This window comes from Bacillus sp. 95MFCvi2.1 (assembly GCF_000374965.1).
Lineage (GTDB): Bacteria > Bacillota > Bacilli > Bacillales > Bacillaceae_G > Bacillus_A > Bacillus_A pseudomycoides.
Map to the genome: position 1 here is coordinate 1 of NZ_KB895723.1, position 40,415 is coordinate 40,415.

At 31.6% G+C, this 40,415-nt stretch carries 38 protein-coding genes and 10 pseudogenes; 16 read left to right on the forward strand and 32 right to left on the reverse strand.

Annotated elements, in window-relative coordinates:
- The 9 genes and pseudogenes from C568_RS33760 to C568_RS0126480 form a co-directional block, all read right to left on the reverse strand.
- A pseudogene (locus tag C568_RS33760) lies at positions 1 to 568 on the reverse strand (IS6 family transposase); the annotation flags it as partial.
- A gap of 98 nt (positions 569 to 666) precedes the next feature.
- Positions 667 to 1,323, reverse strand: a complete 657-nt coding sequence (locus C568_RS0126455) for an amidase domain-containing protein (RefSeq protein WP_018783218.1) — start codon at positions 1,321 to 1,323, stop codon at positions 667 to 669.
- 468 nt (positions 1,324 to 1,791) lie between these two features.
- Positions 1,792 to 1,965, reverse strand: a pseudogene (locus C568_RS35800) (IS6 family transposase); the annotation flags it as partial.
- A 253-nt stretch (positions 1,966 to 2,218) separates the two neighbouring features.
- Positions 2,219 to 2,527: pseudogene (locus C568_RS31325) on the reverse strand (recombinase family protein); the annotation flags it as partial.
- 397 nt (positions 2,528 to 2,924) lie between these two features.
- Positions 2,925 to 3,122 (reverse strand): annotated as a pseudogene (locus C568_RS35805) (Tn3 family transposase); the annotation flags it as partial.
- Positions 3,123 to 3,130: 8 nt separating this feature from the next.
- Complete coding sequence (locus C568_RS0126465) at positions 3,131 to 3,631, reverse strand: GNAT family N-acetyltransferase (protein WP_018783220.1); 501 nt, start codon at positions 3,629 to 3,631, stop codon at positions 3,131 to 3,133.
- Positions 3,632 to 3,790: 159 nt separating this feature from the next.
- Complete coding sequence (locus C568_RS35810; protein ID WP_018783221.1) at positions 3,791 to 4,093, reverse strand: hypothetical protein; 303 nt, start codon at positions 4,091 to 4,093, stop codon at positions 3,791 to 3,793.
- A 724-nt stretch (positions 4,094 to 4,817) separates the two neighbouring features.
- On the reverse strand, positions 4,818 to 5,156 hold the full coding sequence (locus C568_RS0126475; RefSeq protein ID WP_002107182.1) for a hypothetical protein: 339 nt from the start codon (positions 5,154 to 5,156) through the stop codon (positions 4,818 to 4,820).
- A 4-nt stretch (positions 5,157 to 5,160) separates the two neighbouring features.
- The gene (locus C568_RS0126480; protein WP_018783222.1) at positions 5,161 to 5,358 is read right to left on the reverse strand and encodes a helix-turn-helix transcriptional regulator; all 198 of its coding nucleotides are present in this window, start codon (positions 5,356 to 5,358) and stop codon (positions 5,161 to 5,163) included.
- Between the two features lie 293 nt (positions 5,359 to 5,651).
- Here C568_RS0126480 and C568_RS0126485 point away from each other — a divergent pair, with 293 nt between their 5' ends.
- Both C568_RS0126485 and C568_RS32185 read left to right on the forward strand, forming a co-directional pair.
- Positions 5,652 to 7,085 carry an IS4 family transposase gene (locus C568_RS0126485; RefSeq protein WP_018783223.1) on the forward strand — a complete coding sequence of 478 codons (1,434 nt, stop codon included), beginning with the start codon at positions 5,652 to 5,654 and terminating at the stop codon, positions 7,083 to 7,085.
- A 218-nt stretch (positions 7,086 to 7,303) separates the two neighbouring features.
- Positions 7,304 to 7,863, forward strand: a pseudogene (locus C568_RS32185) (tyrosine-type recombinase/integrase).
- Positions 7,864 to 7,963: 100 nt separating this feature from the next.
- Here the strand turns inward: C568_RS32185 and C568_RS0126495 are convergent.
- Together C568_RS0126495 and C568_RS0126505 are read right to left on the reverse strand one after the other, a co-directional pair.
- Positions 7,964 to 8,638, reverse strand: coding sequence for an S-layer homology domain-containing protein (locus C568_RS0126495; protein WP_018783224.1), 675 nt, complete (start codon positions 8,636 to 8,638; stop codon positions 7,964 to 7,966).
- 775 nt (positions 8,639 to 9,413) lie between these two features.
- On the reverse strand, positions 9,414 to 10,058 hold the full coding sequence (locus C568_RS0126505; RefSeq protein WP_018767543.1) for a F0F1 ATP synthase subunit alpha: 645 nt from the start codon (positions 10,056 to 10,058) through the stop codon (positions 9,414 to 9,416).
- A gap of 741 nt (positions 10,059 to 10,799) precedes the next feature.
- On the opposite strand from C568_RS0126505, the gene C568_RS0126510 reads away from it, so the two are divergent.
- The 5 genes and pseudogenes from C568_RS0126510 to C568_RS33785 form a co-directional block, all read left to right on the forward strand.
- Positions 10,800 to 12,464: a M4 family metallopeptidase gene (locus C568_RS0126510; RefSeq protein WP_018783226.1), complete on the forward strand. Its 1,665-nt coding sequence runs from the start codon at positions 10,800 to 10,802 to the stop codon at positions 12,462 to 12,464.
- Between the two features lie 213 nt (positions 12,465 to 12,677).
- Positions 12,678 to 12,872: pseudogene (locus tag C568_RS33775) on the forward strand (IS4 family transposase); the annotation flags it as partial.
- A 91-nt stretch (positions 12,873 to 12,963) separates the two neighbouring features.
- Positions 12,964 to 13,989: an IS1595-like element ISBth19 family transposase gene (locus C568_RS33780; protein ID WP_018783227.1), complete on the forward strand. Its 1,026-nt coding sequence runs from the start codon at positions 12,964 to 12,966 to the stop codon at positions 13,987 to 13,989.
- Between the two features lie 62 nt (positions 13,990 to 14,051).
- Complete coding sequence (locus tag C568_RS0126520) at positions 14,052 to 14,762, forward strand: alpha/beta hydrolase (RefSeq protein ID WP_018783228.1); 711 nt, start codon at positions 14,052 to 14,054, stop codon at positions 14,760 to 14,762.
- 110 nt (positions 14,763 to 14,872) lie between these two features.
- Positions 14,873 to 15,070 (forward strand): annotated as a pseudogene (locus tag C568_RS33785) (IS4 family transposase); the annotation flags it as partial.
- 122 nt (positions 15,071 to 15,192) lie between these two features.
- Here C568_RS33785 and C568_RS0126525 read toward each other — a convergent pair.
- From C568_RS0126525 to C568_RS0126540, 4 genes are all read right to left on the reverse strand, one after another.
- A complete protein-coding gene (locus tag C568_RS0126525) occupies positions 15,193 to 15,657 on the reverse strand; it encodes a hypothetical protein (protein WP_018783229.1) in 465 nt (154 codons plus the stop codon).
- 3 nt (positions 15,658 to 15,660) lie between these two features.
- On the reverse strand, positions 15,661 to 16,335 hold the full coding sequence (locus C568_RS0126530) for a recombinase family protein (protein ID WP_080739958.1): 675 nt from the start codon (positions 16,333 to 16,335) through the stop codon (positions 15,661 to 15,663).
- 329 nt (positions 16,336 to 16,664) lie between these two features.
- Positions 16,665 to 17,273: a DUF998 domain-containing protein gene (locus tag C568_RS0126535; RefSeq protein WP_018783231.1), complete on the reverse strand. Its 609-nt coding sequence runs from the start codon at positions 17,271 to 17,273 to the stop codon at positions 16,665 to 16,667.
- A 388-nt stretch (positions 17,274 to 17,661) separates the two neighbouring features.
- A complete protein-coding gene (locus C568_RS0126540; protein ID WP_018783232.1) occupies positions 17,662 to 18,111 on the reverse strand; it encodes an NUDIX hydrolase in 450 nt (149 codons plus the stop codon).
- A gap of 520 nt (positions 18,112 to 18,631) precedes the next feature.
- Between C568_RS0126540 and C568_RS0126545 the strand changes: the two genes are divergently transcribed.
- The 3 genes from C568_RS0126545 (at position 18,632) to C568_RS0126555 (ending at position 20,463) form a co-directional block, all read left to right on the forward strand.
- Positions 18,632 to 19,192, forward strand: coding sequence for a GNAT family N-acetyltransferase (locus tag C568_RS0126545; protein ID WP_018783233.1), 561 nt, complete (start codon positions 18,632 to 18,634; stop codon positions 19,190 to 19,192).
- Positions 19,171 to 19,446 (forward strand): hypothetical protein, encoded by a 276-nt coding sequence (locus C568_RS0126550; protein WP_018783234.1) that lies wholly within the window; start codon positions 19,171 to 19,173, stop codon positions 19,444 to 19,446. Before C568_RS0126545 ends, C568_RS0126550 begins: the two co-directional genes overlap by 22 nt.
- A gap of 138 nt (positions 19,447 to 19,584) precedes the next feature.
- Positions 19,585 to 20,463, forward strand: a complete 879-nt coding sequence (locus tag C568_RS0126555; RefSeq protein ID WP_018783235.1) for a hypothetical protein — start codon at positions 19,585 to 19,587, stop codon at positions 20,461 to 20,463.
- A 181-nt stretch (positions 20,464 to 20,644) separates the two neighbouring features.
- On the opposite strand, the gene C568_RS0126560 is transcribed toward C568_RS0126555, so the two are convergent.
- From C568_RS0126560 to C568_RS0126575, 4 genes are all read right to left on the reverse strand, one after another.
- Positions 20,645 to 21,343, reverse strand: coding sequence for a hypothetical protein (locus tag C568_RS0126560; RefSeq protein WP_018783236.1), 699 nt, complete (start codon positions 21,341 to 21,343; stop codon positions 20,645 to 20,647).
- A 608-nt stretch (positions 21,344 to 21,951) separates the two neighbouring features.
- Positions 21,952 to 22,503: a dihydrofolate reductase family protein gene (locus tag C568_RS0126565; RefSeq protein ID WP_018783237.1), complete on the reverse strand. Its 552-nt coding sequence runs from the start codon at positions 22,501 to 22,503 to the stop codon at positions 21,952 to 21,954.
- A gap of 296 nt (positions 22,504 to 22,799) precedes the next feature.
- Positions 22,800 to 23,225: a hypothetical protein gene (locus C568_RS0126570; RefSeq protein ID WP_018783238.1), complete on the reverse strand. Its 426-nt coding sequence runs from the start codon at positions 23,223 to 23,225 to the stop codon at positions 22,800 to 22,802.
- 250 nt (positions 23,226 to 23,475) lie between these two features.
- Entirely contained in the window at positions 23,476 to 23,934 is a 459-nt protein-coding gene (locus tag C568_RS0126575; protein ID WP_018783239.1) for a hypothetical protein, read from the reverse strand.
- 340 nt (positions 23,935 to 24,274) lie between these two features.
- Between C568_RS0126575 and C568_RS0126580 the strand changes: the two genes are divergently transcribed.
- The gene (locus tag C568_RS0126580; protein ID WP_018783240.1) at positions 24,275 to 24,607 is read left to right on the forward strand and encodes a DUF1904 family protein; all 333 of its coding nucleotides are present in this window, start codon (positions 24,275 to 24,277) and stop codon (positions 24,605 to 24,607) included.
- Positions 24,608 to 25,174: 567 nt separating this feature from the next.
- Here C568_RS0126580 and C568_RS35815 read toward each other — a convergent pair.
- Positions 25,175 to 25,426, reverse strand: coding sequence for a hypothetical protein (locus tag C568_RS35815; RefSeq protein WP_018783242.1), 252 nt, complete (start codon positions 25,424 to 25,426; stop codon positions 25,175 to 25,177).
- A 173-nt stretch (positions 25,427 to 25,599) separates the two neighbouring features.
- Positions 25,600 to 26,169 carry a hypothetical protein gene (locus C568_RS35820; protein WP_018783243.1) on the reverse strand — a complete coding sequence of 190 codons (570 nt, stop codon included), beginning with the start codon at positions 26,167 to 26,169 and terminating at the stop codon, positions 25,600 to 25,602.
- A 200-nt stretch (positions 26,170 to 26,369) separates the two neighbouring features.
- Between C568_RS35820 and C568_RS0126595 the strand changes: the two genes are divergently transcribed.
- The gene (locus C568_RS0126595; protein WP_018783244.1) at positions 26,370 to 27,116 is read left to right on the forward strand and encodes a hypothetical protein; all 747 of its coding nucleotides are present in this window, start codon (positions 26,370 to 26,372) and stop codon (positions 27,114 to 27,116) included.
- A gap of 690 nt (positions 27,117 to 27,806) precedes the next feature.
- On the opposite strand, the gene C568_RS0126600 is transcribed toward C568_RS0126595, so the two are convergent.
- The 4 genes from C568_RS0126600 to C568_RS0126615 all read right to left on the reverse strand — a co-directional run bounded on the left by C568_RS0126600 (position 27,807) and on the right by C568_RS0126615 (position 30,948).
- Entirely contained in the window at positions 27,807 to 28,469 is a 663-nt protein-coding gene (locus tag C568_RS0126600) for a hypothetical protein (protein WP_018783245.1), read from the reverse strand.
- Between the two features lie 542 nt (positions 28,470 to 29,011).
- Entirely contained in the window at positions 29,012 to 29,620 is a 609-nt protein-coding gene (locus tag C568_RS0126605) for a recombinase family protein (protein ID WP_018783246.1), read from the reverse strand.
- A 315-nt stretch (positions 29,621 to 29,935) separates the two neighbouring features.
- Positions 29,936 to 30,124: an RNA chaperone Hfq gene (gene hfq / locus C568_RS0126610; RefSeq protein WP_018783247.1), complete on the reverse strand. Its 189-nt coding sequence runs from the start codon at positions 30,122 to 30,124 to the stop codon at positions 29,936 to 29,938.
- 296 nt (positions 30,125 to 30,420) lie between these two features.
- Positions 30,421 to 30,948 (reverse strand): DUF4352 domain-containing protein, encoded by a 528-nt coding sequence (locus tag C568_RS0126615; RefSeq protein WP_018783248.1) that lies wholly within the window; start codon positions 30,946 to 30,948, stop codon positions 30,421 to 30,423.
- Between the two features lie 231 nt (positions 30,949 to 31,179).
- Between C568_RS0126615 and C568_RS31350 the strand changes: the two are divergent.
- Both C568_RS31350 and C568_RS0126625 read left to right on the forward strand, forming a co-directional pair.
- Positions 31,180 to 31,581: pseudogene (locus C568_RS31350) on the forward strand (recombinase family protein); the annotation flags it as partial.
- Positions 31,582 to 31,787: 206 nt separating this feature from the next.
- Positions 31,788 to 32,177: a cupredoxin domain-containing protein gene (locus tag C568_RS0126625; RefSeq protein WP_018783250.1), complete on the forward strand. Its 390-nt coding sequence runs from the start codon at positions 31,788 to 31,790 to the stop codon at positions 32,175 to 32,177.
- 353 nt (positions 32,178 to 32,530) lie between these two features.
- Here C568_RS0126625 and C568_RS0126630 read toward each other — a convergent pair whose 3' ends face one another.
- From C568_RS0126630 to C568_RS0126645, 4 genes and pseudogenes are all read right to left on the reverse strand, one after another.
- The gene (locus C568_RS0126630; protein WP_042511187.1) at positions 32,531 to 32,767 is read right to left on the reverse strand and encodes a hypothetical protein; all 237 of its coding nucleotides are present in this window, start codon (positions 32,765 to 32,767) and stop codon (positions 32,531 to 32,533) included.
- Positions 32,768 to 33,187: 420 nt separating this feature from the next.
- On the reverse strand, positions 33,188 to 34,054 hold the full coding sequence (locus C568_RS0126635) for an ATP-grasp domain-containing protein (protein ID WP_003202979.1): 867 nt from the start codon (positions 34,052 to 34,054) through the stop codon (positions 33,188 to 33,190).
- Between the two features lie 378 nt (positions 34,055 to 34,432).
- A pseudogene (locus C568_RS35825) lies at positions 34,433 to 34,543 on the reverse strand (recombinase family protein); the annotation flags it as partial.
- A 168-nt stretch (positions 34,544 to 34,711) separates the two neighbouring features.
- Positions 34,712 to 35,887: a DUF4272 domain-containing protein gene (locus C568_RS0126645; RefSeq protein WP_018783252.1), complete on the reverse strand. Its 1,176-nt coding sequence runs from the start codon at positions 35,885 to 35,887 to the stop codon at positions 34,712 to 34,714.
- Between the two features lie 920 nt (positions 35,888 to 36,807).
- Here C568_RS0126645 and C568_RS0126655 point away from each other — a divergent pair.
- Positions 36,808 to 37,005, forward strand: coding sequence for a DUF3955 domain-containing protein (locus C568_RS0126655; protein WP_018783254.1), 198 nt, complete (start codon positions 36,808 to 36,810; stop codon positions 37,003 to 37,005).
- Between the two features lie 355 nt (positions 37,006 to 37,360).
- Here C568_RS0126655 and C568_RS0126660 read toward each other — a convergent pair.
- Positions 37,361 to 37,666: pseudogene (locus C568_RS0126660) on the reverse strand (IS66 family transposase); the annotation flags it as partial.
- Positions 37,667 to 37,745: 79 nt separating this feature from the next.
- Positions 37,746 to 37,934 carry a hypothetical protein gene (locus C568_RS0126665; RefSeq protein WP_018783256.1) on the reverse strand — a complete coding sequence of 63 codons (189 nt, stop codon included), beginning with the start codon at positions 37,932 to 37,934 and terminating at the stop codon, positions 37,746 to 37,748.
- 905 nt (positions 37,935 to 38,839) lie between these two features.
- On the opposite strand from C568_RS0126665, the gene C568_RS0126670 reads away from it, so the two are divergent.
- Positions 38,840 to 39,115, forward strand: a complete 276-nt coding sequence (locus C568_RS0126670) for a hypothetical protein (RefSeq protein ID WP_018783257.1) — start codon at positions 38,840 to 38,842, stop codon at positions 39,113 to 39,115.
- A 330-nt stretch (positions 39,116 to 39,445) separates the two neighbouring features.
- Here C568_RS0126670 and C568_RS0126675 read toward each other — a convergent pair whose 3' ends face one another.
- Positions 39,446 to 39,952 carry a DUF1648 domain-containing protein gene (locus C568_RS0126675; protein WP_018783258.1) on the reverse strand — a complete coding sequence of 169 codons (507 nt, stop codon included), beginning with the start codon at positions 39,950 to 39,952 and terminating at the stop codon, positions 39,446 to 39,448.
- Between the last annotated feature and the right edge of the window lie 463 nt (positions 39,953 to 40,415).

Sequence of the window (40,415 nt, forward strand, 5' to 3'; positions counted from 1 at the left end):
TCAATCCTAACATCGAACGAACTCGCTTTTTAATAAACCGATGATCTTGTTCCACTATGTTATTGAGATATTTCACTTGCCTTAGTTGGATGCCTAATGGCATCTTTTTTTCTTTTCTCAATTCTTCAACTGCTATAGGATAAGCTGGATTCTTATCGACTGTCACGACACGAGGCTCAGAAATATGAAAAGACTGCAAAGCTTTCTTGAAGAATCGCTTTGCAGCCTTGTGGTTTCTTGCTTTGCTTAGGTAAAAATCGATGGTGTTTCCTTTCGAATCGACAGCACGATACAGGTACATCCATTAACCTTTGACCTTCACATACGTCTCATCAACTCGCCAAGAATCATTGGTTGTCTTAAGATGACACCTTAATCGCTCATCTAATTCAGGGCCATATTGATGAACCCAGCGCATGATGGTTGTATAAGCAATAAATAGCCCGCGTTCTTCCATCATTTCGACTAAATCACGAAAACGGAGGTTGTATCGTAGATACCATCTTACGGTTAATAAAATAATATCAGGTTGATAATGTTTCCACTTGAATAGATTTTGTTTTTTCATACTGATCACGTCCTTTTTTAGAGTACTAGTATCAGTATGTCCAAGTTTGGGAGATTACTTCCAGATATTTCGAATTTTTTGCAACAGAACCGTGATTCTTACCTAGAAAATTTAATTACTCGGAAATTATCTCCTTGTATATTTCTAATATCTAAAGCTTCTCTATCGTTAGTATGTCCTGTTAAATAAACAGTTTCTGAATCCTTTTTTACTACAAACATTGCATGATAGTAACTTCCTCCTGATTTTTTTTGAAGTTGTATAACATCTCCAACTTCAATATCTCTCATAATATTTAATTTATCTGGTGTAATTACTTTTTGAGTATTACTCCAAAAGGTATAAAAATCTTCGACGTTTATCCATGTGCTAGATTCAGTAAAAATATTATCTCCTTGTTTTTTGCTGTACCAGTAATTTTTATTTGAATCAATTCCTGAAGGTTGTATAGTTGATGGAAGTGTTTCTTTTATTCCGCCAGCTTTTAGAATTTGAGAGACATAATTCATACAATCATTTGGATCCCATTTTGCATAATCAGGATTCCTATTATTCCACCAGTTATTTACATAATCTAATGCATTTTTTATATTAAGTTGTTGATTTTCGTTTAAGTTATTAGTAGCTAATTCATCTTGGCTTTTTTGATAATTATCTATTGTTGATGCTAAAGCAATTGTACTGTCTAGCGGATTTTGAGTGACCAAAATACCAAAAAATAATGTTGTGCACATTATTTTTTTCTTAAATTTCATACAAACCTCTCCTTACTGTTGATTTTTTGAATTTAAGTATATTGTGTTAGTGATATCGCGTACATTTTATTTAATTAAGAGATTCCTTTGTTTTATTTTTTTAATAGGCTATTTATGTTAATCCGAAATAAAATTTATTAAATACGGGTTATTTTTATATTCTACAATAAACCTAATATTTGTAAATTTTTCTGCGAATTAACGGAGAAACCTTTTAAAAAAAGTTGAGAAACAATTGTTATAAATAATAACCCATTTAATTCTATTATAATTCCTCATAAACATTATTTTGGGGTCCAGCCGCACATCCATCAACTTAAGGATTTGGACTATTCTTGTAGTTAAAAGCACGTTACCATTCTCTTATATTAATGAGAAAGGGGGACGTGCTTCTTATGAATATGCATCAAAAGGTTCTGTTGCAGAGTTTCTTAAGAGATAAAAATTTAGGTTGAGCGCAATTGAATCTCAAGCAATTGTAAGTAACTTTTGCAATTCATTGTACGTTGAAAAACCGCAGTTTGGTCGCAAACGGCGGTTTTGTTTATATATAGCATGAATGGTTTCGATTCCTTTCAAGGTACGTGAAGCATGACGAAGATTTTGAAATCCTGCGGATTGGGAAAAACGTCGCTTGATATGGTTCTGGTGCAAAAAATCTATAAAACTTGGACATACTGATACTATTACTCTAAAAAGGTGTGTGATCGGTATGGAAAAGAAAAATTTGTTCAAATGGAAGCACTATCAGCCTGATATTATCTTATACGGGATCAATCTGTCCAAAATCAGAAAGAGTTCATCCATCAATTGTTTGAACTTGTGGCATAAAATACAATTCTGTTAGGAATATATGCGTTTTACTGGTTTTCATTTTATCTTTGCACCAGAACCTTTTTCCGTGTGCTGTTGTTGTATCAAGCCAAGCTTTTTTTAGACTTTTCAAGTTTACTCCTTTTTGAGAAATGAGTTCGGCAATTTCAATTAAATCTTTTGTAGAACGAGAAAGACGAGTCAAATCTGTTACTACTACTGTATCTCCTTGGCGTAGAAATTCTAACATACGATTCAACTCAGGACGATCTCGTTTAACTCCTGTTATTTTTTCAAAGAAAATACGCTCACAACCGGCTTCTTTTAATTGTTGTTCTTGGCGATCTAAATTTTGATCAATCGTAGACACTCGCATATATCCAAATTTCATGTAATTCTTCCTTTTTTTATTTTTATTGTATCAAAAATGTCTTTTATTATATATTGTTACAAATAATTTTGTTACACATTTTTGTTACGCCGAGATTGCTGGTTTACTTGACTTCATATTTTGATACAAACTGCTGTAACAAAAATGGTCGTTTTAGTTACAATCCTTAGCTTACAAAAATCAAGGTTTTCACTTCCGAAAAATGTCTTAACGTGGTTTTTATGTCATTTGGCTGGCGGGACCCCATGCCCATCAAGCTAAGGTTGGGTCTTCCATGAACTTCCGTTCTTGTTGCCTACATGGACTCACCATATCAAAAAAAGAAAATTGTACGTTTAGAAACAATTTAGACAAAAATTAACCGGTTCACTATACGTTAAGGAACCGGTCGCCTATTTTATTGCTTTTTCATTGAATCCTTATCTTGTAACGGACGTAGATTATTAACGTTTGTTTTTTTCTTCAAGCTCCATACATAATCACCCGTTAATGTGATATGTTCCCAACCAAGGGGAGATAGGTGTTAAAGATACTCCTCAGGAATATCTACTCCCTTTGAGCGCAAAGCCTCTACTGCACGTGATATAATTAGCGAAATTAATTCTAAGCATTAGGCAATCCACATTCCATTTGCCGACTCTTAGTTTTAAATCCAAGTTTTTCATAGAAACTTATAGCCTTCTCGTTAAACTCTAAAACATTTAACTCTACACTGATTGCCTGTATTTCTTTTGCATACTCAAATGCTTTCTGAACCAATGTTTTTCCTATTCCTGTTCCTCGACATATTTTACTTACACCAATATTGCGGATAAAGAGGATTTTTCGCTCAAGTAATATTGGATTATTGGCTAATTCTTTAATATCTAAAATCATGTAAGCAAGAACCTCTTTATTATTGTCCTCTACTACAAATACCTCTACGGTTCTGTCGTTAAGCCATGCTTCGTACGTATTTCGTTCCAAAGAAACTAAAGTATCAGCGTATAAATCTGGTCTTCCTTCTATATGTAACTGTTGAACTTGTTTTTTTAATTTTGATATACCTTTAAAATCCTCGTCAGTTGCCATCCTCACTACAAACGGTAAAACTTCATTAGACATATTTAGTTCTCTCCTTAATATTTAATTTAAAATATAACCCTCTTTTAGCAACTTAACAATGAATACCTTATTCATGTAAGGTTAACATAACACCACTTATGGGTAAGCAATCTATCTTGAAACTTACTAAATTCACTTATAACACACATTATATATGAGTTAAATGAACATTATAGCCAAGAAAATAAAAGCAGTAAAAATATGGCTAAACGTAAACAGTATGCTTTCATTTGTAATTGAATGCGAAAGTTTGGAATTATGACGAATAATTTTTTTCATTATAGAACCATATAGGATTGAAATTACTATAAGTACAAATAGTAAAGTTAAAAATTTCATCCTATTATAGTCCACAGTTGTTGCTGTCATAATAGCAGGTTTTATGGCAAAGAAATATACCATTAGATACATAAAGACATTCAAAGTACTATATACTAAAAAATTTAAAATTTTTTTGTTCAAACTGATCCTCCTTCACCCTTCAATTAGTAATAAACTCATTTATGTGGAATTTTTATCCAACATATAGTATAGCATTTTAGAAGAACTCTTCTTAATTTAATTTACATAGTTGATTTTTTGAATACACTCTTTCTGTACCAAATCTTTTGTATTTTCATTAGAAAATATATATCCTTTAGATCATATCAGGTTGTTTGTAACGGTATACTTTTATAGACAATCCAAAGGCTCTCCACATCTTTGAATACGTAGTAATAAAAAGTGAATCAAAAGGTGTACCTGTTGATACTGTACAAACAAATTAGTAATAAATTTCTCAATATAGATATTGTCACTGATTTTAGATATAATATTCAAAATTAACAGTTAATGTAATATGATAAAAAAGTGATGGTTATCACCCTAGTTGTTTCTCCTTATGCCATAGATAAGACCGAGTTCTGTTCTTATCTTTTTTATTTATATATTTTCTCGGGGGATGAATAGGTAGACTTAATAGGGGTACAGCCGCATGCCCATCAAGCTAAGAAATTTTAGTACCCCCAAGTACAAAAAACGGTTATTCTTTCTAAACTAAACGAGCAAGATCAGAAAGGATAACCGTTTTTTGTGTTGATTTGGAATAAAGATTGATAAAAATAAGAATTTTAATAGTTATTAATCTATATACACAAATAAAACATTTAGAACGAATTAAACTGTTGGTAAACTATCTAAATAACAACTAAGCACTCATTTGCTTTCTATAATAAATATAAAAAATTCCATACATTAGCAAAAGAATAAGTAAAACTTGTATTTCAACATTTTCTTGTAAAATAGTAGCTATCGGTTCTGGAAGATATGGGGATTTTTGAGCACCACCTAGACCTAATGCTTTATTAAAAATTCCAATTATACAAAAGAAAAAGATCCCTGACCAACTTGCTATAATTGCTTTATGTTTAATATCTTTATCTCTTTCATCATCTTTAATCCAAGGAGCTGATCCTTTATCACTTGTAAAAAATCCATTAATATAAGCCCACAATATAGCCCCCACAAAATATACTAAATAATTCATAATTCTATACTCCTTTCTTAAAAAAAAGTTCATCTACTGTTGTATTCAATACTTCTGAAAGACTAAAAGCTAATTTTAATGTAGGATCATACTTATTATTTTCAATTGCATTGATTGTTTGTCTACTTACCCCACATTTATTAGCCAAGTGTTCTTGCGACAATCCCTTTTTCTCTCTCAAATCCTTTATAATATTTTTCATATCTCTTCTCCATTTTTCATAATCAAAATGTCAAAAGTTTTTTACATATCAATTGTAAAAAATCTCAATTGTATTGTCAAATGTTTTTGACATAACACATTAAATATATTTGTAACTTTTTAATGAAATTTGGTAAAAAAGACGGTGCTAATCCATATTTAAAAGTAAACAAAAAGAAGTTATAATATACGGGGCACGATACATTACTATCAACTTAAGATGAAATTATATCCATAATTTATAGAAAGCGTTATTCTTTTTGTAGAAATATACAGAAAGGATGGCGTTTTTTTATGAATCTATCGATTCAAGATGAGTTTCATTTGTTCGCTGAAGAACTACAGCGATATCTATCTCCACATATTCTTCAACAACTTGCACAAGAGACAGGTTTTGTAAAACGTAAAAGTAAGTATGGTGCACAAGATTTGGCTGCTTTATGTATTTGGATCAGTCAACATGTAGCAAGTGATTCCCTCACTCGATTATGTAGTCAACTTTATGCCAATACAGCTACACTCATGAGTCCAGAAGGACTTAATCAACGTTTTAACCGATGCGCTGTTATATTTCTACAGCGTGTATTCTCCCTTTTAGTCAAAAGCCAACTAAACGATTCGTCTCAAATCCAAAACCAATATACTTCTTATTTTCAACGTATACGTATTTTAGATGCTACTATTTTTCAAGTCCCTAATCATTTGGCTCCTATTTATCCTGGGTCAGGTGGATGTGCACAAACAGCCGGTATTAAAATTCAGCTAGAGTATGATTTACATAGTGGAAAATTCCTCAACTTTCAAATGGAGCCAGGTAAAAATAATGATAAAACCTTTGGTACAGATTGTTTAGATACCTTACGCACAGGAGATTTATGTATTCGAGATTTAGGATACTTTTCTCTAAAAGATTTAGACCAGATAGATCAACGAGGTGTATTCTATGTTTCACGGTTGAAATTAAATAATAGAGTATATGTAAAAAATGATTCTCCAGAATTCTTTCTGGATGGGACAGTAAAAAAGCAATCCCTACATGTTTTACTTAACCTTGAAGATATTATGCATCAGATAAAACCAGGAGATACTTATGAAATTCGGAATACCTATATTGGACAGAAAAAATTACCCTCACGAGTTGTAATATACAGACTGACATCGACTCAAACACATAAACGTAGGAAACAGCAAACCTATGTTGAAAAGAAAAAAGGAGTTACATACTCTGAAAAAAGTAAACGATTAACAGAAATCAACGTTTATATTACCAACATACCATGGGAAATTGTTCCGATGGAACAGGTTCATGATATCTACTCACTACGTTGGCAAATAGAGATTGTATTTAAAACATGGAAATCTCTTTTTGGTATCAATCATTGTCACAATATTAAGCGAGAGCGTCTAGAATGTCATCTTTATGGACAGTTGATCGCTATTTTTCTTTGTTCTTCCACTATGTTCAAAATGCGACAGCTGTTACTACAGAAAAAACAAAAAGAATTAAGTGAGTATAAAGCAATTTATATGATTCAAGATCATCTGTACTTAGTATATGAAGCTATACAACAAGACACCCAAGAAGTATCAAAAATTTTCCTTCGTCTGTTTGACTTCTTACAGAAAAACGGACGGAAATCCCATCGATATGAGAAAAAGACAGTTTTTGACATTTTAGGTGTCGTTTATCAGTTTACTGTATCCAATCTAAAGCAAAAAACTGCATAATCTTTAAAAATACACCGTATCAAGGTTTATTTGGTATGCGTATTTTTAAAAACAAATAAACAAATTATCAAGTATGTAGGCAACAAGAAAGGAAGTTCATAAAAGACTCAACCTTAGCTTGATGGGTATGTGACTTCACCCCAATTCCCCTGATATTATCAAAATCAGCAAGAAAAGTATACATTCAAAACAATATAAATAAAGAGGTATAGAAACACATGAACAAAAAAACACATCTCATTGATGTCCAACCCATCCGAAGTAAAGATCAGATTGAAGATATGAAATGGGCTCTTAAACGTCACTGTTCAGAAAGAGACTACATCTTATTCACGATTGGGATCAATACAGGTCTACGAGTAAGTGATCTACTTCAATTAGAGACTCATATGATTTTAAAATTAAAACGAAAACGTAGAAAAGAATTAAAAGTAAAAGAGGGAAAACGAAGAAAGAACGGATTATTAATCTTACTTCTATTTTTGACGAAGTATATCAACACGCCCAAACAGTAGAGAATACCTGGTTATTCCCTTCACGTAAAGGAAATCAACCCATTAGTAAAATCCAAGCCTATCGACAATTGCAAAAAGCCGGAGACTTTGCCGGTGTAGAATCCATTGGGACCCACACCATGCGCAAAACCTTCGGTTATTGGTTCTATAAACAAACAAAAGATGTAGCAATGTTGCAAGAAATACTAAATCACAATACACCACAAATTACTCTTAAATATATTGGAATCAATAAAGACGAAAAAGATAATTTCTATATCTAATCACATATGATCAACATAAGGAAAAATTTGATATACAATCAGATTTAAAAACAAATTCCTGCAAAGAAAAAACCAACTCGTATGAGCCAGTTTTAAATAGTTAGTTTACTTGGAGCGGCTTTGATGATGCTGAGATAGCTTTATATAAGAATACAGCCAACTGTTCACGTGTTACGAAACCCTCTGGATCAAATTTGTTATCACCTATACCACTAGTTATACCATTACTATATAAAATTTTAATCTCTTCACTTGCCCAGTGACCTTGCGTATCATTAAATTGATGATCAAATTTCCTAGTTAACCCAAAGGCAGTTCTAAACGAAACTGCAATTTCTGCTCGTTTTATATCGCGCTTAGGATCAAATTTTTCATCCTTCAGATAAGGAAAAATGCCATTATTGTATACTGCCACAATTTCCTTTTCAAAATTTGAACCATCTATGTCATTGAAAGGTTTAAGATTCTTATAAGGACCGTCAGGAACCTTAATCATTCTATATAAAAATACTGCTAATTCTTCACGTTTCACTTTATCTTTGGCACCAAAATAACCATTACCAAATCCTAGCATTATATTATGATCAGCCATGTACTGAATCTCTTTATACGCCCAATGCGATTGAGGTACATCTATAAAACTACTTGTTTGAGCGCTCGCTGCTTTTATATTCTGATTTGAGTTATTACTTGTTGTTTCAGCAAAAGAATTCTGCGCAAAAAAAGTCGAACCAAGTACCGCTGCACATACACCCGAAATAATTAATTTTTTCATTTTTTTCTCTCCTAATTATTATAATAATAAATATCTCTATATAATTATATGTACATATAATTATATAGCAACAAAAATTTATTTTTATATTTGGATGAAACAAATATATTAATCAAAAAAAAGAATCCCTTATTTCTTTTGGGATTCTTTTTCTAATTTCTAAGACTGCTCACATAAATGATCTGCACATCAATTCTTCTTTGATATACAGATCATTTGTATGATAATTTTTATAAATAATTGCGGAATAATAAACTTACATAAATGCTTTTAAAAGCTCTTGTACGAATGGAAGTACTCCACCTAAAAATTTTAAAACTGCCATTGCGATTGTCATGTTATTTCCTCCTCTTTAAATTTCTGAATATTAGGAATTCTATAAATTCATTATATTACAGATTTAAGAATATAACAATATCTTTTTTTATTCTCTCTAAGATTTCGAAATATGCCCATAACAACATTTTTTACGCCACATTTATTCATGATAATTAAGTTCACTTTTTTCGTTTTGGGGTGAATTTGTTTTCTTAAGTTGATGGGCATGGGGTGAAGTCAATATTTTAGGGGAAATGAATGTAAACAAATATTCAAAAGTTTATTTTCAGTTTTGTAAAAAAACAAAAAAGAACTTGTAGAAGGACTACAAGTTCTTTTTTTAGATAGTACTAATGTTAATGGTCAAACAATTTAAACAAATACATTAGGATTTTATATATTTGTTGGTTGGTATAACTGATAGAAAAGAATAACTAAAATAAATAATAATGTTTTACTAAGACCAAATCCATTGATCATCATTAGTTTGATTTGAAGTTTTCGATTCTTGAATTTTTTCAATGTTGTTTTCTATGCTCCAATTTATAGAACTTCCACCCCATTGTGCAAATTCCATATTATTTACTTTAACTTTGTCACCGACATTAAGTTTTTGTCCTTGTGTTAAGTAAACTTCTAGAATTTCATCTCCACCGTTGATTTTAGGATATTTAACAAGTACATAATCTATAGGTACGTCTACGTATTCATCAATTTTTCCTTTTTCACTAATTTCTCCTACTACATAATCAGGTCGACCATTTTCTTTTAAATGCATTCCTGGTGTTAATGATTTATTTTCAATAGAATTTGCAATCATATATTCAGTAAAATTACGCATCATTGTACCAGTAACTTTTACTTGATCTCCTATTTTTACATTTGGTATAGAATCAAAATTGATACTGATAGGATCTGTATATTGTTTTGATTCTACAAATATAACATTATTACTAATCTCAACTACACGACCTTCAATTGTTGATATATTTGATTCAATAGAAGCTGCACTAGCTTTTGTTACTTCTAATCCTGGTAAATTTGTTCCTGCAAGTGCTGCAGCTCCTAATGCACCAGCTAAAATGATTTTTTTCATACCCATTTTATAACATCTCCATTCATGTTGTAATTTTAATATTAACCTTACTGTAACTGTTATAGTTACAGTAATAATGATTATCAACTATAAATTATATGCAATATTACATATTAAAAAAGTAGAACATTGAAATTTAGTGTTTTAAAAATGAAAGCAAATTAATATTCAAAAGTTTACTTTCATTTTTATTGTTTTTATAACTAATTTTCTCAATATAGATATCATATTTATTTATGGTTTTAATATTAAAAATTTCCAGAAATTACAATATAATAGAAATGTGATGGTTATCACCCTATTGTTTTCTCCTTATGCTAAAGATAAGATCGAGTCCTTGATCTTATCTTTTTTGCTGTGAAGAAAATAAATTATAAATGTACGTTTTAAGAACATAGTTTTTGAGATGAGTATTAGGAAAGTTTTTTTACAAAAAACAGGCGAAAGTCGCTTGTTATTCGATTGTCCCAAAATAATCGTTTTGGGGACAATTCAAAATCTTAGCTTGCTGGGCATGTGGTGGGACCCAAATATGCAAAATTGCATATTTATTATGAAAATCCAGAAAACTCAACACTTTAAGGTCTTGTACAACCAAAATTACAGGTAAACAGATTGAAATAATATGAATTATTTCCCATTTTTTACAATTGACTACCTTTACAGAATGTATATGTATATATATAATTTTCAAAAAATATAAATATTCTGTTTAAAACAGGATGTAAAAACAAAGGAGACAGAAATATGAAAACAAAGAAACAAAGTTTAGTAGTTTTATTGTCAGCTGGTATTGTTGCTACATCAATTAGTTTACCGACATCTAGCTATGCAGCTACATCAAATAATGTGCTGTCTACAGAGAAGTATAATGAGGCTATCAAGTCTACAGAGTTTATTTCTGGACAGCTGACTACACCATCTTCAACAAAAACTGAGGATGTAGTATTTCGATATGTTGATGAAAATAAGGACAAATATAAACTAGGTACCAAAAGTGCTAAAGAATCATTCACTGTAAAGAAACAAGAAGATGATACGTTAGGAGCAAAAGTTGTTCGATTACAACAAACATATAATGGTGTTCCAGTATGGGGATCTACACAAGTTGCACATGTTGATAATAAAGGAGTATTAACTGTTTTTTCAGGAACTGTTATTCCTGATTTAGACCAAAAATTACAACAACCAAATCAAAAAATTTCTGCCAATGAAGCAGTGTCCTTTGCTGAAAAGGAACTAGGATTTAAACCAAACTATGATGTGAAACCAACATCTGAACTTGTAGTATATGCAAAAGATGACACAGTATCCTATGCATATTATGTTCATTTAGGATTTTTATCCCCACAACCAGGTAGCCATGATTATTTTGTTGAAGCAGAGACTGGAAAAATCCTAGACCATATTGAAGTCTTACATGCAGCAAAAAATCCAAGAAATATTACCGAAACAGTAACAACTGGGACAGGGAAAGATTCATTTGGAAATACCAAAAATTTGAACCTCTTAAAATCTAATAATACTTATTATTTAGCAGATAAAACGCGTGGACAGGGAATTTATACGTATGATGCACAAAATCAAGGAAGTGATGATGACACTTCGTTTCTTCCAGGTGTCCTTTTTAGTAATAACACTAACAGTTTTACAAGCAAAAATGCACAAGCAGCTGTAGATGCTCATACTTATGCAGGAATGGTATATGATTATTATAAAAAAGTTCAGGGAAGAAACTCCTATGACGGAAATGGGGCTAAAATTGTTTCATCTGTTCATTTTGGACAACAGTATGGAAACGCATTTTGGAGTCCGGAACTAAAACAAATGGTATATGGGGATGGAGATGGATCAACACGTTCATTTACAGCTGCAATTGATGCTGTTGGCCATGAACTAACACATGCAGTTACAGAGTCATCATCCAATTTAATATATCAAGATGAATCTGGCGCACTTAATGAAGCAATGTCAGATATTTTCGGTACATTAATTGAATATTATAATAATTCAAAACCTGATTATTTAATTGGGGAAGATTTATTCTTCCAATCAGGACAAGCCCTTCGTTCTATGAGCGATCCAACACAATACGGTGATCCAGACCATTATTCTAAACGTTATACAGGAACAAATCAAAGCAAATTAGTACACACAAATAGTGGGATTATCAATAAAGCAGCGTATCTCGTTGCAGAGGGTGGTACTCATTATGGGGTAACTGTAAATGGTATTGGTAAAGATAAAATGGGTAAAATCTTTTATCGCGCAAATACTCAATATCTAACAGAATCGGCAACATTTTCTCAAGCAAGACAAGCCCTTGTACAGTCCGCCGCAGATTTATATGGAACACAATCAGCTGAGGTTACTTCCGTAAATAAAGCATTTGATGCTGTTGGTGTTAAATAATTTTTATTTAACATAAAAAGATCCCTGAAATGGGGTACCGCCCCATCGCTATCAAGCTAACTAAACTAAATTTCCTTAAAGTGAAAAAATACGCTATTCTTTCTGTAGAATCATAGGAAAGGATGGCGTTTTTGATGAACTAGAATTGTTTTCTAAAGAGTTGCAACGATATATGTCACCTGATGATTTAGAGAAATTAGCTAGAGAGATAGGATTTTTAAAACATTGAAATCATTTTTTCGTATTCATCATTGTAATTCTGTAAAATTAGAACGATTAGAATGTCACTTATACGGACAATTAATAAGTATCCTTCTTTGTTCCTCCACCATGTTTCAAATGCGTCAATTACTCCTCATCAAGAAGAAACGAGAATTAAGCGAATATAAAGCGATTTATATTATTAGGCTATGTTTTAAATAGATGTTGAAAATTAATATATTAATAGAAGATATACTATAATTAAGCCATATATACATACAGGTTTGGAGGTATTATTATGGCAAGTGTTAATTCTTTGATTTCAGATATTCAAAAACTATCAGTATCTCAACAAGAACAGTTGCTTTCCTATTTAGAAGACCTACTTGTATTAGGTACACAAGTAGGTCAAGTAACACAAGAAGTCAAGGAATTTAGATTTGCCAAGGGAAAAACCTGCCCACATTGTAGTGCTGAAACTGTATCAAGAAACGGCAAGTATAAAGGGAAGCAACGATATATTTGTAAATCCTGCAATAAGACTTTTACTGACTTCACAAACTCTGCCACTTACAAAAGCAAGAAAACATTAGATAAATGGCTTAAATACGCTAAATGTATGATTGCAGGTTATTCCATTAGAAAGAGTGCTAAAATTGTAGAGATTAATATTGCAACAAGTTTCTTTTGGAGACACAAAATACTTGATTGTATAAGGTCATTTTTTGGTGTAGGCTCTGTTGAGGGTGTAATTGAGGCTGATGAAGTATTCTTTGCAGAGAGTTTCAAAGGTACAAAACCTTCTAAAATGCCGAGAAAATCTCGTAAAAGAGGAAAACAGATTAAAAAGAGAGGTATATCTAACGAACAGGTTTGTATTGCTACTGCTATTGATAGACAGGGTAATCTAATTATGGAGTTACTATGTAGAGGTAGAATGACACACCAAGAATTAGAAAGACTCTATGACGGTCGTGTAGGGGATAACTCTATCTTTTGTACTGACAGTCATAAGAGTTATGTTCAGATTGCCAAAGATTTTTCATTGGAACATAAGCGTATACAAAGAGGAAAACATAAAGAAGGAATTTACCATATTCAACACATTAATGCTGTACACAGCAAATTAAAAAAGTGGATGAATAAGTTTAATGGTGTTGCAACTAAATATATCAGCAATTATTTGTATTGGTTTAAATGGCTACAATTATTTGAAACTGACAAAGAAGTTGTTAAAATCAAGAACTTTATGGTTCAATGCAATGTAGCCCATGCTTATACAAGAATAACAGATTTTAAAGAAAGAGAGCCAATATTTATTTAGGTATATACATTTGTAATATTAGGAATGACGAATTATTTGTATTTCATGGAGGATAAATTGTAATGATGAAAAATAATTTTAAAATAGAAAATATTCCAGCGGTTTTGTGGGGTGACAAATCAGATAAGTTATTTGTGGTGGTGCATGGTAACATGTCAAACAAGGCAGATGACTCAATTATTGTATTTGCAGAAGAAGCAACAGCAGTAGGTTATCAAGTGCTTAGTTTTGATTTACCTCAACATGGTGACCGTAAGGATGATACTTATCTTTGCAAAGTTCAAAACTGTGTCCAAGACCTTAATACAATTATGACCTATGCAAAATCGTTATCAAATAATATAAGCATTTTTGCTTGTAGCATGGGAGCGTATTTTAGTCTATTAGAATATAGCCATGAGCCGTTGAAGCAGTGCTTGTTTCTCTCTCCCGTGGTAAATATGGAACGTATCATAAATAATATGATGACATGGTTTAACGTAAGTGAGAGTAGACTAAAAATAGAGAAAGAAATTTCTACACCTATTGGACAAACTCTCTATTGGGATTACTACTGTTATGTGAAAGAACATCCTATTGTTGCTTGGAATAATCCAACTTCAATTCTCTATGGTTCAGAAGATAACTTATGTGAGTTTGACGTTGTATCTGAATTTAATAAACGTTTTAACTGTAATTTGCAAGTAATGGAGAATGGAGAACACTATTTCCATACTGAGGAACAGTTGCAGTATTTCAGACAATGGCTGAAAAAACATATATACGTTAAATGATAATAAAATAAAAAATGATTGATGTATAATCTTCTTTAAAAGCGAATTAAGGGAAGTCAAAATGTCTTCCCTTAAAAGTTATATAATTTCAACATTGTTTTAAAACATCGCCTATTATTAAAGATTATTTTCTACTTCTTTATCAAGCTCTACAAAAAGACACCCAAGAATTAACATGAATATTGTTTCGGCTGTTTAATCTCTTACATAAAAACGGACGAAAATCCCATAGGTATGAGAAGAAAACAGTCTTTGATATCTTAGGTGTCGTATACAACTTTTCTATGTCTCACAATCATGTAGCGTAATCTAAAAAAACGAAACCCGATAGGGTTTATTTGGTATACAAATCTTTAAATAACCTATACTAGATCTTTAGAAGCAATAAAAAATATCACTTGAAATTAAAATCATAATTAGGGGATCTTTTTTAGTGAGTTAGTCTTAGATAAAGAAATTGTACTTCTTTATCTGTTACAGATAAACTAATTGATGTCTGCACTACAGCATTTATTGATATTATTAATAGAACAAACATGAATATCAAAAACCATTTTGGAATATCATGTTTCTTTTTTATGAAAGATATTAAGAGAATTAAAAGTAATATAACCAAATATACTATTGATACATACAATTCTAAATTTTGTTGGCTTAATTTGTTAACGGCCTTTCGAAAATCTTCTAAGTTCAACTCATTTTCCTTATTTTCCTTTATTATTGAATTAGAACTTTTACAACCAATTTTCCACGTATAATTGTTGTTTTCTTTATCTACAATATAATAATAATTACGCACTTCTTTTTTTGTAATAATTTCTCCATTTGCTAAAGTTTTTGAACTAGGAACCAATATACCTATAAGGCATAGCACAATAATTAATTTACTCTTCATATTTTAGTCTCCGACATTTAATGTATTTTCATATTCTTTTATTACTTTGTAAAAAGTATTTTTCTTCAAGTCTAGTACCTCCATGAATTGAACCCCAGTTATTTCTCTATTTTTCCACTTCGGATAAGTTTCTTCTATTAGAAGTAATTGCTTTGAGCTTAATGTTGAAAGGTTAAATTGAGGACGTCCTAAATGCTTCCCTTGAGATTTTGCTACTGCAATTCCTTCCGCTTGTCGCTGATGAATTTTTTTACGTTCTTGATCTGCAACATAGGAAAGCAAAGATAAGAATTGGTCTTCCATTAATTTCCCCATATCACCCATCTCACGAAATTTACGACTATCAAACAGCGTTTCATTTTCTAAAACAACAATATCTGCTTGTAATTCTCTAGTTATGTATTTCCACTCCGCAATTACTTCATCATAATTACGCCCCATACGATCTAAGGCATCTATGTAAACAATATCACCTGTACTTAATATTTTTCGTAATAATTGATACTGAGGGCGATCAAAATGTCGTCCACTTGCTTTATCGACAAAAATACGCCGAGCTTCCACTCCTCGTTCCATCATCTTATGTAATTGACGTTGTTCATTTTGATCTTTTGTACTTACACGTATATATCCATAAATATTTGTCACGTTTGGTATTCTCCTTACATTTGTTACCACAATTATACCACTTTCGTTTATAAAGGTATTCATTAAAAATAAACGTTTATAAACAATTCAAACCATCTTTATAAACTTGATATTTCAATGTTTCATAGATGTTCTTTAAGTGTTTGTAAAGGTATACCTTTACAAACAACAATTCGTTTTTTCTATTTGCGAATGAGTATCGGCAATTAAATTTTTAATATAAGAGTTGATTTTCCAACTCCAAATGTCCCGAATAGTCCTTATTTAGCCGAAAAAATAGTCTTAACATACAGTAAATACCTTAATTTGTGTCCAAATTGTGCTGTAACGTACAATTTCATGTTTTGTACAGAAATTCTTTATTTAATTAATTTGTAGGTTGATACAGTTCCCCAAACGAAAAGAACTAAATAAAAAAGTCTTTGTAGTAGACCTGAAGGTAAAGGGAAAAGAAAAACAAGTGAGATAAGGATTATTATTAATATTAAGCTTAGTAAACAGAAATATGTCCATTTTTTAGCTTTTTTAAGATTCCTAGCAAAAATAAATAATCCTGGATATACAGTAAGCATACCTATCCAAACTAGAATAGAATGCCCAATTAGGTTTACATCTGCAGGAATTAATCCTGAAACTATAGTGGAGACTCCTATTATAAGTATAAAAAATGTTGCTATTTTATTAATTTTTGTTTTTTCTAGATGTTGTGAAATGTATAGTACTCCAATACAAAATGTTAATCCATTAATAATAAAGAGTAAATTCATCCAAAAATGATTAGGAGAGCATATTTCATAAGGAGCTATTTCATAGGTGAATTTTCCACAGGTTGTTACACCTAGATCACTCATTGCATGATGCAAATAGTTATAAGGTACTGTAGAAGTGAAAATAAAGAAAGGTTCAATTAGAAAGTATAGGCAAGTTGTAATCCAACTAAATAAGCCAATTCTGTTTGATATATACATTAGATTCCTCCTTTGAAAAAAGTATATTTACATTATAGGTGTCACATCACCAAAAGTGAAAGATTGTACGCTAGGAGTCAATAACCTTGTTCAATAAGGTAGGGCTTTCTGGACAAGTGTGTCTAAACGTACAATTTTCTTTTTTTGATATGGTGACCCCATGCCCATCAACTTAAGAAATTGGTTGTTCCCCAAAACAAAAAAATTGTACATTTTCACCTGAAGATATCAATTTTCTCGTTTTTGGGGAGTTACTTTACTTAGCTTGATGGGCATGGGGTCCCACCAACATAACGCGAATTTCGTACGTTAAGAAAAAAACTTTGCTACATATGTAGCAAAGTTTTTTTAAATTGTTTACTTCTCGCTCCACTATCGGCTTTGTTAACTAACACTTTAATTGTTTTAACAGCCTTTTGTTTAATTCCCACAATGCTGTTTTGTTACTATCCCATTTCAAAAGCGTTATTGCTTCCTCAAAGCATAGCCATTTATAATTGAAGTGTTCTTTGGATAATTCAATATTTTTTGTAGGAACTTTAACTCCAAAAGAAAATTCTTTTATTACATAAACATCTTCTCCCCAAAGAAATTCACCAACTACATCCTCTACTGGTAGTGAAGACACAGAATCTAGTTTTATATATGGATATTCTCTTATAATACCCGCCTCTTCAAACGCTTCCCGTTTTGCTGATTCAATAGGAGTCTCACCATCTTCTCCACCACCAGCTATTCCTTGCCAATAACCATAATCACTTCGATTAAAAATGGCATATTGAATGGAATCGTCAGTTTTTATATAAGGAAATATCAATACTTGATACGGTGCTCTCATTGCTTAACCTCCTCCCGAAAAAATATGAACAATTTATTCACTAACTTGCTATTTTAGTAAATAAAGAGCCGACATCAAAATTCTACATTAATAATGCAGGTTTATGGTGTCAGCTCTCCAATTTTAAAGAATTTTATTTTTCATAAATAGGCTTACTCTTAACAGGGGAAAAACCCGCTTATTTCTTGTCTAATTTGCTTATCGTGGTTTTTTCCGAAATGCTGGCTGTACCCCATGTTGACTAACCGGTACCAAATCGTCCCTAAAACGGTCGTTTTTGGAACGATTTTTTTAGCTACCCCTTGAATGTTTACTTCTTTCATTAGCCTCGATGAAATGATTGAAAATTCTTATAATGTAATATATACTTTTATTATCTAGAGAAAAGGGAGATAAGCCTATGTTAACGAGCATTGCAGTAGATGTTTTAAAAAAACTAAAAGAACAAAAAAAACGTCGCAAGGGTACAGTAAAATAACCCTTACTGCATACCCCTGCGTATTAATTGGGGGATATTAATTTGATTAAGCAATATAGTAAAAGATTTTTAACAGGTAATAAAGTCACTCTACGAAAAATAACAAAAGAGGATTACGGAAACTACTATAACATTGAAGATGTAATGGAGAGCCGGTTATTAATGAATGATGGAATACCATTTCCTCCTACTGAGAGTGACCATGGAAAATTTCTTAATGAAATAAGTTCTGATAAAGAGGATTACATGTTTGGTATTGAACTTAAAGATGAAAAGATCTTTATTGGGACAATAGCTGTTTACCTAGTGAACTGGAAAAATGGTACTTGTCACGTTGGCGTTTCAATAGGTCCTGAATATCAAGGGAAAGGTTATGGAACTGATTCAATGCAAATACTGGTTGACTTTATTTTCAATTATATGAATGTAAATAAAGTCAAGCTCCAAGTGTTTAGTTACAACAAAAGAGCTATCGCTTCTTATGAAAAATGCGGATTTTCCGTAGAAGGGACTTTAAAAGAAGAATTATTTAGGTTCGGTAGTTACCATGACATTCATATTATGGGGTTACTTAGAAAAGATTGGGAAAACGAGAAAGCTTAAATGATACTTCAAAAGGCAGACCAGTAAAATGGTCTGCCTTTTATATGTTTTATCGAACGAACACTTTAATAAAACAAGATAAGGAACTCCTAATTATCTTCTTTGATACGATAGAATTGCTTGTTCCACGACTTGTGTTTTTAGGAATCAAGCTCGATTGTACCTTAGCGTACGAAATTCGCGTTTTGATGGTGCTATCCCATCGCTATCAAGCTAATAAGAAGACACTACCCCAAAACGATAAAAGTAAATAATAAATTTTTCAATTTAATACAAATTTATTTTAGAATCCAATAGAGTGCCTCTCAATTTAAGTGAATTTTAAGTGTTAATATTTACCTGATAATATTATAATTTACATATCAAAAATATATAAGAAACGGAGAATTATCATGCTGAATATAGATATTAATCGTTTAACTGATATTTGTTTAGAATATCAGCAGTCTAGATTTTATGTTACTAGAATACCTGAAGATTTCTTATCAATTGCAAAAAAACGTTTCTCTATACCAACGGATGATCGGATTATTGCATTTTTAAGTTGCAATTTATTTGGCTCGGGAAAATATGGTGTTTATTTTACAAGTTCGGGTTTATATTGGAAAAATTGGTTATTAGGTAAAGGAAATATGAAATGGGATAAATTAAATGAAGTGCAACAAATCGAAATTGATAAAGATGGTTTTTTATCTTTTGATGCACAAAAAAGTTTTAATATTAACGGCAGTGATTATCCACCGCAGTTATTTAAAGAATTACTTGTAGCTCTTACAAATTCGTTCCATAATTCAAAGCAAAATGATATACATCCAGTTATAAAAATTGATGAGATAAAATCAATCTGCTCTTTGTTTGAGACGTACGATGAATTATTAGAACCTGATAATGGATTATTTGTAGACACTCATATTTCAGACAAAAAGCTAAAGGAAATTTGGGCACGATATGTTGTTTCAAAAGAAGAAGAAATTATTGCTTTTTTAGATACCTCTGTCCTTGGTAATTTGAGTAAAGGATCGGATGGCGTATTAATTTGTCAATCGGGTATATATTTTAGAGAAACTTTTGTACACTTGTATTTTCCATGGCATGTCTTTATGAATATCCCTATTACATTGAATTCAAACGAGTTAGAAATTGGAAAAGGCAACATATTTCACCTTCAACATGCTAGAATGTCTAGTCAAGAGATTCTATTATTCATCAAAAATTTAAAACAGCATGTTAATACGTTATATGAAGAAAATAAGTGTTCACCCAACACATAAGAATATTAATATAATTTAATTTTTCATTTATTCTAATATAAAAAAACGCTATACTTTTTGTAGGCATATATAGAAAGGATAACGTCTTTTTTGCTTTATGGATAGTGTAAAACCTTAGCTTGATAGCGATGTGGCCGGACCTCTAAAATAAACTACTTTGGTTCAATATTAATATTTATTTTCAGTTATTAGGTGGAAAAACACTTACTGGTATGTCCGACTTATACAATTGCTCTAATATCTTTTGATCTTTACAATATACTTTTGCATAACCATATTTATTTACTAAATCAATTCTTACAAAAATTGTTTCTTCGGTATTGCACCACCACTCAAAATATTTATCTGAAAATGATTCTCTCTTAATTTTATTTAAAGCTTCCGTATTTTTAAACTCATCAATTTCACTAATTTTAGCCCCACGTGTTAGCCAAGTTTTATGCTTATTAACCATATAATATTTAATTGCATCATCATCTAAAAATTCTTCTATATTGTCAGCTCTAATGAAAAAACGTCCCATGCAGAAACGATATATTTTCCCATCCTCATCAATACAAGGTCCAAAATCTCCTGCATAATGATAATCCATACATTGAACATAGTATTTTCCGTTTTCTTTTTTAAAAAATTTAAGTTCATATTTTTCTTCAAATTCATTGAAGAAAAACATATCCATTCGGAAACCTGTATAAAATCTTTCACCAATTTTATACCAAATGCCACCAAATGATACTTGAAAATCAATTACTTTATCAAAAAAGGGTATTCCTTCATTGGCAAATACTCTTTTAATTTCATCTTTATTTTTAATTGTATCAACTTTCTTACCAGATAATATCATGTCATTTACTGTCTCAGATAAGATTTTTTTCTCCATACTTTTAATACCCTCCATATGAATTTTTGTTACGAATTTTATAACAACTATTCTTTAGTTTATATATTATACATATTAACTCTTGTGACTATCTACATAAAGGATATAGGCCAATAAAAAATCACTTCTCGTTCTCAATTTTCTCGTTTTGGGGGTATTTGTATTTCTTAGCTTGATAGCGATGTGGCGGTACCCCATGCCCATCAAGCTAAGGTTTTGAAGTACCCCCTAAACAAAAAAATTCTTTCTCTATAGGTACTCACTTTAAGAAGTCAGCTCATTTTTTTCGTTTTTTTTTTGGGGGTATTTTTCTTAAGTTGATGGGCATGGGGTACCGCCAACATTTTGGAAAAAAACACGCTAAGCAAAAAATGTGTAATGATAATAAAGTTGTTTAATTTCTACGCTATAAACACGCATAACACCGTCCGAACAATCGAACGATGTTTAGAATAGTTGTTTAATTTTATTTATCCTTCTCTAATTTTAAAAAAATCAGCAACAATAAAGTTTTTTAATAAGTTAAGTATTCTTCTGCAATAGTGGAACAATTGGATGAAATTTTATTTTTTAAAATTAATTTAAAAAAGTAGTTCTCCATGATAATTCTAAGTATAAATAATATTGTAAGTAGGTTTGATAACTCCATTAGAATACTGTTTCATGTCCACTAACTTTAATTTAAGACGTGGTTTTACGCTACCAAATAGAGAAATACCTTCACCGACTATAATTGGATTAACCTTTAATACTAATTGATCAATAAGTTTATGTTTAAACAACGACCCAGCCAATTCTCCGCCTCCACACAACCAAATTTTACCGTTATATTGTTTTTTGAGGTTCTTAATAACCCCTATAGCATCTCCTTTAATAAGTTCAACTTCCTCGTTTGCCTCAAACTGTATGGAGTTTGAAAATATGTAATGTTTTATGCCCTTATATCCAGGTTCACCAGGTTTAGCACCGAATTGAAACCCAAACTCATATGTTTTCCCCCCCATCAACACGGCATCGTATCCCTGAATATCTGCTAAAAAGTCTGGGACATGATCCCCCTCAAATAAAAAGAGAGAATTATTAATATTTCCTTCTATCATACCTTGATCCGCAATAAAATTGTCCAGTGAAACCGCAACATGATAAATCAATTCAGCCATTCAGTCATTCCTCCAAGATAATGAATTGCCTAATTAATTCTATGAAACCAGCTTAATTTCCTTTATGTATTAATCAAACTGCTCAGTTAACTGAATAAACTTTATTTCATTAATTGAATACCATCACTGACATTTTTAAATAACTTTATTGTAAATGTAACGACTCCTTTGGAAATTCAACAATTTTATTGTCATTTTACAAAAAATACAATAAGCTGCCCATATGGACAGCTCATTTACATAATTATCGTTAGCGGAAGTTAACATATGTAATTTACCTACAAAAATTATCACTGTCAGACTGGAATTATGCCTTTCAACTCAGTAATTTCCTCACTAATTAACTGTTCTATTTTTTTTATAAAATCATCAATTTGATTAAGTTCCGTAAGAATAAACAGATTTGAACGCATCCAATAAGGCTTTGATTGTTTATTGTCAGTTACTACCTCTATACCTACAATTCCTCTTTTATCATGTAAGAAGAATCTCATGGATAAGAAATGAGTTACATTGTCTATATCCTTACCTGAAACCCATTGAAACTCATGTAGTTTAAAAGTGGAAAACTTGATTATTCCATCTTTTAAATCTTCGAGTTCTTCATTGGTGGTATATATGTTAATGCTCGCAGTGCCATAAAATCCAGTAAAGTCAAAATTCAATTCAAAAAAATCGGTATCTTCCCATATCTTTTTTATTTTTATATTCGGTTCAGGCATTGTGGTCTATCCTCCCATAAATTGCACTTTCCACTTGAGAATATTATAACAAGTTTTCCTTAACAAAAGGCCTCTATTAGATAAGTAAAAACCAATGTATATTCCATACACGTAAGGTTAACATAACGCCCTATTATCGGGATTCAATGTATTTAGAAGACTATTAAAAGTCCTTCAGGTTGTTTAACTGGGGGACTTTCGTGTTCACATAATTCTCGTTATAGGTAATAAGTAACGTTTAGGAATTTTATTATTTTTCAAATAAGGATAGGATTTTCTTCGAACTTTCTTTATCTAAATAAAATCCTTGCCCATTATCTTTATTTTCGCTGGGGATAATTACAATTCTCTCGTCAGATTGTATCCAAACAAAAAAACTATTACTGCGAGTACTATCCTGATAAATAATGCTCATTTTCGCATCTATTGTATCCACCACTATCTTTTCATTGATTTTAAAAATAGACTTTTTCGCCTGTTCAATGCCGTTTAAAATTGCACTAATATGCTCTTTATTTTTAACCAAATATTCTCCATCTGTATTATGAAAGTTACCAATCTCAATAGATTTTATTTCTGTTTGATTAAACTTAACAGGATTTATCTCTTGTTTAATTTGGTTTGTCACTTCAATAATATCTTCATGTTTGTTCTTGTTTTTAGATTCATTTACAACCTCTGTACATCCACTTAATCCTATAATTAACAATGTTCCAATTAACCAAGAGCTTAATTTATTAATAATGTTCTCCTCCTATCTACAACTTCTTTAAAATTTCTTTTTATATTTATAATATCCTGTACATTCCTAAATAAAAAACAACTTAAGTCATCTTTAGTTCACATAATCCATGATTATCAGTAATCAATAATGAATAGAATTTTTCGTTATGTGGGGATTTTGATTCTTTAGGTTGATGGCTATGTGGCTGTACCCAATGCCTATCAACTTAAGAATGTCATTGAAATGTACCAATAGATTCTAGTGCAGCAAAATAAATTGTGCTATGATGTGAGCAAATATAAAGCTATCTAATGGAGGGATTCACATGCCGCATGTTGTGTTTCGTGGAATTACTACTGAACAATTAAAACGCATAAGCAAGCCATTAGTAGAAGAGCTCGCAGAGATTTGTGAGTGTGGTACGGATAATTTTACGTTGGAACTACCAAGTTCTACGTTTGTATTCAATGGAGAAGAAATGGAAGCGTTTCCTCTTATTGAAGTGAAATGGTTCGAGCGTGGACAGGAAATTCGTGATCGATTTGCCAAGGTCATTACTACATATGTAATGGATTTTGGACTTCCAGAAGTAGAGGTTGTATTTACGGTTTTCACAGAATCAGCGTATTATATTAACGGGAAGCATTGTGCAAGTTAGAGCTATTTGAAAGATTTTTGTAACATTTATAAGGGGGAGCGCCACACATCCATCAACTTAAGGATCTAGACTATTTTTGAAGTTAAAAGCACGTTACTATTCTCTTATGTTAATGAGAAAGGGTGACGTGTTTTTTATGAATATGAACCAAAAACAAGAGTTATCTTTATTTGCCGAAGAGCTATATCGATATATGTCTCCCGCTACACTTAATCAATTATTCGGGTTAGCAGCATAAAATACAATTCCACTCGAAATATATGTGCTATATTAGCTTTTATTTTATCTTTGCACCAGAACCAGTAAGATTAATACTCAAAATTACACGTATCTCGGCTTTACCCCCTTAGCGTACAATTTTCCCAGAATGATATAGTGACCTGTGACTGGGAAAATTGGCGATGATATAAAAAAAGACACTGAAGTGTCTATTGCACTTTCAAATCAAGCTCACCGATAAATTGGAATTTTATGCTCTCTTAATCCGATATCCAACAACCATTATCTCATTGGCTCGGTGCATCTTGACAAGTGCCGTTAAGTTAATCGATATCTGAAAATATGTGATTAAATAATTCCAGCAGTTTTAAGAAATTCTATTTCCTTTTCGTATGTATTACAAGTATATTTAATTTCGAATAAAGGTATATTATGTGACTTGGCATAAACACGTTTTAATTCGTCATTCTTTACTTGAGATTCATATTGTGAAACACCACCGAACTCATCTACAGGATTATAATGCTGTTCACCTTGACACTCAATAAGACATTTAATGCTATTATCTGAACCGAGAACGGCAAAATCATAACGCAACAAGTTCTTTTGCCCTACACCATATAAGTCTTGAAACTCAACTTCGACTCTATATGCAACATTATGTTCTCTCAGTATTTTTATAGTTCGCCATTGAAATGATGAAATGTTATGGCAGTTACAATAAGCATCACAATAATATCCATCTTTCGCTTTAGATCCGTATTTATCATTTTTTATCTTAAAATCTGATGATTTAAATTCATATTCATTACCACACAGATAGCAACGACATCTATATAACTTATATACTTTACATTTGCCACCTTCCTTCCTCTTCTTCCTCTATGAAATATAATAGGTTTCCCCTCATAATTTTCATCAATACATTCTAATACCTCTAATGATTCATGTGTGGTATATAAATAATTAATATCATAACTTTCATCTTTTACTCTAGGATATGAAGCTATCCTTTTTCTCTCACGTTCCTGCTTTACCGCACAATTATCCCCACAATCTCTATATTTTTTTCCAGAAAAATAAATCTCACCAAGATACTTTACTTTTCCGCATTCACACTGGCATTGGTATTTCTTGCAAGACTTCCAATCTTGTATGAATCTATCATAAACATCTACAGAATCAAAAGTATTCCCAGTAATTATTTCTCCATTTATAAACCTTTGCTTTTTTTGTTCTAGGTCTGCAATTTTCTTTTTAGCAAATTCTTCTTGATATACTTCAAAACCACCGATTATAGTAAAACATCCATGTTTCTTTCCAATAGGCAATACGCTGTCCATGTATTTCAATCCTCCCCCATTTGTAATATAGACACTAACGATCTATCGAATACTTTTGTATTATTTAACATTCATTTACCATCTTTCTCTTCTAATGCATTAATTTGCTTTGCCCATTTCGTGGATAAGAAAATTGCAGAGTTTGCAGGTGGATTTTAGTCTGATATATATTTATAATTGTTGTAAGGGGGCTACTTAATATGAGAAAAAAGAGCTGTGCTTTACTTATTGAAGAATGTGAAGAATTGTTAAATCAAATAGATGATAAATTCCGTAAAGCATTTAAAAGTCCTGAAAATGCAGGGATTGCAGTACCTAAAGTAAAAAGTCTTCTAGAGCATTGCAGAAGCATACTAGAATATACCGCAAAAGATATTTTTGAATTAGTACTGCCTGAACAGGAAAGAATTCGCAAATTAAACAGTAAGGACAGTAATGTCTATTTTCCTTATGGACCGACAACAAAGACATTTAGAAGCAGTGTCTCTAAAAACTTACCGGGGTTATTTAGTAGTGATGAACAAGTATATCGGCTAGTTGAATGTCTTCAGGACCATAAGAGAGACGAGAAAAACAAATTCCTTACACACATGTGTAGGCGAACTAATGATAACAAGCATGATGATTTATCAGAGAGTGAAAGACAGAGTAGTACATATATGCAAATCGGGGGTCTAGCACGAATTAATCAAAATTCGAGTATTACCTTTAAGAACAATTTTGTTAACGGGATGCCGACAGGGAATTTTTCAGTTGAAAATGGCCACATATATGGTAATATAAACCCTCGCTTTCTTAATGAAATAGTTCAATATGAAGAAGGTCAATATGTATTTAAGGGAACTAGAAAGAATGTAGTACAGTTCTTACAATTTTCTTTAAACGAGATTAAACAGTTTGTTGATGATTTGTATCAAATTTTAGAATTGAGATATACATATCTATAAGTGAGAAAGAAGGACAGCCGGAAAAATCCGGCTGCTATTTTATCTATATCATACAAGTACAGGTTCTTGCTTTCTACTTTTGGGAGACTCCCCAAACTGAAAGGGCCCATGACCCAAAAAAGAAATTTGTACATTAAGGAATTTTTTTACACAAATAAGTAGTAGATGTACCAACAAACGGACTATATCCATTGATTGGTTTTAAAAACCTTATAGTTATTAATATTGGGGGTCCCGCCACATCGCTATCAAGTTAAGGTTTTGCGCTTTCCATAAAGCAAAAAATATGTTCTCCTTTCCTATAACTCTACAGAAAGGATAGCGTATTTTTTTCATTTTAGGGGGTGTTTTATTAGCTTGATAGCGATGTATAGTGACCCCTATTTTACAATAAATAAAAGGAATCCATTTTGATTAATCTTTTTCAAAATGGATTCCTTTCTTTTTAATCCAACTTTTCGTTTTATAAAAAAATTGGATTAAAACTTACAGTGGGCGCCGTTCTTGAGAACCCCAAGGGAATTAAGCGGTGCAACTTTTTTATAACAGTTAAACTTTTTTCAAAACGGTACAAAAGTAAGCCTATGACTCAAAATTACACGTATCTCGGCTGTACCCCATATTCTTTTCGACACTTATTCGACAAAATAAAAAACCTAATTTAATTAGGTTTTAACGTGTAGTTTGGTTTCAATTGGAGGGTTCTTTTAGGTTTTTTGTCTTAAATATATTTAGACACATTTTTTTAAATTGTCGTTTATACATATGAAACGGTCTAATTAATCGATTTACTTGTTGCTCTGTTAAGTAAAACTCTGTAATTTTTTCAGGAATTTCTTCTTGAAAAGGAAAATTTTCTTTATATAATCTTGTTCGCTCCAATGCAAGTTTTACGGACATTCTTACCCAATTTAATTTCACATCAGATGTGTCTATATATTCTAAAAAGTTGTGGTTTTTCCCATCATCAAGAACATAATTCTTATTGTATTGAGTAAAGAAGGGTTGATTCTTATGATTTACATTTCTAACCCAAATTATTTCTTCTGTATTTAAGTACATTGTATGCTTCTTATCTTTTGATCGAAAATACATGGCTCCGTTTTCTTGGAATAGCTTAGGATTATATTCATTTAAAAAAGCAAAACAACCGGATGAGTTAGGATCATCAAAATGAGGTTCTATAATCATATTTTCATTGTCTAAAATTTGATCATTATTAGTTAACTTTGTGATCTCTACATCAAGAAAAGGAAGCGCATGATGAAAATAAGAAGAGTTGTATGGCTTTGTAAAAAAACCTTTATTATCAAAGCGAATTACTTTTGCAAACTCCATTGTTTGATTAAGCATCTAGTTTCCTCCTTATTTCTCTAAATATAATTCCACTAACACTCCTGTTCCCGATTAGTAAAGTCATCAAGAAGCATAAAATATTTAATTTTATAAAAGGCATGATTGAGATTTTAAATAACAACCATTATTTCCAAAATATTACTTGCATGTTTATTTATTTTATCATAAACGTACGTACGTATTAGGTATATAGTTTTTGAAATGAGTTTTCAACAAAAAGACAGTTAAAATTGCTTGATACTAATTGTCCAAAAATAATCGTTTTTGATTAAATATGCTATGAATCAATTAAAATTATTTATTTCTTTTAGGGTGAATGAATATTTGAATGCTTCCATTCATGTTTAACTAGAAAAACAAAAAGAACTTGTAGGAATCACTACAAGTTCTTTTTGAGATAATGTAAATTTGGAAACAACAAACTATCTTAACAGATTCATCATAGAAACTACAGGGGTGATGCTTTGACAATTTCATTATATAACAAATATTAGCAATTAAATATTTTAATTTTGAAAATTATGTGAATTTATAAAATGTTAATATGTTTTATTTTCATATCTTTTTACAAGCCTGTAAAATGTGGTTTTAGATAGATCCGCTTGTTTCCTTGCCTCAACAGCAGTTATCGTACCTGTTTTCCAAGCGTTATAAGCAGCGATAAATTCAACTGTAATTTCTGTCTTTGGTCTTCCGAGATGTATTCCTTGTTTTTTAGCTAGATGTATTCCTTCTTGTTGTCGGACTTTTATCTTTGATCGCTCTTCTTCAGCAAGCCACGAAAGAATTTGAAGTACCAGGTCTGTAATGAGATTTCCCAAGTTATCTTGATACTTAGTTGTATCTAATAAAGGCATATCAATTACAACGATGTGGGCTTTAATATTTTTAGTAATATCCTTCCATTCATTTAAAATCGCTTCTTTGTTTCTCCCAAAACGATCTAATGATTGTACATATAAAATATCTCCTTCCCGTAACATCATTTTTACAAGTTGATATTTTTGACGATTAAAATCTTTACCAGATTGTTTATCAATGAAAATATCTCTTTCATCAATACCAACTTGTTTCATTGCTTCTAGTTGTCTACCTTCGTTTTGATCTTTGCTACTTACACGTATGTATCCGAATTTTCTGTTATTCAAGGTATCAGAATCTCCTTCTCTTGATGTTTTATAATACATATTATAGCAAAATAGTTCCAAAAGGTATCTATCTTTTAGAAACGTTTCAAAAATCAATTTTTGAGGTTTTGGAACTAATATTTCATGTAATTTTTATAGTTCCAAAAGGTGTACCTTTTGGAACAAAAAATAGAATCCTTATGATAAGGATTCTGCAACAGGAAACAACAAATATATAGAAGTAAGATAAAGAGAATTACTTATTATTATATCGCATATATACATAATGTAATGTTGAGAAAATGTTAAGAAATGGTCAAATCATTCTCATATGTATTATGCAGTAATGGTTGAAACGGCTTGTTTGTAAACGAGTTTCTGTTTACCATGAACCATCATAAGAATCGCAAATTTGTCCATTGCAAGAATCTGCCCGGTTATCCTAACCCCACTCTTTAAAACTACAGTGATTGGCTTTTTTTTCTCTTTTAATAATTCAGATGTTTTCTCTTGTAGACCGTTCATATAGCTTCCCCCCCTTTCTATAATCGTATCATACTTAAATTTAAATACTGGCTTATACACGTATTTCTCATATAGCCATTGAAAAGGAATCTCCTAGTATTACGGATTTGTTTTTTATTACAAGAAAGCTCATTTTTTCGTTTTGGGGTAATTCTGAATTCTTAAGTTGATGGGCATGGGGTATTTTGTTTTGTTAGCTTGATAGTGATGTGGTGATACCCCATTAATTAGATATAGTATGTGAAATTTTAAAAGAAGACACTCAATTCGAGTGTCTTTTCTTTTTGTAGATATTATTATTGAAGATTTACTCGAACTTCTTCTTCTGATAAGGAAATTGGTTTGAAGATTAATTGAAGCTTAGGATCTCCTTGTTTTGATTCGAAAGCAATAGTTCCAGTTATTTTCCCATTTTGTGCAAGTTTTCCAAAATTCAATTGAGTATCTTGGTTAATCATAGTTAACGTTGGATCTACAATATTTCCTTCACTGTTTTGTAAACTGAAATCGTGAGCATTATAATGTATTTCTTCTTTGCCGCCGTTTTCTATAGTTACATTAGCGATTAAAAATTCATGACCCTCTTTAGGTTTATCGAATTCTCCACCTGGAGACTTTTCAACATTTGTAACAGTTAATTTGTGATTTCCAAGTTTAATTGTTTCGCCAACTTTAAATTTTTTTTTCTCTTCTTTCTTTTCAGTTGTTTGTTCTGTTTTTGTATCATTTGATACTTTCTTGGCAGTTTCTTCTGTATCACTACATCCCGCTAGACTTATAACAAGCGCTCCAGTTATAACGAGTGTACCCATCTTCTTATACATTTCGTTTCCTCCAATTATGTAAAATGTATGATTCCTGAACTATCATAACAAATATGGTTACAACTTTTTTGTCAGATTATGTCGAACATAAATAAAAAAAGAGAGCATAAGCTCTCAGATGGAAAATGTTTCTTCTACAAGGGGTCACCATACATGCCCATCAACTTAAGAATTCAGAACTATCCCAAAACGAAAAAATGAGCTTTTTTGTTATAAGTTAGCACAAAATTTCTTTCTGGGGATACTTTGGTCGTAACTAGAATGAATCGTTTGGGTCGAAATACCATTCAGCTATTACAATTAGTAGAACAACTTCGGGAAAAGGATGTTCACTTTGCGATTTTAAATTTAGGAATAGATACTAGAACTCCAACAGGAAAATTCTTTTTAACTGTCATGGCTGCCTTTAGTGAACTAGATCGAGAAATGATTAAAGAAAAACAACGTGTGGGAATAAAGTTAGCGAAACAAAAAGGAGTGTATAGAGGAAGATTGAAGAAATACACGGATAAGCACCCAGGTATGAATCATGCGATTGAATTAAGGAAGCATACCAATAAAACTGTTAAGGAAATCTGCCAAATTACAGGAGTGAGTCAGGCCGCTCTGTATCGTAGATTAAAAGAACTTTAATAAAGTTCTTTTTTTATTTGTAATTAAATCCCAGAGTGGCCCCTCATACCCAGAATCATTTCCGTACCCCCATTAGAGTCGATCTTTTTTCTTTGTCACTGTTTCAGATAAAAGAGTTACTATTTGAAGCACGTTGGAATCCCATTAATAGTGATAATATTTTATGAATTGGAAAACAATAGTACTTAGGAAAGGGAGGATTGCGAATGTCTGTAAAAAATCGGTTAACTGGATTGGTCGTTTTGCTTACGATTATTGTGGTTGTGACAACTCCAGGCTCACACAGTGTATTTGCCGAATCCGGCGTCGTAACACAGCCTATTGAGTCAGTGAAAGTGATTGAGGTCGGGTTGAACGATGATTACTTTAATCCGAAAGTCATCACTATCCCGATTGGAAGAACGACAACGTTGATATTGAAAAACCAAGGTAAGAAAGAGCACACCTTCACAGTGGAAAAGCTCAGAATTGACGCCGAAGTCCAGCCGGGAAAAGAAAAAATCATTACCGTGAAACCTAAAAAGCCCGGTACATATGAACTGATATGTCGGTACCATTTCCAGAAAGGAATGGATGGAAAAGTAATAGTCAAATAACAAGCAGGGCCAATCGGGCCTTGTTTTTTTAATAAGCAACGGTAACTTACTTATTATTACCCAGACATCATTATAACCGCTAACTCCCATCCACAAACAGATGTTCTTACAAAAAGGTAAACGCTCACTTTTTGTAAAGTAAAGAGGTAGGTTTGTTCAATAAGACATAGTAATTAAGATTTTCCACAATCGGGCGCGATTGTGGAGCAATACAGGTAGAAAATGATCAAACTTTTTTATAAAAGAATAATTCAATTGAATATATTAAGAGCGTGTTTTGATCAATCTTTTTTCAACACACGCTCTTTTCTATGATCGTTTATCAAGGTTATTAGTATTAATTTGATCAAACTTTATTTTAAAGCAACAACGGCGTTACAGTCCATAATGATAGGGAAATTAGCTATTACCTCTGTACAAGCTACACTCAATATTTCTATTTCTTCTTCAGTGGGTTCTCCATCAAAATAACCTTTCCAATATAGCGTTTTATTTTCTAATTTTACAGTAAGCCCTCTTAAATTGTTCGGTATTGCACCTAACAAAGAGTAATGGCAAATAATAATTAGGTCATTTATTGTCGGAATCATATTTTTCACCTCAATTAAAGTATATCATTCCTTAATCCCCCCCTTAACACAATAAGAGACTTTTAAAGACCTATATGTGAAAATTGACATTTTCACCTGGAAATATCAATTTTCTCGTTTTGGGGTATTTGCTTTTCTTAGCTTGATAGCGATGTGGTGCTACCCAAAATTAACTGACATTCTAACCAATTTTTTTTGATATTAAGGAACTCGTAACCATACTCAGACTTAATTGATTTATAAACATTACTCCTGCGATGAGTTTTTATAGTCAGTCTATAGTTAAAGAAGCGATTCCGGTGTCATCTTAATCAGAACAATGATTCTAGGAGAATAGATGAATCCTATATAGTTCAGTCGATTTAAAAGTGATGAATTAGTACTTTTCGATCGAACCTTTTTAGACTAAAACTAACTTAGCTATATTTTTTCACTTTCTAACATTTTTCTAATTTCATCATAATATTTAAATACATTTTGATTTGACGATAATCCGGATACCTGACCGTCCCCTGTCTCTATGACACCCCAACTACCATCATCAAGTTCAGCAAAATCAACAGTATAGAACTTACTTTTGAGGGATTTGAAAATTTGAACAAAGTCCCTCGGAATGATCTTACTTGTGTTAGGTTGATTGGAATTTCTGCAAAGAGATACTAGTTCCCCATTTAAGAAAAACGCTCTATATTCATTTGTAAAACCAAAATATTTTTTTAAATCTACAAATTCCTTAATCACGATACCACCTGTATATAAATTGGCTCGGAGTTCAATAAATTTTTGTATATAATAATCCATTTTTTGACCAACAACTGGTGTTTCAAAATAATCTGGAAAACTTGAGCCCTTAACTGATTTCACATAATCTTTGACCATAAATCTTTTAAAGGATCTATTTATAGTAACCCAATCAATCGTTTTCTGGTCTTGATAATAGATACTCTTGGGTGTGTAAGATTTTATTGAATCATAGACATTTGGAAACAGGTGGCATTCGTTGTACTCTACAGGAGAGTTTATTAATTTCAAACCCTTGTCCAATAATTCTTTATAAAGATCTTCATATTGCAAAGGTGTTAGCATCCATCCTCTATACACACAGGTTCCCCTGTACCTGTTATTTGGATATATACTTAGTTTGCCATTTGTGATGAATTCTTCGTAATCATAGACTGCAGTTTCAAACTCAGGGAATTTTGCTACTTCGTTATATTCATCTTTATAATTAGCGTCAACTTTTCTGATGTCAAAATAATCGGATGGAAATAAAAATAACGTGGACATATTTTACAAATTCCTTTCACACTTTATGGGATTATGGAGCAAAAAATTTCTTAAACTAATAAATACTAATTATGCTTCTCTTAGTAGAGGGCATTATCAAGAAATGTAAATCGTTTCAACCAGAATTTACTTCACTGCCCTTGAGGTGATACCTCCGGTACAAATTTAGTTTTTGTAATAGAGGGGAGAGAATGTCTGACTATTCTTCACTTAATCATTACGCGATGAGTTCATGAAGTCCAATACAATCCAGTGTACCCAGTGACAATTAAACTGCTCTCGTATATGTTAAGGAATCAGCATGTTAAATTCACTAACATTATCACTAATTTTATTGATATCGAATGCTTTATTATCTCCACTTATATTTAATTGATTCTCATATTCTTTCATTACCTTGTAAAATGTATTTTTCTTTAGTCCTAATCGATTCATAAAGATTACGCCTGAAATTTCTCTATTTTTCCATGTTAGATATGTTTCTTCTATAAATCTTTTAAATGTGCTGATATCGGTAACAAATAAAATCACTCCTGTTTTATAATGACTGGGATAATATCAAAATCCTGATTCTACCCCTGAATACTATATCCAACGCTAATTAACATAACAATCTTTATCGGAAATAAAAAAGCTATACAGAACTAAGAATATAGATTATGTATCCATGGAGATACAGTCCCAAGCTTCATTTCTATAACTGATTAGCCAAAACAAGCCCCTTCGTCTTTCAACTACAATACTTTCCTGCATACCAGCAGTCGCTTCTCTCTCATTAATTCTATCATGTACACAAGCCCAATGAAGCCGATAAATGAGGTCGGCCTCGTCCAAAATCTCTTCTGCACTTCGCAACCTTGTTTGTTGATAAAATTCATTAAAAGAACCACAATCAGAAACAAGTTTAATTGCGTAATGACAGTCACAGATCTCTTTTGGAAATTTCAGTGTATTCACGAGACCTATTGACCAAAGTAAAACCCACTGGGCTTCATACTGCCATGCAATCTGTATGGCTTCTTTCTGGTCAGGTTGCTCTGAATTTAGGAAATCTCTTTCCTGCTTCGTTAATGATTCAACCACACCGAATTTGTTCAACAGCTCCATGACGAACTCTTTGGAAGCTTTTAAATCTCCTTCTTGGGCAACATCACAAGCATATTGTATGACAATCAGCAAAGCTACTGCTCTCTTCGTAATCTCTTCTCGACTTCTCAACTGAATACTTGTCAAAGGAGGCAATTGAGACAACCCTTCGATATATGGAATCCCCTTATCTTGCAGGTTGTTTATCGATTTCTGTCTTCTTTCTTCCCCATCGGTAGAAGTACTATCCTTGCCCATTATTATCTTCGTACATGCGTGAGGAGTAAATTCTGAAGGACCAGAGGATCCATCTGGAAATACGATTACTTGTCCATCCTTCCCGATGAGAGTACGATCAGGGATAAAACCAATACCGTTTACCTGATTGAGTAACTTAAGGAACAGTTCCACGTAGTCATCACTATAATCCTTCTCCGTCTCTATAGCAATTATGGTATTAATTACAGAAATCTGTGTCAAAACCATCGTCTTAACGCGTTCTTCTTGAAATGCAATTTGATCGTACATATGCATCATTCCAGGAATATTATTGGAAAAATAATCAGGATATGATTCTTCAGAATACACCCGGATAATAATTTTATTTTTGCCAAATAGTCTCTTCGATTGAATAGTATATTCATTTTTATTGCGCACAACCTTGAATCCATTTTGGAAAACTTGAGTAATGAAACCTTCTATATCATTTGTATCGTTCCTTGATGCAAATATCGTGAAAAATCTCAACTTTTTCCCTCCTCGAATGCTTATATTCCACGTAGCTATTTTGAAAAACCCTTAGTGTTATTGTATACAATGTTTGGTTTCACGTTGTCATTTTAAGAAGATTGTACGTTTAGGGGTACGAAAACGATTCAAAGAATAACCCGCCACATCTGAAATTTTTTCCAATTAAACTTTTGAGATAAGTCATATGGGACGCTTTTACCTTAGGAGAATCGTCAAAAAGCCTAACATCCCAATCAAGTACACTCTACTGGGATGAATTTAAAATATATATCGTTAAAAAACAATTTAAATAGAGTATTTCAGGTTTGGAAAAGTAAAAAAGATACAAAAATTCTATTTTTTACAGATGTGGCGGGTCAATGGCCGAATCGTTGCCGTATGCCTATAACAAAAGAACCTCACACTTTATCCACCTTAAGATACTTTAGTATTTCTAGAAATAATATATAAGATTAATACAAGAATAAATAATGAAATACTAACTATGCCAGTTACTGTCTCGTTATTTATTGTGTAATTTACAATAGTAATAATAAACAAACAAAGAGTACCTATTAATGCTAACTTTTCTTTTATAAATTTAAGCATTAATTCATCCCCTTTTCTAATAAATATAGCACAAATAAATTAGAAAATAATGTAAAATCAGAGAATTAAATCTTTAAAATCGAAAATAAACTTTTGAATAAAAGTTTACTTTCAATTTCACTAAAAAAAAGCCAAAAGATGACATTAAATAAGTCATCTTTTAGGGATAGCACCAACATTTCGTACGCTTAGAATTCCCTGTCCATACCTTACGAATTTGTAAGCTTTTTGTCATGTATTTGAATAGTACCAACTAATACAAGGGGATTATAATACTGACTATATAGCAATTATTATATGTTAAATAAACTTAAAGACGGAGGTCTAAAATGAAAAAATATATTTTATCTTTAATACCATTTATCTTAGGAGTCGGATGTTTAGTTAGCTTTAATACGGTCGGATCTAAAGTCGCAGCGGATGGTACTCTTGTAGAACCATTTTATTTACTACCAATTGGTTATTCATTGATAGCTATCGGTATCATTAGTATTTTTGTAAGTGAAATGAAAAAAGTTAATAGATAAAGAAAAAAGAATCTTATCTTAAGTAAAGTTCTTTTTTATGGGGTATCGTTTTAAAAATAAGCTTAGCGTACAAAATTTTCCGGATATTAGCGGTACCCCTTACATAAAACGAAAAAGAGTCCTAAATTAATAGGGCTCTTTTTCATTATTTTGAAAGTAAACTTTTTATTATTAGTTTACATTTGCATATCATTATAAACACCTTGATATAACCTAATTAAGAATTCTATATAAATACAAATTATATCTCTTAAATCTACAAATGTAATATAATGATAATAATATATTCATTGAAAGATTGAGGGGGAACATTATGCAAAGTTTAAAAGTAAGCATATTTAGCTGATAAATCGTCTTAGCGTACACCAAACACCTTAAATTGTGTCCAAATTGTGCCGTAACGTACAATTTTCTTTTTTTGATATGGTGAGGCCTTATTGTTTAAATCGATATTTGGGAGCGTTTCAAACAAATATAGAAGATAATGATAGGGACTTAAATTGTTCTCTTTTGCGGTTTCAATCACATTATACATAATGGCACTTCCTCTAGCACCTCTCGGTGTATTTGAGAACATCCAATTTTTTCTCCCGATCACAAATGGTTTAATAGAACGTTCACTTCTGTTGTTATCGATTTCTAAACGACCGTCTAATAAAAAAGTTTCAACAGAATAAAAACATGATTCTTCCCCCAAAAAAACTAGCTACTATAAATTACTAGTTCAGATTATCTTGAAGTTATTTTTCTTTCTTCTTTTTAAATGCCAAAACATAAAATAATATGGGGATTAAAAAATCTGCCAATAACTCTCCCATTCCATAAGGATCGACCTTAATATCTCCTCCTGCTAGATGCATAATAGATGATATTGTAAACAAAATTGCTACAACTAATGCCCATTTACGTTGAATTAATTTATTATTCATTTTTCTTCACTTGCTTTCATAAAATATTTTTTTCATACAATACCCATTATGGTAGTAATACCTATATTAATTAGGGTTTATTTCGTATGCGAATTTTTAAATAATCTACACTGATCCCCTATAAAAAGCAAAAAAACTCCTCTAAAAATTTCCTAATGCAGTCTTAGATTGATAGTGATGTGGTTGTACCACCAAGTATATTGTATTTCAATCCAATTACTATTTTACCATATTTAACTATATTGTTGTTAAGAAAGGTGAATTATTCGTACCACCAACATTTTAACAAAAATATACGCTAAGACAGTTTTAGGAAGCGGAAACTGAATTTTTTATACGCTAAAGATATGCAGGATTTCATGCAGGTTGCGAGGACGATTTGAACTGCCAAATGCTGTTGTGACAGGAATGTATGAAATCCTGCATATAGAGAAGGGAACGGAAAGCTGGAAAACTTTTGGTATGAATGGTTTTCTGGGATTTGGTTACTGCTGATAATGGGACGTTATGTTAACTCTATATGAATATAATATTCATATTTTTTCTTTTGTTTTACTTAAAGAGGTACTGCCAGCATTTCAGAAAAACCCCACACTAAGCAAAAAATACAATAAGCTGCCATATCGACAGCTTATTTATATAATTCTAGGAAGCTAACTTTTAATATTACAGCAAACCCTTTATCACTAAAATGATTATTGGAATAGACCAGGAGATTCCTAACCCTAAATTTATTGTATTCCTCCTTATATACATACCAAAATAATCCAATAATTGTGGTATAATTTTCAATATTGTGTGGGAATGGAGAACACGATTTAAATTAAGATTACGCCTAAAGAACTAGGGTTGATTGCTAAAAAGTATGATAATTTAAGAGAGTCTGTTGAGTTGGGGATGATGAATTGAAAAATAATAAATCAAATAAAGCTTTAAAGATTGGAACTAATATCGTACTTATTTTATTATTCTTAGGTGCAGTCCAAATGTTTTTTGGTGAAAATTATAAAAATAACCACTTTGGTTGGTTATTTTTGATAGCTTTTTGGATGGTTAGAAGTATTTATGGTTTTATCATAAATTTAAAAGAAGGAAATAAGAAGTTAGCATTAATTGATTTAGGTTTAGTAATTTTTGCTTCTTATTTTTTATTTTCCCAGAGTGTTAAATATTTTCTCTGAAAATAACTAGTTCACTAACGGGTCTTTAATTTGAATAAACCTCATATAAAAAAAGCTTAGAGTCATATGAAAACTCTGAGCTTTTTTGGATAATACCGATAAAAAAAATTATGTGAACACTAAAGTCCTCCAGTTAAACAATCTGGAGGACTTTTAATAGTCTTCTAAATACATTGAATCCCGATAATGTGACGTTATGTTAACCAAACATGTATGTTTATTCAATGTGGTTTTTTTCTTATTCAGGATCCTGTCTTTTTGATTTTCCTTTTACCATTGATATTTACCAATTATTTTTCTTTTCTCAATACCGTTTTTATGACAATAATGTTATTTAATTTTTCGTTGCCTCATTATACCTATCACAATTGGAATACCTGTCCCGATAATTACGATAGGTATAAATAATTTTCCAAAACTATTTCCCCACCCTAAAGCTATTGAGATTGACTCATATTGGATCAAAGCAAAGATAAATAAACAAATATTTTTTATTTGATTAACCGCTTTTCGACTATTCAAATAAAACTTCTCAGCATTCGATTTATTAAATCTTCGTGGGTAGTTATGAACTTCGGGAAACTTTTCTAAAGCCTGCATTAAGAGCAGTATGAATACCCCGATACCCGGTAAAATTAAAAGTTCCCATTTTGTCCCCCAACGATCAACAACCCCAGCTGCGTTATAATGTCCCGGTACTTGCTCAGGTAAGTTTCCCCAAATCATGATCAAAAAAATTATTGATAATAAAAAAGATGAATATCCAATGATATCCCAAATCCGTTCACTTTTTGTTTTTTGGATTTTTATTTTTGGTCGTTCCCATGATTTTTCCATGTTTTTACTCCCCCTCTACGATATTTTTATTTTTTTATATCCACATAGCTCTTCTTAAACTATATTTTATCATTTTTCCTGTTTTGGATCTGTTCGGCTTGGCGAAAACTAAAAAACAGCCGAATTTCTCTATGCAATGAGAAAAATACTACCTTACCATTGTATGGAGAAAAACTTGCTACCTATAACGAAAATTATGGTGCGACAAGAAGTTGCATTCCCACAGTGTAGCTTACGCTACCCCTCTAGACGCAAAGAAGGTCTCCATCCGAAACTGTATTTCTGGTAACGGGAATGTAGGTTGCATGAGGAAATGCGGAAACAGAGGACAAATGCATGGTCCGGAACACTGCTAGGAGAAGATAGGTATGGTAAACGAGAGTGAAGGTTTGTAAGCTTCGTAAACGTTAGCTCAAGATAATGCATGGCTTTGCTTGGGTATTGGCAAGAGGAAAAGTAGGGT

Bases quoted from the DNA above. Each gene is read 5' to 3' on its own strand.
- C568_RS0126665 (WP_018783256.1), bottom strand. From the start codon at position 37,934: ATGAATAATAAATTAATTCAACGTAAATGGGCATTAGTTGTAGCAATT.
- C568_RS0126525 (WP_018783229.1), bottom strand. From the start codon at position 15,657: ATGAAGAGTAAATTAATTATTGTGCTATGCCTTATAGGTATATTGGTT.
- C568_RS0126655 (WP_018783254.1), top strand. From the start codon at position 36,808: ATGAAAAAATATATTTTATCTTTAATACCATTTATCTTAGGAGTCGGA.
- C568_RS0126455 (WP_018783218.1), bottom strand. From the start codon at position 1,323: ATGAAATTTAAGAAAAAAATAATGTGCACAACATTATTTTTTGGTATT.
- C568_RS0126480 (WP_018783222.1), bottom strand. From the start codon at position 5,358: ATGAAAAATATTATAAAGGATTTGAGAGAGAAAAAGGGATTGTCGCAA.
- C568_RS0126625 (WP_018783250.1), top strand. From the start codon at position 31,788: ATGTCTGTAAAAAATCGGTTAACTGGATTGGTCGTTTTGCTTACGATT.
- C568_RS0126595 (WP_018783244.1), top strand. From the start codon at position 26,370: ATGAGAAAAAAGAGCTGTGCTTTACTTATTGAAGAATGTGAAGAATTG.
- C568_RS0126520 (WP_018783228.1), top strand. From the start codon at position 14,052: ATGATGAAAAATAATTTTAAAATAGAAAATATTCCAGCGGTTTTGTGG.
- C568_RS0126510 (WP_018783226.1), top strand. From the start codon at position 10,800: ATGAAAACAAAGAAACAAAGTTTAGTAGTTTTATTGTCAGCTGGTATT.
- C568_RS0126465 (WP_018783220.1), bottom strand. From the start codon at position 3,631: ATGTCTAATGAAGTTTTACCGTTTGTAGTGAGGATGGCAACTGACGAG.
- C568_RS0126565 (WP_018783237.1), bottom strand. From the start codon at position 22,503: ATGGCTGAATTGATTTATCATGTTGCGGTTTCACTGGACAATTTTATT.
- C568_RS0126560 (WP_018783236.1), bottom strand. From the start codon at position 21,343: ATGGAGAAAAAAATCTTATCTGAGACAGTAAATGACATGATATTATCT.
- C568_RS0126540 (WP_018783232.1), bottom strand. From the start codon at position 18,111: ATGAGAGCACCGTATCAAGTATTGATATTTCCTTATATAAAAACTGAC.
- C568_RS35820 (WP_018783243.1), bottom strand. From the start codon at position 26,169: ATGGACAGCGTATTGCCTATTGGAAAGAAACATGGATGTTTTACTATA.
- hfq (WP_018783247.1), bottom strand. From the start codon at position 30,124: ATGAACGGTCTACAAGAGAAAACATCTGAATTATTAAAAGAGAAAAAA.
- C568_RS33780 (WP_018783227.1), top strand. From the start codon at position 12,964: ATGGCAAGTGTTAATTCTTTGATTTCAGATATTCAAAAACTATCAGTA.
- C568_RS0126635 (WP_003202979.1), bottom strand. From the start codon at position 34,054: ATGTCCACGTTATTTTTATTTCCATCCGATTATTTTGACATCAGAAAA.
- C568_RS0126570 (WP_018783238.1), bottom strand. From the start codon at position 23,225: ATGCCTGAACCGAATATAAAAATAAAAAAGATATGGGAAGATACCGAT.
- C568_RS0126555 (WP_018783235.1), top strand. From the start codon at position 19,585: ATGCTGAATATAGATATTAATCGTTTAACTGATATTTGTTTAGAATAT.
- C568_RS0126505 (WP_018767543.1), bottom strand. From the start codon at position 10,058: ATGGGTATGAAAAAAATCATTTTAGCTGGTGCATTAGGAGCTGCAGCA.
- C568_RS0126615 (WP_018783248.1), bottom strand. From the start codon at position 30,948: ATGTATAAGAAGATGGGTACACTCGTTATAACTGGAGCGCTTGTTATA.
- C568_RS0126495 (WP_018783224.1), bottom strand. From the start codon at position 8,638: ATGAAAAAATTAATTATTTCGGGTGTATGTGCAGCGGTACTTGGTTCG.
- C568_RS0126580 (WP_018783240.1), top strand. From the start codon at position 24,275: ATGCCGCATGTTGTGTTTCGTGGAATTACTACTGAACAATTAAAACGC.
- C568_RS0126475 (WP_002107182.1), bottom strand. From the start codon at position 5,156: ATGAATTATTTAGTATATTTTGTGGGGGCTATATTGTGGGCTTATATT.
- C568_RS0126485 (WP_018783223.1), top strand. From the start codon at position 5,652: ATGAATCTATCGATTCAAGATGAGTTTCATTTGTTCGCTGAAGAACTA.
- C568_RS0126675 (WP_018783258.1), bottom strand. From the start codon at position 39,952: ATGGAAAAATCATGGGAACGACCAAAAATAAAAATCCAAAAAACAAAA.
- C568_RS0126630 (WP_042511187.1), bottom strand. From the start codon at position 32,767: ATGATTCCGACAATAAATGACCTAATTATTATTTGCCATTACTCTTTG.
- C568_RS0126535 (WP_018783231.1), bottom strand. From the start codon at position 17,273: ATGTATATATCAAACAGAATTGGCTTATTTAGTTGGATTACAACTTGC.
- C568_RS0126600 (WP_018783245.1), bottom strand. From the start codon at position 28,469: ATGCTTAATCAAACAATGGAGTTTGCAAAAGTAATTCGCTTTGATAAT.